Here is a 56,033-nt window from a genome sequence, read left to right as displayed (position 1 = left end):
ATCGCGGGCGAGACCCGCGGCCCCGGCAGCATCACGCCCGAGCTGCTGATGCACCGCGCGCGCCTCGCCGTGCACGACATCGGCTACGAGCAGGACGGCTTCCATTGGGCCAATGCCCATGTGGAGTGCCACCTGCACGCCCAGTCCGCGCATATCGCGCAGGGCGTGGACGCGGCCGGCAACAAGGACGAGGGCGCCGGCGACCAGGGCATCATGTTCGGCTATGCCTGCACCGAGACGCCCGATCTCATGCCGGCGCCGCTCTACTACGCGCACCTGATCCTGCGCCGCATCAGCGAGATGCGCCGCAACGGCGACGTGGCCGTGCGGGGCCTGCTGCCCGACGCGAAGAGCCAGGTCACGCTGAAATACGTCGACGGCAAGCCGGTCGGCGCCACCTCGATCGTGCTCAGCACGCAGCACGTCGAAGGGCTCGACTCCGCCCAGATCAAGGCGATGGTGAAGCCCATCATCGAGACGAGCCTGCCGTCGGGCTGGATGTGCCCGGACGCCGAGCTCTACGTGAACCCGACCGGCACCTTCGTGATCGGCGGCCCTGACGGCGATTGCGGCCTCACCGGCCGCAAGATCATCGTCGACACCTATGGCGGCGCGGCCCCGCATGGCGGCGGCGCCTTCTCCGGCAAGGACCCGACGAAGGTCGACCGCTCGGCGGCCTATGCGGCGCGCTACGTGGCGAAGAACGTCGTGGCGGCCGGCCTCGCCGACAAGTGCACCATCCAGGTCAGCTACGCGATCGGCGTGGCCAAGCCGCTCTCGGTCTATTTCGACCTGGCCGGCACCGGCAAGGACGTGGACGAGGAGAAGCTGGCCAAGGTCGTGCAGGAGATGGTGAACCTCTCCCCGCGCGGCATTCGCGAGCACCTGCACCTCAACCGGGCCATTTACGTCCCGACCTCCAGCTACGGCCATTTCGGCCGCACGCCGGACGAGGAGAAGGGCACCTTCACCTGGGAGAAGACCGACCTGGTCCCCGAGCTGAAGCGCGCCTTCGGCCGGTAACGCCTCTTTGTAGGTTCGAAGGGGCGGCGCCGGTCTCGGCGCCGCCCTTTTTCGTTTATGGGTGCCGCATGAGTGAAGATTCCCCCAGCGACTGGCCGGACGGCGTCCCGCATCGCCTCTATGGCCGGCGACGCGGCCACAAGCTGCGCCCCCGCCAGGAGCGGCTGCTGGCCGAGGCCGTGCCGCGCATCCGCTTTACCGATCTGGGCTTCGCGCTGGGGGCCTCGGCGCTCTGGCTCGAAGTGGGCTTTGGCGGCGGGGAGCACACGCTCGCCCTGCTGCGCGAGCATCCGGCGGTCGCGCTCATCGCCAGCGAGGTCTACGAGCACGGCCTCTGCTCGCTGCTGACCGAGATCGTGCCCGACGGCGCGGAGGCCACCTTCCCGATCCCCGGGCGCCTGCGCCTCTGGCCCTCGGATGCGCGCGAGCTGCTGCTGGCGCTGCCGGAGGCGAGCCTCGACCGGCTCTACCTCATGTTCCCCGATCCCTGGCCGAAGTCGCGCCACGCCAAGCGGCGCTTCGTGCATCCGGAGATGCTCCCCATCGTCGCCCGCGCCCTGAAGCCGGGCGCGCAGTGGCGCATCGCCTCGGACGACCCGACCTACCAGGCCTGGGTGGAGGAGGTGCTGCGGCCCAGCGCGCTGTTCAGAGCGGATGCTCCGGCCGAGGAGCGGCCGGAGGGCTGGCCGCCGACGCGCTACGAGGCGAAGGCGATCGCGGCGGGGCGGAAGCCGATGTACTGGGTCTGGACGCGCAATGGGGCGCCGCCCCCTTGACCCCCGCCAGGGCTTTTGGCCCTGGACCCCTTCACTCGCAGTCGATCAAAGGGCGACCCACCGCCGACACGGGCGGCGGGTCGCGGTAGCACCCGGCATCCGTCCGGAGGAAGCGCCCGGCCGGGTTCAGTGCGCCTTGGCCGGTTCTTCCTTGCCGCCGAAGCCGAACTTGCCCTTGATCCATTCGCGCGTGCCCTGGAAGACCACGTAGAGCATCGGGATCATGAAGATGCCGAAGATGGAGGCCGCCAGCATGCCCCCGAAGACCGGCAGGCCCACCGCCTGACGCGACAGGGCAGCCGCGCCCTGGGCGATCACCAGCGGTACGAGGCCGAGGATGAAGGCGAAGCTCGTCATCATCACCGCGCGGAACCGCATGCGGCTGCCGAGGATGGCGGCCTCGCGGACCGAATGCCCGGCCTCGCGCTGCTCCTTGGCGAACTCGATGATCAGGATGCCGTTCTTCGCCGCCAAGGCGATGAGCACGACGAGCCCGATCTGCGCATAGACGTCGAGCGGCTTGCTGGCGACGAACAGCGCCGCGAAGGAGCCGAGCACGCCCACCGCGACCGACATCAGCACCGGAACCGGGATGGTCCAGCTCTCGTAGAGCGCCACCAGGAAGAGATAGGCGAAGAGCAGCGCCAGCGCGATCAGCAGGCCGGTCTGCCCGGAGGCCTGCTTCTCCTGATAGGCCGTGCCCGTCCAGTCGAAGCTGTAGCCCGAGGGCAGCACGCGGGCCGAGATCTCCTCCATCGCGGCCAGCGCCGCGCCCGAGGAGATGCCGGGCCGCCCCTGGCCGTTCAGCGTGACGCTGCGCGTGTTGTTGTAGCGCTGGATGGTCTGCGGCCCGAGCACGACGCGGACGTCGGCGAAGGCGCGCAGCGGCACCATCTGCCCGCGCGAGTTGCGGACCTGCAGGCGCCAGATGTCAGGGATGTCGTCGCGGTCGGTGGCGACGGCCTGGATGTTGACCTGCCAGGTGCGGCCGAAGAGGTTGAAGTCGTTCACGTAGAAGCCGCCGAGCGACGCCTGCAGCGTGGTGAAGATGTCGCTGATCCGCACGCCGAGCGACTGGGCCTTGTCGCGATCCACGTCGAGGTAGAGCGAGGGCGTGGTGGGCGAGAAGGTGGAGAAGACGCCGACGAGGCGCGGATCGGCATTGGCCGCGCCCATCATGGCGAGCATCACGCCGCCGAGCTCCACCGGGTCGCGTCCCTCGAAGTCCTGCAGCTGGTACTCGAAGCCGCCGCCCGTGCCGAGGCCGATGATCGGCGGGATGTTGAAGGCGAAGACATTGGCCGTGCGGATGCCCTGCGCCCCGCCGAAGACCCGGCCGATGCCGGCGAAGACGCTGTCGCCGACGGCCGTGCGGTCCTCGAAGGGCTTCATCCGGGCCACGATGAAGGCCGAGTTCGACTGCGCGCCGCCGTCGATCAGCGAGAAGCCGACGATGGCGAGGATGTTCTCGATCGCCGTGTTCTCGCGCAGCATATTCTCGACCAGGACGGTCGCCTCGCGCGTGCGGGCGACGGAGGAGCCCTGCGGCAGCTGGAGCTGCACGAAGAAGGCGCCCTGGTCCTCGGAAGGCAGGAAGCCCTGCGGGGTGCGGCCGCCGATCCAGCCGATGGCGACCGCGATGACGCCGGTCAGCACCAGGGAGAGCACGGCGACGCGCACCAGCCGGGTCACGATCCAGGCATAGCCGTCGCGCACCTTGTCGATGGCGCGCAGCACATACTTGATCGGGCCGCGCTTCGGGCCCTCGTGCTTCAGGAACAGGGCGCAGAGCGCGGGCGAGAGCGTCAGCGCGTTGATCGCCGAGATCAGCATGGCCACGCTGATCGTGACCGCGAACTGCTTGAAGAGCTGGCCCGACACGCCCGAGATGAGGCCGATCGGCACGAAGACCGAGAGCAGAACCAGGGTGATGGCGATGATCGGGCCGGTGATCTCGCCCATGGCCTTGATGGTGGCCTCGGACGGGGTGAGCTCGGGATGCTCCTCCAGCACGCGCTCGACGTTCTCGACGACCACGATGGCGTCGTCCACGACGATGCCGATGGCCAGCACCAGCGCCAGCAGCGAGATGGTATTGGCCGTGTAGCCGATGGCGAAGAGCACGGCGAAGGTGCCGATCAGGCTGACCGGCACGGCGACCACGGGGATGATCGTGGCGCGGAACGACCCCAGGAAGAGGTAGACGACGATCACGACGAGGATGAAGGCCTCGACCAGCGTCTTGATGACCTCGTTCATCGTGTCGATCACGAAGGTCGAGGTGTCGTACACCACGGTGGTGCCCATGCCCGCGGGGAAGCGGGTCTGCAGGCGAGCCAGCGTCTTGCGCACCTCCTCGGCCACCTGCACCGCATTGGCGCCGGGCGAGAGATAGATGCCCATGGTCACGGTGGGCTTGGTGTTCAGGCGCGCCTCGACGTCCATGCTCGCGGCGCCGAGCTCCACCGTGGCCACGTCGCGCACGCGCAGCACCGATCCGTCCGGATTGGCGCGGATGACGATGTTGCCGAACTCCTCGGGCGTGATCAGGCGGCCCTGGGTCTGGATGTTGAACTGGAACTGCTGGTCGTCGCCGATGGGCCGGGCGCCGATGCGGCCGGCCGCCGCCTGGATGTTCTGGCTCTGGATCGCCGCGATGATCTCGGTGGTCGAGATGTTCAGGTTGTTCAGCCGGTCCACCTGGAACCAGACCCGCATGGAGTAGTCCAGCGCGCCGAACATCTGCACGTCGCCGACGCCCGGCTGCCGGCGCAGCGTGTCGAGCATGTTGATGGTGACGTAGTTGGAGAGGAAGAGCGGGTCCTGCTCGCCCGATTCCGAGGTGACGGCGACGAATTGCAGCACGGCGGAGGACTGCTTGCGCACGGTCACGCCGCTGCGCTGCACCTCCTGCGGCAATCGCGCCAGGATGCCCTGCACGCGGTTGTTCACGTTCACCGTGTTGATGTCGGGATTGGTGCCGAGCGCGAAGGTGACCGCGAGCGAGTAGGTGCCGTCATTGGCGCTGTTCGAGCGCATGTAGAGCATGCGGTCGGCGCCGTTCACCGCGCCCTCGATGAGCTGGCCGACGGTGGATTCGACCACCGCGGCCGAGGCGCCGGGATAGCGCGCCGTCACTTGGACGACGGGCGGCACGATGTCGGGGAACTGGGCGACGGGGATGACGGTGAGCGACAGCAGGCCCGCCAGCGTCATCACGATCGAGATGACGACTGCGAAGCGCGGGCGCCGGACGAAGATCGCGGAGAACATGCCGGGCTCAGCCCGGCCGGCCGGCCGGCGCGCCGGGTCTCGGCGCCGCGGGCGAGGCTCCCGCCGGGGCGGGGTTCACTGCCTGGCCGGGCCGGACGCGCTGGATGCCTTCGGTGATCACCTTGTCGCCGACCTCCAGGCCGCTCTCGATCGTGGCGTTCTCGGCCGTGCTGGTGCCCATGCGGATGTTGCGGCGCTGGGCCTTGTTCTCGCCGTCGACGACGTAGACGAAGAAGCCCTGCTGGTCCTGCGCCACGGCGGAGCGCGGAATGACGATGGCCTGCACCGGCTCGGCGCCTTCCAGCAGGACGGTCACGAACTGCCCGTCGATCAGCCCGCGCGCGCCGGCCTGGTTCTGCTGGGCGCCCTGGCGGATCGGGTTCGGGATGCTGGCGCGCAGCAGCAGCGAGTCGGTGTCGCGGCTGATCGAGGTGTCGATGAAGTCGATCTGGCCGGGATGCTCGTAGAGGCTGCCGTCGACGCGGCGGATGCGCACCACCACGGCGGAGGTGCCGCCGCGGCCCTCGTAGCGGTTCCGCAGCTCGACGGCCGTGCGCTGCGGAATGGTGAAGGCCACGCGCATGGGATCCTGGCTGACGATCGTGGCCAGCGGCTGGCTCGAGGGCGAGACCACGTTGCCCGGCGTATAGGTCGTGGCGCCGATGGCGCCGGCGATGGGCGAGGTGATGTCGGCATAGGCGAGGTTGATCTCGGCGATCCGCACGGCGGCCTGCGCGCCCAGCAGCTGGGCGGCGCTCGTGCGCTCCTGCGCGGTCGCGTTGTCGAGCGCGACCTGTGTGCCGGTGCCGCTGGTGCGGAGCTCGCGCGCGCGGGTCAGCGAGACGCGGGCATTGGCGAGGCTGGCCTCGGCCGAGGCGACGTTGGCGCGTGCCTGGTCCAGCTGGGCCTGGAAGGGCGCGTGCTCGATGGTGAAGAGCCGCGCGCCCTCGGCGACCTCGCTGCCCTCGGTGAAGAGGCGCTCCTCGAGGAAGCCCGTGATGCGGGCGCGGATCTCGACGCGGTTGATGGCCTCGACGCGCCCGATGAACTCGGTGCTCTCGGTCACGGGGCGGCGGGCGGCCTCGACGATGCCGACCGCGGGCGGCGGACCTCCTGGCATCTGGGCCTTGGCGGCGAGGGCAAAGAACGCCATGCCCAGGATGAGGGGAGCAACCGGAAGGCGCATGCGGGTCCTAACCTCGAGCCGGAGTCGGCATCTATGTGCACCGTAAACCTGCCGCAAGGTCAAGCCGCCTCGCTGCGTCGGATGTCAGGCCGAACGGATTGCGGGCCGACCGCTTTCCCGCCCGGCGATCCGCCCCCGGCCGGGGCGACGGCAGGCACCCTCGCATGTCGGCGCCAATATGGTTGACTAGGAAACCGATGATGGCTAGTTTCCTAGTCAATGACCGTCCCTCCCCTCGAGGCACATCTCGGCTATTGGCTGCGCTTCGTCTCCAACCAGGTCTCGCATGCCTTCGGCCTCAAGCTGGCCGACCGCGGGGTGACCGTCGCCGAATGGGTCGTCCTGCGCGAGCTGCACGGGGCGGAGGCCCTGGCGCCCAGCGCCCTGGCCGACCGGCTCGAGCTCACGCGCGGCGCCATCTCCAAGCTGGCGGAGCGGCTGGTGGCCAAGGCGCTCGTCGCCCGCGCGGCCGGGGAAGGGGACGGGCGCTTCCAGTCGCTCGCCCTCACGCCCGCCGGCCGCGCTCTGGTGCCGGAGCTGGCCCTCCTCGCCGACCGCAACGATGCGGAATTCTTCGGCCATCTGAGCCAGGGCGAGCGGGCGCAGGTCGAGGCCGTGATGCGGGAGATCCTGCGCCGGCACGGCCTCAAATCCATCCCGATGAAATGACGAGGAGAGCGAGATGAACCACGAGGCGAGACAGGCCGTGGAGGCCTGCACCCGCCTGTCCGACGCGGAGCGGGTCACCTTCGGCGAGGTGGTCGGCAGGCTCCTTGCGGCGGGGATCGAGCGCTACCACGCCGACCTGCTGCGCGCGGATAAGATCTACTACCTGCCCGGCGGCGAATCCCACCGCACGCCGAATCACGCCTTGGCCGCGCCTCCGGCGATGGCCTTCTCGGCGCCGGGCGTGGATGCGGCGGTGCGCGCCGTCCAGCAGGGGCGGATCAGGTACCGCGAATTCTGCGCCCGCATCGCGGCGGCGGGATGCGTGGGCTACATCGTCTCGCTCGCCGGGCGGCGCGCCATCTATTACGGGCGGAAGGGGGATTTCCATGTCGAGCCCTTCCCCCCGGCGCCCGGGCAGGAGCGGCACGACCCCCCGCGATGACGGAAGAGCTTCCGCCCCCCTTTCCCTTTGGTCCATCATGGTCAGATGATGGAGCTTGAGCGCATCCTCCGGCGGTGATGCGGGCGACAGGGCGAGGGAATTCCCAATGGCGAAATTCGGTTTGAGCCAGTCGGTGCGGCGCATCGAGGATCCGCGGCTGCTGAAGGGCGACGGCCTCTACACCGGCGACATCCAGGTGACCGGCGAGGCCCATGCCTATATCCTGCGAAGCCCGCACGCCCATGCGCGGATCGTCTCGATCGACACCGCCGCCGCGAAGGCGATGCCCGGCGTGGTCGGCGTCTTCACCCATGCCGACATGGCGGCCGACGGCGTGGGCGAGGTGCCCTGCGTGATCCCCATGAAGAACATCGACGGCAGCAGCCGCGCCGACACGCCCCACTTCCCGCTGGCCAGGGACACCGTCCGCCATGTGGGCGACGGCGTGGCGCTGGTGATCGGCGAGACGCCCGAGGCCGCGCGCGACGCGGCCGAGGCCATCCTGGTCGATTTCGATATCCTGCCCTCCACGACCGACCTCGCGACGGCGACGAATCCCGGGCAGCCGCTCGTCTGGCCGGAGGCGCCGAACAACATCTGCTTCGACTGGTCCGTGGGCGACAAGGCCAAGGTGGACGCGCTCTTCGCCCAGGCCGCGCATGTGACGAGCCTCACCGTGGTGAACAACCGCGTGGTGGTGGCGAGCATGGAGGCGCGCGCCGCCCTCGCCGAGTACAAGGCCGAGACGCAAAGCTGGGTGCTGCACACCAACACGCAGGGCGCCTGGCAGGTGAAGGGCATGCTGGCCGGCGTCTTCGGGACGGGCGAGGAGAAATTCCGCGTCGTCACGACGGATGTGGGCGGCGGCTTCGGCATGAAGCTCTTCCTATATGCCGAGCACGTGCTGACCTGCTTCGCCGCGCGCAAGACCGGCCGCCCCGTGAAGTGGGTGTCCGAGCGCACCGAGGCCTTCATGTCCGACAGCCATGGGCGCGACAACGTGACGCTCGGCGAACTCGCGCTGGATGCGGAGGGAAAATTCCTCGCCATGCGCACCCGCAACCTCGCGGGCATGGGCGCCTACCTCTCCAACTACGCGCCCTTCATCCCGACCGGCGCGGGCACCAAGGTGCTGGCGAGCGTCTACGGCTTCCAGGCCATCTACGCGCATGTCATCGGCGTGCTGACCAACACCGTGCCGGTGGACGCCTATCGCGGCGCGGGAAGGCCGGAATCCAACTACCTCGTCGAGCGGCTGATCGACACGGCGGCGCGCGAGATCGGCGTGGACCGCATCGAGCTGCGCCGGCGCAACATGGTTCCCTCCAGCGCCATGCCCTACACCTCAGCGATGGGCCAGCGCTACGACAGCGGCGAGTTCGCCATGCTGATGGAAGAGGCGCTAAAGAAGCTCGACTGGCAGGGCTTCGCGGCCCGCAAGGCCGAGGCGGCGAGGCGGGGCAAGAAGCGCGGCATCGGCATCGCCTATTACCTCGAGGCCACGGGCGGCGCCGCCACCGAGAACGCCTCGGTGAAATTCGCCGAGGACGGCTTCGTGGACGTCTATGTCGGCACGCAGAGCACCGGCCAGGGCCATGAGACGGCCTATGCCATGCTCACCTCCCACGAGCTCGGCGTGCCCATGGAGAAGATCCGCATCAAGCAGGGCGACAGCGACACGCTGCCCTCCGGCGGCGGCACGGGCGGCGCGCGCAGCCTCTATTCCGAGGGCCAGGCGATCCTGGTGACGACCGCCTCGGTGATCGAGAAGGGCCGGCAGGCGGCCTCCGAGATCCTGGAGGCCGCGCTGGTCGACATCGAGTTCGAGAAGGGCGCGGGCTTCCGCGTCGTCGGCACGGACCGCCGGATCGACATTCTGGACCTCGCCTCGAAGCAGCGCGCGCGCATCGCGGCCGGCGAGGACACGATCCTGCTGGACGCGCTGGAGATCGCGAAGATCGACAACCACACCTTCCCGAACGGCTGCCACGGCGCCGAGGTGGAGGTCGATCCCGACACCGGCCTGATCCGCTTCGAGAAGTATGTCGTGGTGGACGATGTGGGCCATGCGCTGAACCCGCTGATCGTGCGCGGCCAGGTGCATGGCGGCGTGGCGCAGGGCATCGGCCAGGCCTTCATGGAGCGCACCTCCTACGATCCGGAGAGCGGCCAGCTCCTCTCGGCCAGCTTCATGGACTACGCCCTGCCGCGCGCCGAGGACCTCCCCGCCATCGAGGTGGAGCTCGTGTCGGTCCCCTGCGAGACCAATCCGCTCGGCGTGAAGGGCGCGGGCGAGGCCGGCGCGGTGGGTTCGCCGCCGGCCGTGGTCAATGCCCTCATCGACGCGCTGGGCGTGAATTCCATCGACATGCCGGCGACGCCGGAGGTCGTCTGGAAGGCCCTGCGGGCGGCGTGAGCCGCGCCCGGTCCGCGCTTCTCATGCCGCGGGGCTGAGCCAGCCGCGCAGCAGGCCGAAGCGGGAGAGCGGGCCGAGGCTCTGCGCCGCCCGCGCTTCCAGCAGCGGGCGGATGGCGGCCGCCATCGCCGCGGCATCCGCGAAGCGGGCTTCGGGCGATTTGGCGAGCGCCCGGGCCAGGATCGGATCCCAGCCCGGATCCAGCCCGGGCGCGATCCGCGAGGGCGGCGGCGGCTCCGCCTCCAGGACGGCATTCAGCAAGGCCGTCGTCCGGCCCTGGAAGGGGCGGCGGCCGGTCAGCGCCTCGTAGAGCACCACGCCCGCCGCCCAGAGATCCGCGCGGTGATCGAGCGGCTCGCCGCGGACCTGCTCCGGCGCCATCCAGGCCGGGGTGCCCTGGAGCCCGCCCGCCTCCTCCGGATCGTCGCCGCCGAGCTGGGCGAGGCCGAAATCGCCCAGCCGCAGCTCGCCGATTCCCTCGCCGCCGTCGAGGGCGAGCAGGATGTTCGCGGGCTTCACGTCGCGATGGACCACGCCGCGGCCATGCGCATGGCCGAGCGCGTCGAGGAGCTGCAGCGCGATCCGCCCGGCATCGGCCTCCGGCAGCCGGCCGTCCCGCGCGAAGACGGCGGAGAGCGGCTCGCCGATCACGAGGTCCATGGCGATCCAGGCGAAGTCCGGCCCGTCCCCGGCGTCGTGGATGGCCACGATGTTCGGATGGGTCAGCCGCGCCGCGGCCCTTGCCTCCGCGGCGATGCGGGCGGCGTCGATGCCGTCGCGCCGGATCAGCTTGAGCGCGACGAGGCGGCGCAGGCGGAGATCCATCGCCTCCAGCACGGTGCCGCAGGCGCCCTGGCCCAGCAGGTCGCGCGGGGCGAAGCGGCCGGCGATGAGAGTCTCTTCCATGCGATGCGTCCCGGAAAATTGATGCGGGGCGCAGGCTATGGGACGAAGGTGAAGAAACCCCTTACGCGGCCTCGAGAGGCACGCCCTCCGGCAGATGGCTGCCGGAGCGGTAGCGGTGCGTCGAGGCTCCGAAGGCCACCAGATTCCCCGCCTCGTCCTTCACCTCACCGCGCGCGAAGAAGATGTTGCGTCCGGCGGTGACGACGCGGCCCTCCGCGATCAGCCGCGTGCCGATCCTCGCCTGGCCGGTGAAGCGCGTGTCGAGGTCGAGCGTCACGGCCAGCCGGGTCCGTCCGGGGAAGGGGCAGTAGAGCCCGGCGAAGGCGTTGCACTGGTCGAGCAGCGCCAGCATCACGCCGCCATGCACGATGCCCGACCGGTTCGCATGCATCGGCCCAGGCGTGCAGACGAGCCGCGCGATCCCGTCCTCCCAGGAGAGCATCGAGACCCCCATGAGCTCATGGAAGGGCGAGGCGCTCTGGGCGTGGATGTGGTCGGGCAGGTCCATGCGCTAGGCGTCGGACAGGACATGGCCGGCGTCAAGCTGGGCAGCCTTCGGACGTATCCGGCCGCACGGCGGCCGGTGCCGCCCACTCCATTGCCGGGTCGGCGCACCAGCCGCGCGGCGAAGCCAAGGCGGCGGAGCCGCCGCCCGGCGTCTGAGGGCATGGATCACACAATCACCAGCTCCTGCAGCGCCGCCTCCATCTCCTCGAAGCTCGGCATCAGCTCCGAGGGCGCGACCTTCCGCCCCGTCTCGACCGAGATCTGCGGCGCATTGCCGTGCAGATGCGCCACGATCACGGCGCGGATGACCTCGTAATAGGGCGCCTCCTGCTCGACGACGCCCTTAAGCCGCGCGGCGAAGGGGCCCATCATCCCATAGGCCAGCAGCACGCCGAGAAAGGTGCCGACCAGCGCGCCGCCGATCATCCCGCCCAGCACCGCGGGCGGCTGGTCGATCGCCGCCATGGTCTTGATGACGCCGAGCACCGCCGCGACGATGCCCAGCGCCGGCAGGGCGTCCGCCATGTTCTGCATGGCGTGCGAGGGATGCATCTCCTCCTCTTTGATCTTCTTGAGCTCCCGCGCCATCGTATCCTCGATCTGGTGCGGGTCGTCGGCGTTCATGCCGACCATGCGCAGGTAGTCGCAGATCAGCACCGTCGCGTGATGGTCCGCCTGGATCTTGGGGAATTTCGCGAAGGCGGCGCTTTCCTCCGGCTTCTCGATATGCGGCTCCAGCGCCATGGCGCCCTTGGTCTGGGCGAGCCGCACGAAATAGTAGAGCAGCGAGAGCAGCGAGGTGTAGTCCTCCTTCCGGAAGCGCGGCCCCTTCACGATCTTCCCGAAGCCCGCGAGCGTGTGCTTCACCTCCTGCATCGAATTGGCCATCAGGAAGGCGCCGATGGCCGCGCCGCCGATCATCATCATCTCATAGGGCAGCGAGTGCAGGATGATGCCGAACTTGCCGCCGGCGATGGTGTAGCCGCCGAAGACCATCACCAGCATGAAGAGGAAGCCCGCGATGGTGATCATCGGGGCGCCTCCTGCCGCAGCAGCGTGATCGCCACGCGGCGGTTCCCCGCGGCCTGCGGCTGATCCGGCAGCAGCGGCTCGCGGTCGGCCATGCCGGTGACGCCGCGGATGCGCGCCTCGGCCACGCCGGCCTCCGTGAGCAGCCGCCGCGTGGCATTGGCGCGCTCGGCGGAGAGATCCCAGTTGCCGCGTGCCCCGCCGCCGCGGAAGGGCGCGCTGTCGGTGTGGCCCGTCACCTGGATCGCGTTCGGCAGCCGCGCGGCGGCCTGCGCGACGGTGCGGATCATCAGGCGCGCGCGCTCCGTCGGCGCGGCGCCGCCGGAGGCGAACATGGGCTGCCCGTCGGCCTCCAGGAGCTGGATTCGCAGCCCCTCCGGCGCGATCTCCACCAGCACCTGCCGCGCCAGATCGGCCAGGGCGGGATCGGCGAGGAAGGTCTCGCGCAGCGCGTCCACCAGGCCTTCGAGCGATTGCTGCTCGCGCTCCGCCGCCGAACGGCGCGCCTCGCGCTCATGTGGCGATTCGGCCGCCAGCTCGGCCTCGCCGCCGCCCGAGCTGCGCTGGCCCGTGGCGGGCCCGGCCTCGCCATCGGCGACGCGGCGGGCCAGCACCTCCGCCTCGCCCGGCGGGCCGTCGAGGCGGGTGACGGGCTCGGCGGGGCGGTCGCTGTCGTCCTCCTCCTCGATCTCGGTGGGGCGCGGCCCGCGCTCGACGCGGATGGCGCCGGTGTCGGCCGCCATCTCTCCCACGCTGTGCGGCGTGCGGCCGCCGAAGGGCAGGCCGGAGCCGGAAGCCGAGGCGGAGAGGGCCAGGGACGGGTTGAAGTAATCGGCCAGGCCGCGGCGCTGCTCCTCCGACGTGGCGTTCAGCAGCCACATCAGCAGGAAGAAGGCCATCATCGCAGTCACGAAATCGGCATAGGCGACCTTCCAGGCGCCGCCATGATGCCCATGGCCGCCTTCCTCTATCCGCTTGATGACGATGGTCCCGCCACCCTTGCCCCGCCTGGCCAATGCCGCATCCCGTCCGTCGCGCGGCGGCAATCTGGCGGCGAAGGGATTGAAGGAGGGTTAACGCAGAAGGGTTAACGCAGAAGAGCCGGGCCCCCCTCGCGGAGAGCCCGGCCCTGGGAGAGGCGGGACGGATCAGGCGGCCTGCGGCGCCGCGCGGCGGCCGAGCAGGCCGCGCGGGTCCAGCGCATGGGCGCCGGCGCCGAGGCCGGCCTGGACCAGCAGCGCCGCCGCCAGGAAGGCCGGGAATTCCCAGCCGCCGCCGGGGGCGCTGAAGACCCAGCCGTTGGCGGCATGCGCCCAGACGGCGCCCAGCGCGATCGGCAGCGTCGCCAGAGAGGCCGTGCGAACCAGCACGCCCGAGATCAGCGCGAGGCCGGCCGCCGTCTCGCCCAGGGCGACCAGCGCGCCCAGGACCGGCGGCAGGCCGATCGAGCCGAAATAGCCCATCGTGCCGGCGAGGCCGAAGGTGCCGAGCTTCATGACGGCGCCATGGGCGAGGAAGATCGCGCCGAGCGAAAGGCGGAGGAGAAGGGCGGAATAGGCGGTGCTGCGGGTCATCGGGGTGGCTCCTTGGAGGCCGGTTTCGATGCGCCAAGCTGATCCGCCGCGCTTCGACCTTCCAATGAGGTCTGGGAACGGGGATCATCACGGCCATGAATGACGGACGCCCCCCATGACCGAGCTCTCCCAGCTCGACCTCAACCTGCTCCGGGTCTTCGACGCCGTCGCGCGGGAGCGGCACGTCACCCGGGCGGCCGAGCGGCTGAACCTGTCCCAGCCGGCGGTCTCCAACGCGCTCGCGCGGCTGCGCGTGGCGCTCGGCGACGAGCTCTTCCTGCGCCGGCCCGGCGGGGTGGAACTGACGGCGCTCGCCACGGCGCTCGCCGGGCCCATCGCCGAGGCGCTGGACCGGCTGGCCGAGACCCTCTCCGTCCGCGCGCCCTTCGAGCCCGCCACGGCGCGGCGCGTCTTCACCGTCGCCATGTCCGAGTATGCCGAAGCCGCGCTGGTGCCGCGCATGCTGGAGCGGCTGCAGGTCGATGCGCCGCACTGCCTGCTCGCCGTCCGCCATGCCGACCGCACCAATGTGGAAGCGCTGCTGGAGCGCGGCGACGCGCAGCTCGCCATCGCCGTGCTGGCCGAGCCGGGCGCGCTCTACACCCGCGTGCGCCTGCTGCCGGAAGCCTTCGTGACCCTGATGCGCGCCGACCACCCGCTGGCCAAGGGCCAGCTGACGCTGGAGCGCTTCACCTCCGTGCCCCATCTGCTGCATTCGCCGAACGGCTCGCGCGACGGCGCGCTGGACCGCGCGCTGGCCGAGGCGGGCACGGCGCGCCGGCTGGGCGCGGTGGTGGCGCATCTCTCCGCCGTGCCCGAGATCCTGATGCGCACGGACATGATCATGACCCTCTCGGCGCGGCTCGCGACGCAGCTGGCGGAGGGCGGCCACCGCCTGGTGACTCGCGAGCCGCCGATCGGCGTGAGGCACACGCGGCTCTCGATGGTCTTCCATCGCCGCTTCGAGGCGGATCCCGGCCATGCCTGGCTGCGGCGCATGCTCATCGCCGAGGCGCGGGAGGCGTGACGCCTACCTGTCCGGCAGCATGGTCCGGAAGAAGATCTCCACGCCCGCGCGCAGCACCTCGCCGGCGCGCCGGCCGCCGAGATAGGGCAGGCTCGACCAGGCGCCGTCGAACATCACGGCCAGCAGCTCGCCGAGCTGCTGCGGATCCGCGGCGCCGGCCTCGCGCGAGAGCTCGACCATGTTGTTGCACACGCGCGCCTTGAAGGCGGCGACGATGCGATGGGTCGGGTGGTCCGGGTCGGGGAACTCGGCCTGGGCCAGGAGCATGGGGCAGCCGCGGTAATCGGGCGATTCGAGCTTCCGGGCGATGGCGTCGAAGAGGGCGCGGAGCTTGGCCTCGGGCGTGGTGGCACCGGCGGTGACCTCCGAGAACCAGGCGTCATACTCCTCGGCGTCCTCCTGGAGGATGGCGGCGATCAGCGCGTCCTTGCTGGGATAGGCGCGATAGAGGCTCATCTTCGTCGCCTCCGCGACGCGGCAGACCTCTTCCACGCCGGTGGCGCGGATGCCCTGGCGGTAGAACAGGTCCTTGGCAGCGCTCTGGATGCGCTGCGCGGCTTTCGGCTTGGGGGCCGTGGCCTCGGACATGATGCCAACACTCCTTCTTTGTCAGGCTGCCCCTTGAACATTCTGCGGTGCAGCAAACTTTCCCTCTTGATGCGACCGACCGGTCACTCTAGATGGGACGAACCGGTCGGTAACATCCGTCCTTGGAGAATGGCTATGTCGGTTCGGCAAATCAAGTGCCCTGAGCTTCAGCGGGCCGGAAATCGCGACCAAAACCCTTGGTTCTCCTGGCTTTCGCGGACTCTGCCAGCCGGCGGACGGGGCGCCATGGGCCTCGCCGCGGTCGCCGTGGCGGCTCATCTGACGGCCGCCGAACCTGCCCTCGCCCAGGGCGCGCCCCCCGCGCCGCCCGTCACGGTGGCCAATCCCGTCTCCCGCTCGGTCCAGCAATGGGACGAGCACACCGCCCGGATCGAGCCGCTGGCGCGCGTCGAGATCCGGCCGCGCGTCTCGGGCCAGGTGACGCAGGTGCATTTCCAGGACGGCGCGACCGTCAGGGCCGGCGACCTGCTCTTCACCCTCGACCAGCGCCCCTTCCAGATCGCCGCCGCCAGCGCCCGGGCCGAGGTGGCCCGCAACGAGGCCCGCGTGACCGTCGCCGAGCAGCAGGTCGCCCGCTACGCGCCCCTGGTCGCCCAGCGCTTCTCCCCCGAGGCGGACATGGACAACCGGCGCAGCGCCTTGCGCGAGGCCCAGGCCGGCGTCGCCGCAGCCCGGGCCGCGCTGGGCCAGGCCGAGCTCGACCTGGAATTCTCGCAGATCCGCGCCCCGCGCGCCGGCCGGGTCAGCGACCGTCGCGTGGATGCCGGCAACCTGGTCCAGCAGGGCACTTCGCTGATGACCACCCTGGTCGCGCTCGACCAGGTCTATGCGGTCTTCGACGCGAGCGAGGCGCAGTACCTGCGCTATGCCCGCGCCGCGCGCGGCGGCATGCGCCCCGATGGCGCGCAGCAGGGCACGCCCGTCCAGCTGCGGCTGCTCGACGAGACGGAGTTCCGCCACGAGGGTCAGCTGGACTTCGTGGACAGCGTCTTCGACGCGCGAAGCGGCACCATCCGCGGCCGCGCCATCGTGGCGAACCGCGACTTCCTGCTGACGCCCGGCAGCTTCGCCCGCCTGCGCCTCTTCGTGGGCGACAGCGACGCCGTGATGATCCCCGACACGGCCATCCTCGCCGACCAGGGCGGCCGCATGGTGCTGACCGTCACGCCGGAGAACACGGTGGCGCCCAAGCCCGTGCAGCTCGGCCAGCTCGTGGACGGGCTGCGGGTGATCCGCTCCGGCCTCACCGCGCAGGACCGCGTGATCATCGGCGGCCTCCACCGCGCCCGTCCCGGCGCGGCGGTGACCGCGCAGCAGGGGCGCATCGGGCCGAGCCCGCTCGCCTCGGCCGACTGAAGCCTGACAGGACCAGACTCTCACTGACCCGGACGAATCCGGCCGCAAGGCGGCCGGCGCGCCCAGACCGACACGCAGAACAGCGCGCCCAACGTGGCGCGAAGCCCAGCGCGCGGAGCGCGCGCCCGGCGTCTGAGGGAAAGAACAATGCGCTTAGCTCGTTTCTTCATCGACAGGCCCGTCTTCGCGGCGGTCCTGTCCATCGCGATCACGCTGATCGGCGCGATCGCGGCCACGCGCCTGCCCATCGGCGAGTTCCCCGAGATCGCGCCGCCGACCGTGCAGGTGACGGCGATCTATCCGGGCGCCTCGGCGGAGACCATCGCCTCCACCGTCGCCGGCCCGATCGAGCAGGAGATCAACGGCGTCGACGGGATGCTCTACGTCACCTCCCAATCCACGGGCGATGGCCGCCTGAACATCAGCGTCGTCTTCCGCCAGGGCGTGAACGCCGACCAGGCGCAGGTGCTGGTGCAGAACCGCGTCGCCATCGCCGAGCCCCGCCTGCCCGAGGACGTGCGGCGCCTGGGCGTGACCGTGAAGAAGGCCTCGCCGGACTTCCTCATGGTCGTGCACATGCTCTCGCCTGACGGCAGCCGTAGCCCGGAATACGTGTCGAACTACGCGACGCTGACCATCAAGGACCGGCTGGCGCGTCTGGAAGGCGTCGGCGACGCGCAGGTCTTCGGCGCGCGCGACTACGCCATGCGCGTCTGGCTCGACCCCGACCGCGTGGCGGCCCGCGGCCTGTCGGCCGGCGATGTCGTCGCCGCCCTGCAGCGCGCGAACGTGCAGGTGGCGGCGGGCGCCATCGGCCAGGCGCCGCGCTCCAATGCCGCCGGCGCCTTCGAGATCGCGCTCCAGGCGCAGGGCCGGCTGTCCTCGCCCGAGCAGTTCGACGAGCAGGTGATCGGCACCGGCGCGGGCGGCGCGCCCATCCGGCTGCGCGACGTGGCGCGGACCGAGATCGGCGCGAACGACTACACCATCAACGCGCTGCTCGATAACCAGGTGGCCGTCGGCATCGGCGTCTTCCAGCGGCCGGGCAGCAACGCGCTCGCCACCGCCGCCGCCATCCGCGCCACCATGGAGGAGGCCGCGCGCTCCTTCCCGAGCGGCATCGCCTACGACATCGTCTACGACCCGACGCGCTTCATCGCGCAGAGCATGGACGCGGTGGTCCACACCTTCATCGAGGCGATCGTGCTGGTCGTGCTGGTGGTGGTGCTGTTCCTGCAGAACTGGCGCGCGGCGGTGATCCCGCTGCTGGCCATCCCGGTCTCCATCATCGGCACCTTCGCCATCCTGCTGGCGCTGGGCTTTACCCTGAACTCGCTCACCATGTTCGGCCTGATCCTGGCCATCGGCATCGTGGTGGACGACGCGATCGTGGTGGTCGAGAATGCCGAGCGCCACATGGCGCTCGGCCTCTCTCCCCTCGACGCCGCGCGCAAGACCATGGACGAGGTGGGCTTCGCGCTCATCGCCATCGCCCTGGTGCTGGTCGCGGTCTTCGTGCCGACGGCCTTTATCAGCGGGATCTCGGGCGCGTTCTACCGGCAGTTCGCGGTGACGATCTCGGTGGCCACGATCATCTCGGCCCTCGTGTCGCTGACGCTCTCGCCGGCCCTGGCCGCGCTGCTGCTGAAGCCGCATGGCCACGGCACGCCGAACAAGCTGTTCCTGCCGGTCACCCTGTTCTTCCGCGGCTTCAACTGGTTCTTCGACAAGCTCTCCTTCGGCTATGGCGGGCTGACGCGGAAGCTGGTGCGCCTGCCGGTGATCCTGCTGATCCTCTATGCCGGCCTGCTGGGCGCGACCGCGCGCCAGGTTCTGGTGACGCCGACCGGCCTGATCCCGCCGCTGGACCGCGGCTATCTCATCGCCGCCTTCCAGCTGCCCCCGGGCTCCAGCCTCAGCCGCACGGACGAGGTGATCCGCCGCGCCTCCGACGCCATCGCGGGCGTGCCGGGCGTTGCCAATTCCATCGCCTTCGTGGGCCTGGACGGCGCGACCTTCACCAATGCGCCGAATACGGGCGTCGTCTTCGCGGGGCTGAAGTCCTTCGAGGAGCGCGCGCAGCTCGGCGTCACCGCCAATTCCATCCTGGCCGAGATCCAGCGGCGCGTGGCGGGCGAGGAGGCGGCGATGGTGCTTGTGATCCCGCCGCCGCCGGTGCCGGGCATCGGCACGGGCGGCGGCTTCAAGCTCATGATCCAGGACCGCGCCGGCCGCGGCCCGCAGGAGCTGGAGCGCGTCACCCAGCAGGTGGTGGGCCGCGCCTTCCAGACGCCGGGCATCGCCTTCGCCTTCAGCCTGTTCAACACCTCCACCCCGCAGATCCGCGCGGAGATCGACCGCCCCCGCGCGGAGATGATCGGCCTGCCCGTCTCGCGCATCCATGAGGCGATGAGCATCTACATGGGCTCGGCCTTCGTGAACGACTTCAACCTGCTGGGCCGCACCTGGCGCGTCACGGCGCAGGCCGACCAGCAGCACCGCATGTCCGTCGAGGACATCGCGGCGCTGCGGGCGCGGACCGATGCGGGCGCGATGGTGCCGCTGGGCAGCGTCGCGACCTTCCACGAGACGGCTGGGCCCTATCGCGTGCCGCGCTACAACCTCTTCCCTGCGGCGGAGGTGCAGGGCGTGGCGCTGCCGGGCACCTCCACGGGCCAGGCCATCGCGGCCATGGAGAAGGTGATGCGCGAGACCCTGCCCGAGGGCTTCGGCTTCGAGTGGACCGAGATCGCGCTGCAGGAGACGACGCAGGGCAACACCGCCCCCATCGCCTTCGGCCTCGCGGTGGTCTTCGTCTTCCTCGTGCTGGCGGCGATGTACGAGAGTTGGCTGCTGCCGCTGGCGGTGGTGCTGATCGCGCCGATGTCGGTGCTGGCGGCGCTGCTGGGCGTGCATCATGCCGGGCTCGACAACAACGTGCTGGTGCAGGTCGGCCTGGTGGTGCTGGTCGGCCTCGCGGCGAAGAACGCGATCCTGATCGTGGAGTTCGCCCGCGCCCGCGACGCCGAGGGCGCGACGCGGTGGGAGGCGGCGGCGGATGCCGCGCGCACCCGTCTGCGGCCGATCCTGATGACCTCGCTGGCCTTCATCCTGGGCGTGCTGCCGCTGACGGTGGCGACGGGCGCGGGCGCGGAGATGCGCCAGAGCCTGGGTGTGGCGGTGTTCTACGGCATGCTGGGCGTGACGATCTTCGGCCTGCTCTTCACGCCGGTCTTCTACGTGGTGGCGCAGAAATTCGCGCGAAGCGGCAAGAAGGCGGCCGTGGCGGGCACGCAGGAGCCGGTGACCTCGCACTGAGGAGATCACGGCTCGCGATGTTGAAGACGGCGTCCGCGAGGGCGCCGTTTTTTTTCGGCTCGTTCGTGGCCACGGGCGTTAGCCTGGGGACGATCGCGCAAGCAGGAGGACGCCATGGCCGAGACCGCCGCCCATTACCTTGTCGCCACCCTGGAGAAGGCGGGCGTGAAGCGCGTCTACGGCGTCGTGGGCGATTCGCTGAACGGCTTCACCGAGGCGCTGCGGGCGAGCGGCGCGATCGGCTGGGTGCATACGCGCAACGAGGAGGCGGCCGCCTTCGCCGCCGGGGCGGAGGCGCAGCTGACCGGCGAGCTCACGGTCTGCGCGGGTAGTTGCGGGCCGGGCAATCTGCACCTGATCAACGGGCTCTTCGACTGTCATCGCAGCGGCGCGCCCGTGCTGGCCATCGCCGCGCATATCCCCAGCGCCGAGATCGGCATCGACTATTTCCAGGCGACCCATCCCGAGATGCTGTTCCGCGAATGCAGCCACTACGTCGAGCTCGTCTCCAATCCGGCGCAGCTGCCGCAGATCCTGGCGCGGGCCATGCGCGTCGCGGTCGCGCGGCGCGGCGTCGCCGTCGTGGTCATTCCGGGCGATGTCGCGCTGAAGCCGCTGGAGGCCGAGCCCCCGGCCTGGATCTTCCCCGCGCCGCCGATCGTGACGCCGGCCGCGGAGGAGGTGGCGAAGCTAGCCCGCATCCTGAATGATCCGGGCAAGGTCACGATGCTCTGCGGCGCGGGCTGCGCCGGCGCGCATGCCGAGATCGTGGCGCTGGCCGAGACGCTGAAGGCGCCGATCGTCCACGCGTTGCGCGGCAAGGAGCATGTGGAATTCGACAACGCCTATGACGTCGGGATGACGGGCCTCATCGGCTTCTCCTCCGGCTATGCGGCGATGATGGCCTGCGACACGCTGGTGCTGCTGGGCACCAACTTCCCCTATCGGCAATTCTACCCCGCCAATGCGCGGGTCGTGCAGGTCGACATCCGGCCGGAAGCGCTCGGCAATCGCTGCCCGATCGAGCTTGGCGTGCTGGGGAGCGTGCGCGAGACCGTCCGTGCGCTGCTGCCGGCCCTGGCGGTGAGGACGGATCGCGCGCATCTCGACAAGGCGCTCACGCATTACGCCAAGGCGCGCAAGGAACTCGATGATCTGGCCGAGACCGATCGCAGCAGCGATGTCATCCATCCGCAGCTCGTCACGCGGCTCGTCGACGAACTGGCGACGGAGGATGCGATCTTCACCTGCGATGTCGGCTCGCCGACCGTCTGGGCCGCGCGCTACCTGAAGATGAACGGCCGCCGCCGGCTGCTCGGCTCCTTCAACCACGGTTCCATGGCCAATGCGATGCTGCAGGCCATCGGCGCGCAATCGGCCTTTCCGTCGCGGCAGGTGGTGTCGCTGTCCGGCGATGGCGGGTTCACCATGATGATGGGCGACTTCATCACGCTCACGCAGATGGGACTGCCCATCAAGGTCGTGGTGCTGAACAACGGCACGCTGGGCTTCGTCGAGATGGAGATGAAGGCGGCCGGATTCCTCGATGTCGGCTGCGAGCTGAAGAACCCCGACTTCGCCGCCATGGCCAATGCGATGGGCATCAAGGGAATCCGCGTCGAGCGGCCGGAGGGGCTGCGCGACGCGCTGGCCGCCGCCTTCGCCCATCCCGGCCCCGCGCTGGTGGATGTGGTGAGCGCGCGGCAGGAGCTCGCCCTGCCGCCGAAGACCACCTTCGCCCAGGCGCGGGATTTCGGCCTCTTCGCGCTGAAGGCCGTGATGGACGGGCGGGCGGCGCAGCTGATCGACCTGGCGAAGGTCAATCTGCGCTGATCCATAGGCAAGCCCCGCCAGCCTGCTAGGCTCCTGACAACCAGGGAGGCCGCCATGAACGTCACGCCGGAGATCGTCGCCCATCTCGCGCCCACGGGCGTGCTGCGCGTGGGCGTCAACATGTCCAACTTCCTGCTGGTGAACGGCCGCAGTCCCGATGGCGGGCCCACTGGCGTCTCGCCCAGCATGGGCAAGGCCATCGCCGACCGGCTCGGCGTGCCGGTGCGCTACGTCACCTTCGCGAATCCCGGCCTCGCCGGCGACGCCGCCGGCACCAATGTCTGGGACATCGTCAATATCGGCGCCGAGCGGCAGCGCGCCGAAAAGATCGCCTTCACCAACGCCTATGCCGAGATCGAATGCACCTACCTGGTGCCCGCCGGCTCGCCCATCACCGCCATCGCCCAGGTGGACCGGCCCGGCAACCGCATCGCCGTCTCGGCGCGGGCCGCCTACGACCTCTGGCTGGAGCGCAACATCAGGCAGGCCACGCTGGTCCGCGGCCAGGGCCTCGACGCCACGGTGCAGATGTTCGGCGAGCAGAAGCTGGAGGTCCTCGCCGGCCTCCGTCCCCGCCTGATCACCGATGCCGAGTTCTTCCCCGGCTCGCGCATCCTGGACGGCAATTTCATGGCGGTGCAGCAGGCCGTCGGCACGCTGCGCGGCAACCCCGCCGCCGAGGCCTTCCTGCGCGATTTCGTAAAGGAGGCGAAGCGCTCCGGCCTCGTCGCCCGCTTCATCCAGGAGCACCAGGTGAGGGGGCTTTCTGTCGCGCCTGTCGCGTGACGGCCGAATCGCCGTAGCGTCCCCTCCCGGAAAATGCTGCACTCGGCATGAATTCGGGAGGGGATATGACGAACTACCTCGCCACGCTGCCGGCCTTCCTGACCTGGTTCCCGGTCTGCGCGATCCTGCTGGCGGCCTTCGCCGCGATCTACATCCGGGTGACGCCCTGGGCCGAGCTGCGGCTGATCCGCGCCGGCAACAATGCCGCCGCGATCAGCTTCTCGGGCGCCATTCTCGGCTATTCGCTCGTCGTGGCCTCGGTGATGCTGCATGCCGTGAGCCGGATCGATCTGCTGGTCTGGGGCATTGTCGGCCTCGTCGTGCAGGTTGCCGCCTTCTATGTCGCGCGGATGCTGCTCGGCGGGGATCTGCCCCGCCGGATGGAGGAGGGCCAGCTCTCCTCCGGCATCATGCTGGCTTCGACATCCCTGGCGGCGGGCGTGCTCAACGCCGCCACCATGGTTTTCTGAGGGAGGTTCGCATGCGCCGTTCGCACACCGTCCGGCTGACGCTCCTCGCCGCTTCCGCCGTCGCGCTCCAGGCCTGCGGTGACGACGTGGACACCACCGATTTCGTCGTCACCGACGTCGCTTCCTGCGTCGCGCGCTATGGCTCCGAGGCGCGGGCCGAATGCGAGCAGACGCTTGGGCAGGCGCAGCAGCAGCACATGGCCTCGGCGCCGCATTACGCGACGGTGGAGGAATGCCGCGAGGCGACCGGAGGCGATTGCGAGACCACGCCCGCCAACCGTCCTTCCGACAAGACCTTGCTGGGTGCCGGCGGTGGGTCGGTGGCGATTCCGCTCCTCGCCGGCGTGATGATCGGGCGGATGATGGACAATGGCGCGGGCCGTGTGACGACGCCGCTCTATGCCGGCCGCCCGCCTGGCGAATGCCCGCCCGGCGCGGCGGCGCAGGCCCCAGGCTGCACGCCGCGCAGTTCGTCGTCGAGCAGCAGCGGCGGACGCTACTACTACAGCGGGACCAGCTATGCCGGGGCCACGACCGGCGCCGTTTCGCGCGGCGGCTCGGCCGCTTTCACCCCTTCTCCCGACATGGCGCGGACCATCTCCACCGGCGCCGGCAGCGCGGCGATCGGGCGGGCGGGCACGGGCTCGGTCGCGCGCGGCGGGTTCGGCGCCTCGGCGCGCGGCTATAGCAGCGGCAGCTGATGGAGCGCTTCGAGACCGCGCCGCGGCCGGGCTGGCAGGCGAAGCTGGAGGAGGTGGGGCTGACCTACCACTCCAACGGCATCGAGCCGCAGTCCGGCACGGATGGCGGGCTGTGGTGGCACGAGGCGTCGCATTGGCGCCTCACCTCCGCCGAGGTGGACCTGCTCGACGACGCGACGGCGGAGCTGCACGCGCGCTGCCTCGACGCGGTGGACTTCCTGGTGAACCGCGAGCCCACGCAGCTGCAGGAGCTCTTCGGCCTGCCGGACTGGATGGCGAACTACCTCCGCCGATCCTGGCTGCGCGGCGACCCCACGCTGATGGGCCGCTTCGACCTCGCCTTCGACGACCGGGCCGGCGTGGTGAAGATGCTGGAGTACAATGCCGACACGCCGACGCTGGCGATCGAGACCGGCGTCGCGCAATGGTTCTGGCTGCAGGACACGCATCCCGAGGCCGACCAGTTCAACTCCCTGCACGAGAAGCTGCTGGCCGCCTTCCGCGAGCTGGCCCCGCGCGTGCAGGGAAATCCCATCCACTTCGCCGCCTTCGAGGACAGCGCGGAGGAATGGGCGCATGCGACCTATTTCCGCGACCTCGCGGAGCAGGCGGGCATCCGCACCGTGCCGATCGACATCCCACGCATCGGCTGGAACGGCGTCCAGTTCATGGACGAGGCCGGCGCGCGCATCCGCTTCCTGCACAAGCTCTACCCCTGGGAATGGGTGGAGCGCGACGCCTTCGGGCCCAACCTCGCCTCGGATTCCTGCGGCGTGCTGGAGCCGCCCTGGAAGGCCGTGCTCTCGGACAAGATGATCATGGCGGTGCTCTGGCGGCTCTTCCCCGGCCATCCGAACCTGCTGGAGACGGTGCCGGGCCGCGTGGAGCTGGGCGGCCCCTACGTCCGGAAGCCATGCCTGGGCCGCGAGGGGTCCAATATCGCGATGGTGCAGGACGGCCTGACCACGGCCTCCACCGACGGGCCCTATGGCGGCGACACCGCGCGTTTCGTGACGCAGGCCATGGCCAGGCTGCCGCAGCGCGACGGGTGGAACGCGGTGATCGGGTCGTGGATCGTGGGGGCGGAATCGGCGGGCATCATCATCCGCGAGGGCCGGCAGGCGATCATGCGCGACACCAGCCGGGTCGTGCCGCACTACTTCTGAGTCCGGTTCTCCAGACCATTCGCCTGCCGCTGGCGGCGGATCTCCTCCGCGCGCCCCGCGATGCTGTCCCGGAAGCCCGCCATGCCCTCGCGCACGCGCCGGCTGGCGTCCGGGAACTCCGGCGGCGGGGTGAAGCGGTCCGGCGCCTGGCGGTCATGGGCCAGCGCCGCCTCGATGGCCTGGATCAGCGCCGGGATGTCGCCGAAGGCGTATTCGTTGACCGGCCGCCCAACGCTCTCCGAGAGCGAGCCGAACAGGGGCGCATCGCCCCCCGGCCCGCGTTGGTTCCGCGCCATGAGATGCGTGCGGAAGCGCAACTGCCCAAGATAGAAGACGAAGACCGCGTCGTCGCGTTCCCCGGCGGAAAGGAGCCGGGCGGCCTCGGCGTAATAGGCCGCGGGGTGCTGGCCGTTCAGCCGCTCCAGCGCCGCATCCGAAGGCCGGGCCCAGGCCAGGCTCGGCGCGAAGGGGAGGCCGGCGAGGAGCGCGCGGCGCTGCATTCAGGCGCCCGCAGGGACGGCATCCATCTCCGCATGGACCTCCGCCAGCATCGTGAAGGACCGCTTCCGTGCCTCCGGATCGTGGATCTGCGCCGTCACCATCAGCTCGTCGGCCCCGGTCCGCGCGATGAACTCCGCCAATTGCCGCCGCACCGTCTCGCGCGAGCCCACGAAGGAGCAGGAGAGGCTGCCGGACAGCACGCGCTGGGCATAGGGGTCGAGCGATTCCTCGTAGCCTTCCACCGGCCGGGGCAGCTTGCCGGGGCGGCCCGTGCGCAGGTTCACGAAGGCCTGCTGCTGCGAGGAGAAGAGCAGCCGCGCCTCCGCATCCGTGTCGGCGGCGAAGACGCCGCAGCCCAGCATCACATGCGGCTTCTGCAGCTCGCCGACCGGCCTGAAGCGCTCCCGGTAGACGGCGATCGCCTCCATCATCTGCTGCGGGGCGAAATGCGAGGCGAAGGCATAGGGCAGCCCCAGCATTGCCGCGAGCTGCGCGCCATAGGTGCTGGAGCCGAGGATCCAGAACTCCATCTCGAGCCCCGCGCCCGGCACCGCCTGGATGGCCTGCCCCGGCGCCGCGGGCTTGAAGTACTCCATCAGCTCCACGACATCGCGCGGGAATTCGTCGGGCCCCGTGCCCAGGTTGCGGCGCAGCGCGCGCATGGTGTTCTGGTCGGTGCCCGGCGCGCGGCCGAGCCCGAGATCGATCCGCCCCGGATGTAGCGCCGCCAGCGTGCCGAACTGCTCGGCGATGATCAGCGGCGCGTGGTTCGGCAGCATGATCCCGCCGGCGCCGAGCCGGATGGAGGAGGTATGGGTCGCCACATGGGCCAGGGCCACCGCGGTGGCGGCGCTGGCGATGCCGGGCATGTTGTGATGCTCGGCCATCCAGAACCGGCGGTAGCCCAGCGCCTCCACGTGACGCGCCAGTCCCGCCGAGTTGCGGAGCGCGTCGCCGGCGCTGCTGCCTTCGGGGACGGGGGAGAGGTCGAGCACGGAAAGGACGGTCATCCCTTGGATATGGGAGCCGATCGCCCGGGTGGAAGGCCGGGCCTTCCGGTCATGGGCATGTCCAGGAAACCGCCCGCCCCTTGCGCCGTTCGCAAGGAGCCTGGATGACCGGAGGAAGCGACCCATTTCCTGGACCGAGGCTTCGCCACACGGATTGCTGATGCCCGAACCGACCCCCGAGGCCCGCGTGGAGGAGGTGGCGCGCACCGCGCCGCCGCCGCCCCAGGGCTCGCATCCCGTCCATGCGGTCAGCCGCGTCACCCTGCTCGCCGACGGCGATGCGGCCTTCGCCGCGCGGGTGGCCTCGGCGCGCGCGGCCGAGCGCACGCTCGACCTGCAATATTATCTCTGGCACGGCGACGTGACGGGCCGGCTCATGGCGCGGGAGGCGCTGATGGCGGCCGACCGCGGCGTGCGGGTCCGCATCCTGATCGACGACCTCTACGGCATCGGGCGCGAGCGGGACATCGCCTCCCTGAGCGGCCATCCGCGGATCTCCCTGCGCTGGTTCAACACCTCGCATTGGGGCCATTGGGGCTGGCTCGGCCTGATGCTGGAACTTGCCTTCGGCAGCTGGCACCTCAACCGGCGCATGCACAACAAGGCCTGGATCGCCGATGGCGAGACGGTGATCTGCGGCGGCCGCAACATCGGCGACCGCTATTTCGACGCGCCGGCGGACTTCAACTTCCGGGACCTGGACGTCTCGGTCCGGGGGCCCGCCGCCCGGGAGGCCACCGCCCTCTTCGAGGAGTATTGGCGCCACCCGCTCGCGCGGCCGCTGCGCCGCCTGCCCCGCATGCGCACCCGGAAATCCGCCCTGAAGAAGCTGCGGCGCAAGCTGGAGGCCGCGGCGGCCTCGCCCGAGGCGCGCGGGATCCTGGAGGGCGTGCGCGATGCCGGCCCTCCCCGGGGGCTCGACATCGCCAACGATGCCATCCGCATCCTGGCCGATCCGCCGGGGAAGGTGCGCGGCGAGGGGGGCAGCGTCATCGCGCCCGTGGTGCGCGACCTGCTGGCCGGGGCGCAGCGCGAGGCGCTGCTGATCTCGCCCTATTTCGTGCCGGGCGAGGCTGGCACGGAGGAGCTGATCGCGCTGCGGCGGCGCGGCGTCCGCGTCTCGGTCGTCACCAATTCGCTGGCGGCGACGGATGTGGTCGCCGTCCACGGCGGCTATGTGCGCTACCGCGACCGTCTGCTGGCCGAGGGCGTCGAGATCCACGAGCTGAAGGCCCTCGGCGAGCCCAAGACGGGCGTCTTCGGGTCGCGCGGGGCGAGCCTGCACACCAAGGCCGTGCTGGTGGATGACGGGCCGGTGCTGGTGGGCTCCTTCAACCTCGACCCGCGCTCGATCGCGCTCAACACGGAGATGGGCGTGCTGGTGCATCACGCCGCGCTGGCGCGGATGGTGCGGCGGCAGCACCGCCGGCTGGCGGCGCCGGCACGGAGCTGGAAGCTCGCGCTGGCGAACGGCCGGCTGACCTGGGAAGGCTGCAAGCGCTCGGAGCCGGACGCCACCTTCCGGCGGCGCTGCCTGGCCTGGCTGGTGCGCTGGCTGCCGGTGGAGTCGCAGCTGTGAGGGGAAGGGCGCTCAGCCCTTCTCGATCTCCCCGCCCGCATCCGCCCAGCCCTTGAAGCCGCCGAGATTGCGGACCTTGTCGTAGCCCATGTCCTTGAGCGTCTTCAGCACGAGCGCGGAGCGCCCGCCCGACGCGCAATAGGCGACGACGGTCTTGGCCGGGTCGAGCTTGGGGTCGCGCGCGGGCGAGGCGGGGTCGGCGCGGAATTCCACCAGGCCGCGGGGGATGGCGAGCGCGCCCGGCACCTTGCCGGACGCCTCGACCTCGGCCGGCTCGCGCACGTCGAGGAAGACGACATCCTGCCGGCCGACCAGGGACTTGGCCTCCTCCGGGCTGATGCGGGGCACGGCGGCCTCGGCTTCGGCAAGCATCTGTTGGACGGTCAAGGCCATGGGGCTTCCTCCTGGTCGGTGACGGAGGCTAGAGGGAATCCGTGCCCGGCGGAAAGACCGGTCCCGCCGGAGGCTCAGTCCACCAGCTCCACCCGCCCCGTGGCGAGGTCGTAGACCCCGCCCACCACGCGCAGCTCGCCACGCTCCACCATGCCGGCCAGGATCGGCTGGGCGGTGCGCAGCATGTCCACGTGGTACTTCACATTGGCGATCATCGCCCGCTGGTTGAGATCCTCGCCCGGCTCGGCCAGGACGGGACGGATGCCCGGGGCCATGGCGTCCACGAGATGGCCGATATGGCCCGGATAGGTCTCGCCGGTCAGCAGGGACCGCACCGTCGCGTCCACCGCGCCGCACTGCGTGTGGCCCAGCACCATGATGAGCTTCACGCCCAGCATGGCCGCGCTGAACTCCAGGCTGCCCAGGCCCTTCTCGGTCACGAAGTTCCCGGCGACGCGCACGATGAAGAGGTCGCCCGGCCCACGGTCGAAGACCATTTCCGCCAGGACGCGCGAATCCGAGCAGCCGATGATGGAGGCGAAGGGCGCCTGGCCCAGCGCCCGGCTCGGCCGCCCGGCCGAGTAGTCGCGCTCCATGGGCTCGTCCGCCACATAGCGGGCATTGCCCTCCATGAGCAGGCGCAGCGCCTCGTCTGGCGTGTCGGCGGCCGAGCGCGGGGGCGCGGCCCCGGCCCGGGAGATGGCCGGCCCGCGGCCCTCGTCATGGGGCGCGGCGGCCGCGCGGCGCCAGCGGCCCGCCTTCGCGCAGATCGCACACATCCTAAGCTCCTCGGAATCGAAAGATCATTCCGAACGCATTCCAACCCCGGATGTGTGACAGCGCGTCGGCGGACCGCCGTCAATCCTCGATCCCGATCGGAAAGGCCGGCGGCCCCGCGCGGGCGTTATTTCCGCGGGGGCACCGGCTGGCCTTCGCAATTGGCCAGGCTCGAATCCACATGGCCCCAGCGCGGGGCCGAGGCGGTCCAGATGAAGCCCTCCGGCCGTCCCAGCTCCGGATCGTCCAGCGCGCCGGCACGGACGACCATCACATCGGTCCGGGCGGAGGATTCGCTGAAGAGGGGCGTGCCGCATTTCGGGCAGAAGCTGCGGCGCATGGCGTTGCCGCTGTCGGCCGTGCTGTCGTAGCCCGCGACCTCGCCCGTGCAGGCGAAGCCCGCCTTGCGGAAGATCACGTTGACCGAGGCATTGCCGGCCGAGAGGTACTGGCAGTCCCGGCACCAGCAGGCGCGGCGGGCGATCGGCTCCTCCGGGAAGCTGAACCGCACGGCGCCGCAGAGGCAGCCGCCGGCCACGGGCGCGGCCACCCCCTCAATCCTCCACGCTGGCGCGGCGCGCCAGGATCTCGCGCTTGCCCACATGGTTGGCGGGGCTGACGATCCCCTCCTTCTCCATCTGCTCGATGAGCTTGGCCGCGCGGTTGTAGCCGATGTTCAGGTGCCGCTGGATGAAGCTGGTGCTGGCCTTGCCCTCCCGAGTCACCACGTCCACCGCCTGGTCGAAGAGCGACTTGTCGGCATCCGAGGCGGCGGCGATGCCCGAAAGGCCCGATTCGCCCTCCTCGTCGACCTCGGTGACCTCCTCGACATAGTCGGGCTCGCCCTGCTCGCGCAGCCAGTTGGTGATGTCCTCGACCTCGCTGTCCTTCACGAAGGGGCCGTGGACGCGGGTCATGCGGCCGCCGCCGGGCAGGAAGAGCATGTCGCCCTGGCCCAGCAGCTGCTCCGCGCCCTGCTCGCCCAGGATGGTGCGGCTGTCGATCTTGGACGTGACCTGGAAGGAGATGCGCGTCGGGAAGTTGGCCTTGATGGTGCCGGTGATGACGTCCACCGAGGGCCGCTGCGTCGCCATGATGACGTGGATGCCGGCGGCGCGCGCCATCTGCGCCAGGCGCTGCACCGCGGCCTCGATCTCCTTGCCGGCGACGATCATGAGGTCCGCCATCTCGTCGATGACGACCACGATCATGGGCAGCTTCTGCAGCGAGAGGGACTGGTCCTCGAAGACCGGCTTGTTCGTCTCCGGGTCGAAGCCGGTCTGCACGCGGCGCGTCAGCATCTCGCCGCGGGCCAGCGCCGCCGAGACCTTCTCGTTGTAGCCGGCGATGTTGCGCACGCCGATCTGGCTCATGGCGCGGTAGCGGCGCTCCATCTCGCGCACGGTCCATTTCAGCGCCCCGATGGCCTTCGGGGGCTCGGTGACCACGGGCGCCAGCAGATGCGGGATGCGGTCGTAGACCGACAGCTCCAGCATCTTCGGGTCGATCATGATGAAGCGGCATTCCGAGGGGCTGTGCTTGTAGAGCAGCGAGAGAATCATGGTGTTGATCCCCACCGACTTGCCCGAGCCCGTGGTGCCCGCGATCAGCAGATGCGGCATGCGCGCGAGGTCGGCGATGATCGGCGCGCCGCCGATGTCCTTGCCGAGGATGAGCGGCAGGGCGCTGGTGTTGCGCTGATATTCGTCCGAGGCCAGCATCTCGCGCAGATAGACCGTCTCGCGCTTCACGTTGGGCATCTCGATGCCCATGACGCTGCGGCCCGGCACGGTGGCGATGCGCACGGCGACGACGCTCATGCTGCGCGCGATGTCGTCGGCCAGGCCGATGACGCGCGAGGACTTGGTGCCCGGCGCCGGCTCCAGCTCGTAGAGCGTCACGACCGGGCCCGGCCGGATCTCGGTGATGGCGCCGTTCACGCCGTAGTCGTTCAGCACCTGCTCCAGCATGCGGGCATTGGCCTGCAGCGCCTCGGCGCTCGGGCCTCCCGCGACGCGGGGCGGGGTGGGCGCCAGCAGGTCGAGCGAGGGCGTGCGCCAGCCCTCCACCGGCAGGTCGAGCGAGGGCTGCTCGGGCACGGGCGGCTTGGCCTTGGCGGGCGTGGCGACGCGGGGCTGGCTGCGCGGCGCCGGGCGCAGCTCCGGTTCGCGCTTCAGCGGCGGGCGCGCCGGCTCGGCCGCGACGCGGTCGGCCTCCTGGAGCACGTCCATGAGGTCGGCGGCGGGCTCGATCCGGCGGCGGGCCATGAGGTTCTTCGTGCCGCGGCCCATCCAGAGGAAGGGGCGCAGCAGGTGGTGCCGCCTGCGCGCGCCGAACTCGGCGGCGCTGCCCACGCCGCGCGAGGCGGCCACGGCCGAGACGCGCGCGGCCCGGCGCCACTCGCCCGGCGAGAAGCCGAAGGCGATATAGACCAGCACGGCCGTCACCCCGCCGGTGATGAGCTGCGTGGACAGCCGGCCGAGCGGCCCGAAGGCGCCTTCCAGCCCGTTGAGCAGGGCCTCGGCGACCAGCGGCCCGGCCGCGCCGCCGTCGGCGCCGGGCACCAGCGCCAGCAGGGCGGCGAGGAGCGGCGTCGCCAGCAGGAGCGCCGCGATGCGCGCCGGCAGCAGGCTCACGCCGCGATGGGTCGCCATGCGCAGGGCCCAGCCGAGCAGCACGATCCCGGGCAGGTAGGCGGCCCAGCCGCAGGCCTGGCACAGGATGTCCGCGACGACGGCGCCGAAGGGCCCGGCCAGGTTGGTGGCGTGGTTGGCTGTCGCGGTGGAGAGCGAGGGGTCGGCCGGGTTGTAGGTGGCAATGGCGACGAGCAGCGCCAGGCCCAGGAAGCCGAGCAGCAGCCCGCCCATCTCGTTCGCGCGCCGCCGGATCGCCGCCTTGACGGCGGGCGAGGCAAGACGCCCCAGCCCGGCGGCGGAGTCGGAAGGCTCGGCTAGTTCACGCGCCATGTCGGCCAGACCTCAGGGGGGAGGGAGAGCAGCCGGGGGGTGCCGCAGGATAGCAGGGCGCGAAGGGCTTCGCCACCTCGCGATCCGGCCGGCTACAGCCCCTCGAAGAGGTCCGTCGAGAGATACCGCTCGGCGAAGGAGGCGGCGATGCCGACGATCAGCCGGCCCTCCATCCCCGGCTGCCGCGCGATCCGCATCATCGCGGCCAGCACCGCCCCGGTGGAGATGCCGACCGGCACCCCGTCGAGCTTCGCCACGGCGCGGGCGGCGGCGAAGGCGTCGCGCTCGGCCACCCGCTCCACGCCGTCGAGGCTCTCGAGCTCCAGCACGCCGGGCCGGAAGCCCGCGCCGATGCCCTGGATGAGGTGCGGCCCCGGCTCGTCGCCATTCAGCACGGCCGATTCAGCCGGCTCCACGCCGATCACCCGCAGCCCCGGCTTGCGCGGCTTCAGCGCGCGGGCCACGCCGGTCAGCGTGCCGCCCGTGCCGATGCCGCCGACCACCACATCGGCCTCGCCGGCGGTGTCGCGCCAGATCTCCTCGGCCGTGGTGCGGGCGTGGATGTCCGGGTTCGCGGGATTGTCGAACTGCCGGGCGATCCAGGCGCCGGGCGTGGCGGCCAGGATCTCCTCGGCGCGGGCGATGGCGGCGGCCATGCCCTTCTTGCCGGGCGTGAGCTCCAGCTCCGCGCCGAGCAGCTTCAGCATCCTGCGGCGCTCGATCGAGGCGGCGTCGGGCATGACGACGATCAGCCGGTAGCCCTTGGCCGCCGCCACCAGCGCCAGCGCGATGCCGGTATTGCCCGAGGTCGGCTCGATGATGGTGGAGCGGCCGGGCGCGATGATGCCGGCGGCCTCCGCGGCCTCGACCATCGAGAGGCCGATGCGGTCCTTCACCGAGCCGCCCGGGTTGAAGAACTCCAGCTTGAGCGCCAGGCGCGCGGGCAGCTTCTCTTCCGCCATGAGGCGGGGCAGCAGCACCACCGGCGTATGGCCGATGGTGGAGAGGATGCTGGCATGCAGGCCCTGGCCCGCCCCAGGAGCATCGGAGGGTGATTCGGCGTCCATCCCTTTCCGGTAGCACGAAAATCGCGATCCGTTGCGAGAGGTGGCTTGGAATTTCACGCCGGACCCGCCAGATTTCACGCGAAACGGCGGGAGATTTTCCATCATGCTGCTCCGGCGGGACCGCGCTTTGCTCGCGCTCGACATCGCGCTCGATATCGCCTTCCACGCGGGGCGCGGCAGCGAGGTGACGGGCGCGGCCGACATCGCCGAGCGGCTGAACGCCGCGCGGCGCGGGATCGAGCCGCTGCTCCAGGCGCTGGTGCGCTCGGGCCTGCTGGACAGCGTGCGCGGGCCGCGCGGCGGCTACCGCATGGCCCGCGCCCCGCGCGAGGTGAGGCTGGCCGAGATCGTCGCGGCCGTGACCGAGGACGAGACGGCGGAGGCCCCGCCCGGCAAGCTCGCCACGCTGGTGACGGCGCCGCTCTGGAACGAGCTGGACGGGGCGGTGGAGAAGAAGCTGCAATCCATCACGCTCGAGGAACTGCTGAAGCGTGCCGCCGCCGCCGGGCTGCGCCGCCCGGTCTCGGAGCCGCTGCACTTCGTGATCTGACGATGTCCTGGGCGCGCAGCATGCGAGGGGCCTGATGCCCAGGATCACCGAATCCTCCCTGCGCAACGCGGCCCTCGCGCATCTCGCGCGCTTCGCCGCGACCGAGGCCGGGCTGCGCCGCGTGCTCGGCAACCGCATCCGCCGCTGGGCGCGCGATGCCGAGGCGGCCGGGCAGGACGCGGAGTCCGTCGCCGCCGAGGTCGCCGCCGCGAATGCCCGCGCCGCCGTCATCGCGGCGCGGCTGGTCCAGGCCGGCGCGGTGGACGATGCCGGCTTTGCCAAGGCCCGGGCGCGGCGGCTGCTGGGCAGCGGTCGCTCGGCGCGGGCCACGCTGGCGCATCTCGCGGCCAAGGGCGTGGCCGGCGAGACGGCCCGCGCCGCCCTCGGCCAGGAGGACGTGCCGGACGAGCTGACCGCCGCCGTGATCCTCTGCCGTAAGCGCCGCATGGGTGCCTTCGCGGCGGGCGAGCCCGATCCGGCGATCCGCCGGAAGTGGCTGGCGAGCCTGGCGCGGGCGGGCTTCGACGGCGAGGTGGCGCGGCGCGCCCTGCGGCTCGCCCGCGCCGAGGCCGAGGACGTGCTGGCGGCGCGGCCATGAGCGGATCTCGGGTCGTCTTCACGCGCAAGGGCGTGATGCGGGGCGTGCGGATCGCCCTGCCCATGATCCCGGCGGTGCTGCCCTTTGGCCTCATCATCGGCGTCATCTCCGACGCGCAGGGCCTCTCGTTCCTGGAAACCGTCCTCATGTCCGCCGCGGTCTTCGCCGGCACGAGCCAGCTGGTGGCGCTGCAGGTCTGGGCCGACCCGGCGCCGGTTTTCGCCGCCACGCTGGCCTGCTTCATCATCAACCTGCGCCTGGCTCCCATGGGCGCGGCGCTGGCGCCCTGGCTCGACAAGCTGCGCGGCTGGAAGCTCTGGGGCACGCTGGCGACGCTGGTGGACAACAGCTTCGCCATTGCCATCGCGGACCAGCGGGCGGGTGGGCGCGACGCGGGGCTGCTGCTCGGCGTCGGGCTGACCTTCTGGGGATTCTGGGTCTTCTTCTGCGCCGCCGGCTATGCCTTCGCGGGCATGATCGCGCTGCCGCCGGGCCATCCGATCTTCTTCGCGAGCCTCGCCACCCTCATCGCGCTGATGGTGCCGCTCTGGCGCGGGCGGCTGGAGATCCTGCCCTGGGGCGTCGCCGCCGTGGCGGCGCTGGCGGTGTCGCAGGGGCTGGGGCTCGGGCAGCCCTGGCCGGTGCTGGCCGGCGCGATCCTGGGCGGCGCGGCCGGCGCCTGGCGGGACATGCGGCGCCCCTCCTGAACGGAAAGGGCCGGGCGGGTTGCCCCGCCGGCCCTTCCGGCCATCCGTGGTGGCCGCAGCCTCAGTTGCTGCTGTCGACCACGATCTGCGCCGGATTCCGCGCGACGGACGGAGCCTGCGTGCGGAAGACCTGCCGCGTCTCGTAGTGCACCGAGTCCGGGCCGCCGCTCACGAAGGCGTCGGCGCTGCCCACGATATTGGGCGTCGGCGCGTCGTAGGCGACATGGGGGTTGTTGCCCTCGCCGACGAAATGCGGGTTCGACTGCGCCAGGGCCAGCGTGGAAAGGCCGGAGAAGGCGGTCGCGAGGAGGAGATTGCGGATCATGACGATTGTTCCCGTTTCAAACGCGGCGGTCGGGTTTGGCCGTCTCGTGTAGATACACATATGGCCGTCAGGGGCATTCCGCCAACGCAGGGAAGGAAACCCCGCCATGCCCTCCGAGGGCGGCTCTCAGCCTTGCGGAACGTCGATCGCGAGCCACCCGCCCGCATCCATCCGCGCAACGTCGCCGGGCAGCAGCAGCACGGTCGTGGTCGCGGATTCGATGATGGCCGGGCCGGCGATCGCCTGTTCCGCCGCGAGCGCGTCGAAGGCGAAGACCGGCAGCTCCGTCCAGCCCGTCTCCAGCAGGGCGCGGCGCGTGCCGAGCGGATCGGCCGGGCCTGGCGCGCCGGCGGGCCTGACCGGCAGCGCCGGCAGCAGGCCGGAGGCGGCCGCGCGCGCGGTGACGAGCACCACCTCCTCCTCGGGCAGGTCGTAGGTGAAGAGGGCGCGGTGGCGGGCGTGGAAGGCCGCGCGCAGGCCCGCGCGGTCGGGTGTCACGCCGTCCAGGTTCACGGTGATCTCGAAGACCTGCTCGCCATAGCGCAGGTCGGCGGCGCGATGGGCTGCGACCTCGCCCTGGAACCATTGCGCGAGCTGGGTGCGGGCCTCGGACTCCAGCCCTTCGAAGAGAGCGGCCAGCGAGGCGTCGCCCGGCATGGCCTCGGCGCTGACGACGCTGCGGGCGATCTCGTGGCGCAGCTCGGTCTGCAGCATGCCCCAGGCGGAAAGCCCGGCGGCGAAGAGCGGAACGGCGATGCGCGCCATGCCGAGATCGCGCGCCACGGCGCTCGCATGCAGGCCCGCCGCGCCGCCGAAGGCGAGCAGCGTGGCGCCGCGCGGATCGACGCCGCGCCGGACGGTGGCCACGCGCACGCCATCGGCCATGCGCGCATTCACCAGGCGATAGATGCCGAGCGCGGTCGCCTCGGGCGTGATGCCCAGCTTTGCTGCCAGCGTCGCCATGGCGCGCTCGGTCGCGGCCACGTCGAGCAGGCGCGTGCCGCCGAGGAAGCGCGTGGCGTCGAGATAGCCGAGCGCGAGATTCGCATCCGTCACGGTCGGCTCGGTGCCGCCGTTTCCGTAGCAGGCCGGGCCCGGCCGCGCGCCGGCGGATTGCGGGCCGACTTCCAGCGTGCCGCCGCTGCCCAGATGCGCGATGGAGCCGCCGCCGGCACCCAGCGTGATGATGTCCAGGCTGTCCAGCGCGATGCGCTCGCCGCCGACCTCGCGTCCACGGCCCAGCGTCGCCGCGCCGTCCTGGATGAGCGCGATGTCGGTGGAGGTGCCGCCCATGTCGAGCGTGACGAGTTGCTCGCCCATTCCCCGCCGCGACAGCGCGAGCGCCGCCGAAACGCCGCCCGCCGGGCCGGACAGCGCGGTGCCGACGGCGAGGCGCGCGGCCTCGTGGATGGGCGCCATGCCGCCATGCGAGAGGATGACGAAGACGGGCTGGGTGTAGCCCGCCTCGCGCAGGCGGGATTCGAGCCGTGTCAGGTAGCGCGAGACGACGGGGCCGACATAGGCGTTCACCGCCGTCGTGGAGAAGCGCTCGAATTCCTTGATCTGCGGCAGCACATCGGCCGAGCAGGTGACGAAGACGCCCGGCAGCGCGGCGCGCACGGCCTCGGCGGCGGCGTGCTCGTGCTTCGGCGCGGCCCAGGAGTGGAGGAAGCAGATCGCGACCGATTCCACCTGCTGCGCGCGCAGCGTCGCGATGGCGGCTTCCAGGCTCGCGGCGTCCAGCGGGATCTCCACGCTGCCATCGGGACGCAGGCGCTCGCGCACCGGCAGGCGAAGCTGGCGCGGCACCAAGGCAGGCGGCTGCGGCAGGCGCAGGTCGTAGCGCGCGGGCTTCAGCCCCTCGCGCATGGCGGTGACGTCGCGATGGCCCTCGGTGGTGAGCATGGCCGTGCGCGCGCCGCGCCGCTCCAGCAGCGCATTGGTGGCGACGGTGGTGCCGTGGACGATGCGGGTCGTCGTCTCCAGCAGCTCGGTCAGGGTGAGGCCGATGGCGGCGGCCAGGTTGGCCAACCCGTCGAGCACGCCCTCGCTCTGGTCGTGGGGGGTGCTGGCGGCCTTGGCCAGATATTCCCGGCCCTCGGCATCCACGCCGACCACGTCGGTGAAGGTGCCGCCGACATCGACGCCGATGGTGTAGCGCATGTCAGGCCTCCCCCCGATCGCTTCGGGCCACTTCGCCCTTAGCGTGAATCGGCGGGTCGGAAAGCCCTTCTTCGGTATCGCGCGCGATGAGGGCGGGATCGCGCTTCGCCGGATCGCCCCAGCCGCCGCCGCCAGCGGAGCGGACGTGGATCACCTCGCCGGATTCGATGCCGATGCCGACCTCCTTGGTGCGCAGCACGCGCTCGCTGCCGTCGGCCTTGCGGAGCGCATAGCGGTGCGGCGCGGAATCCCGTCCGCCTGCGATGCCGGCGCTGCCGTGGAAGGCGCCGTCGCCGGCGGTATTGCCGCGCGAGGGGCCGTCGCTTTCCACGACCAGCTCGAGCTCGGCGCCGTGGCCGCCGCGATACTGGCCGGCGCCCGCCGTGCCGCCCAGGAACTCGTGCTTGCGGAAATGCAGCGGGAAGCGCGCCTCGGCCATCTCGACGCTGCCGAATTTCAGCCCGCCGGCCGAGTGCCACTCGCCCGCCGTGGACCAGCCGTCGCCCTTCGCGTGCCCGCCGCCGCCCGGCCGCGCGTGGAAGAGGTGCCACACGAACTTGCGGTCCGGCCGGCGCGCATCCTTGCCCGTGATGGCGATGCGGAAGCGCCTTCCCCAGCCGCCCACGGCGCGTTCGGGGCAGCAATTCTCCATGGCGCGCATGATGGCTTCCACGATCTCGTTGCTGCAATGGCTGGTGCAGAGCGTGACGGCCGCGCCCTCGCGCGCCCAGACGATGCTGCCTTCGCGCGCGATGACGCGCAGCGCGCGGAAAGCGCCCTCGTTCTTCGCCACCTCGGGGTCGAGCAGATAGGCGAAGGCCATGCAGACGGCTGAGAACATGTTCGGATAGGAGGAGTTCACGATGCCCAGAACCTGGTCGTCGCTCTCCGACAGATCGACCGTCAGCGTGCCGCCCTGCTTGGTGCAGCTGGCGCGGATGGCGATGTTCCTCGCGTCGTGCCCGTCGTCGTCGAGGAAGGCTTCGCCATGCCATTTGCCGTCGGGCCAGGATTCGACGATGCGCTTCGTATGCGCATGGGCGAGATCCAGGATGGCGTCCACGGCGGCCATCAGGCTTCCGCCGCCATGCTGGCCGAGCAGCGCGGAAAGGCGATTCGCGCCGAGCTTGGCGGCGCCCAGCATGGCCGCGAGGTCGCCCCGGAAGTCGCGGTTGATGCGCGTGTTGAGCGCGAGCATCGCGACGAGATCGGGCCGCATGGAAAAATTCTCGCCGAGCCGGATGGGCGGGATGCGCAGCCCTTCCTGCCAGATCTCGGTGGCGCCGGGATTGTAGCCGCCATGGGTATTGCCGCCGATGTCGGATTGGTGCGCGCGCACGACGCTGTAGAAGCGCACCCGCCGCGGATGATCCGGGGGCGCAGCCCGAGGGTCTGAATTCGCCAGCGGCGGAGCGTCGAAGACAGGGAGCACGATCGTCAGATCGGGCAGGTGGCTGCCGCCGTGATAGGGATCGTTCAGGAGAAACACGTCGCCGGGCTTCATGTCCTCGCCGAAGGCGTCCACCACGGCCTTGGCCGCGAAGGGCATGGCGCCGACATGCACGGGGATGTGGTCCGCCTGCGCCACCAGCCGGCAGGCGCCGTCGGTCACGGCGATGGAGAAGTCGCGGCTGGAGTTCAGGATCTGGCTATAGGCCGTCCGGAGCAGCCCCTCGCCCATCTCCTCCACGATGGCGGTGAAGCGCGCGGAAAGCACGGCAAGCGTCACGGGATCCATCAGACCGGCATCTCCATCTTGGCGTGATGGGGAGCGTGGCGCATCCTCGCCCGAACAGAAAGGGGAGGGTGCTGCAAGATGAGCCTCAAAGTTCTCGCCGAAGGGCTGCGTTTTCCGGAAGGGCCGGTGGCGCTGCCGGACGGCTCCATCGCGCTGGTGGAGATCGAGAAGCAGGTCATCTCGCGCGTCGCGCCGGATGGGAGCTACAGCATCGTCGCGAAGACGGGCGGCGGGCCGAACGGGCTGGCGGCCGGTCCGGACAACACGCTCATCCTCTGCAACAACGGCGGCTTCGCCTGGCACGAGGAGCCGGAAATCCTGCGGCCGCACGGCGTGGCGGAAGATTATACGAACGGGCGGATCGAGGTGATCGACATCGCCACCGGCACGGTGCGGACGCTCTACGACCGCTGCGGCGAGGTGATGCTGAAGGGGCCGAACGACCTGCAGCTCGACGGCAAGGGCGGCTTCTGGTTCAGCGACCTGGGCAAGGTCCGCGCCCGCGACCGCGACCATGGCGGCGTCTACTGGGCGGCGCTGGACGGCAGCCGGATCGTGGAGGCGGCCTTTCCCGTCTTCGGCGGCGCGAACGGCATCGGCATCAGCCCGGACGGCGAGAAGCTCTACGTGGCCGAGACCGAGACGGGGCGGCTCTGGGCCTTCGACATCCTCGGGCCAGGGCAATTGCGGAAATGCCCCTGGCCGAGCACCAATGGCGGCGTGCTGCTGTGCCAGTTCCCCGAGTTCCGGCGGCTGGACAGCCTGGCGGTCACGGATGCCGGGAACATCGTGGTGGCGACGCTGATCTCGGGCGAGATCACGACGGTGACGCCGGCGGGCAAGATCATCGACGTGGTGAAGATGCCCGAGCGCATGCCGACGAACATCTGCTTCGGCGGGCCGGACCGGCGGACGGCCTATATCACCCTGTCGAACACCGGGAAGCTGGTCAGCATGAAGTGGCGGGAGGCGGGGCTACGCCTCCCGCATTGCTGAGGCTCAGCCCTCCAGCGCGGCCACGCCCGGCAGCGTCTTGCCCTCGAGCCATTCGAGGAAGGCGCCGCCGGCGGAGCTGACATAGCTCATCCGCTCCGAGACGCCCGCATGGCGCAGCGCGGAGACGGTGTCGCCGCCGCCGCCCACCGAGCGCAGCTGCCCGGCCTCGGTGAGGCGCGCGACCTTCTTCGCCACCGCGACGGTCGCCGCATCGAAGGGCGCGATCTCGAAGGCGCCGAAGGGACCGTTCCAGACCAGCGTCTTCGCGGCCGAAAGGCGCTGCAACACGTCCGCGACGGTGGCGGGGCCGACATCGAGCGCCATCATCTCGGCCGGCACGCCGTCGAGGCCCACGACCTTGTTGGGCGAATGCGCGGCAAAGCCCTCGGCGACCACGAGGTCGAGCGGGAGGACGATCTCGCAGCCGTTCTTCCTGGCCGCGGCGAGGATCTCGCGCGCGGTGCCGTGCATCTCGGCCTCCTGCAGCGACTTGCCGACCGCATGGCCCTGCGCGGCGAGGAAGGTGTTGGCCATGGCGCCGCCGATGACCAGCACGTCGACCTTGGAGGAGAGATTGCCCAGCAGGTCCAGCTTGGTGGAGACCTTGGCGCCGCCGACGATGGCGACGACGGGCCGCTGCGGGTTGCCGAGCGCGGCATCCAGCGCCTCCAGCTCCTGCTGCATTAGCCGGCCGGCATAGCTGGGGAGCAGCTTCGCCACGCCCTCGGTGGAGGCATGAGCGCGATGCGCGGCGGAGAAGGCGTCGTTGACGAAGACGTCGGCCAGCTTCGCAAAGCCCTGAGCCAGAGCCGGGTCGTTCTTCTCCTCGCCCGCGTGGTAGCGCGTGTTCTCGAGGAGCAGGACCTCGCCGTCCTTCAGCGCGTTCGCGGCGGCCTCGGCTTCGGCGCCGATGCAGTCGTCCACGAAGCCGACGGGCTTGCCGAGCGTCCTGGCGAGCGCCTCCTGCATGGGCTTGAGCGACATCTCGGGGACGCGCTTGCCCTTGGGGCGGTCGAAATGGGAGCAGACGATGACGCGGGCGCCCTTGGAGGCGAGCTCGGCGATGGTAGGGCAGAGGCGCTCGATGCGCGTCATGTCCGTGATCTTGCCGTCCTTGACGGGCAGGTTCAGGTCGGCGCGCAGCAGGACGCGCTTTCCGCGCGGATCGAGGTCATCGAGGGTGCGGAAAGCGGGCATAGGAGTCTCCAGCAAGGACGACGGATCAGACGCAGGACTCGCCCTCGGAGAATCCGGCCGCAAGGCGGCCGGCGCGCCCAAACCATCAGCGCCGCCGGGCGCGCCTCAAGCGGCGCGAAGCCAAGGCCGCGGATGCGGCCGCCCGGCGTCTGAGGGCATCAAAAAACTAAAGCAATCGCAGTCACAGCTTTCCGTAGTAGGCGGCCGTGTCGCTCATGCGATTGCTGAAGCCCCACTCGTTGTCGTACCAGGACATCACGCGGACCAGCCCGCCATCGACCACCTGCGTCTGCGTCGCGTCGAAGGTCGACGAATGCGGATCGTGGTTGAAGTCGATCGAGACCAGCGGGGCGGTGTTGTAGCCGAGGATGCCCTTGAGCGGGCCGCTCTCGGCCGCCGCCTTCATCACGGCGTTCACGGCTTCCTTGGTCAGGCCCTCGGTCTTCGCGGGCACGAAGTCGAGCGAGACCAGGGAGACGTTCGGCGTCGGGATGCGGATGGCGGTGCCGTCCAGCTTGCCCTTCAGCTCCGGCAGCACGAGGCCGACGGCCTTGGCGGCGCCCGTCGAGGTCGGGATGGCCGAGACGGCCGCCGCGCGGGCGCGGTGCAGGTCCTTGTGCAGCGTGTCGACGGTGTTCTGGTCACCCGTATAGGCGTGGATGGTCACCATGTAGCCGCGCAGGATGCCGAAATTGTCGTGCAGCACCTTGGCGACGGGCGCCAGGCAATTGGTGGTGCAGGAGGCGTTGGAGACGATCTTGTCCTCGGCCGTCAGCGTCTCGTGGTTCACGCCGAAGACGATGGTCTTGTCGGAGTTCTCGCCGGGGGCGGAGATCAGCACCTTGCGGGCGCCGGTGCCGAGCAGGACCTGCGCCTTCTCGCGCGCGGTGAAGATGCCGGTGCACTCGGCGGCCACGTCCACGCCGTCCCACTTCAGCTTGGTCGGGTCGCGCTCGGCCGTCACCTTGATGGGGCCCCAGGTCTTGCCATGGGCCTTGATGGTGATGCTGTCGCCCTCGACGATCACCTCGCCGGGGAAGCGGCCATGCACGCTGTCGTAGCGGAACAGGTGGGCATTGGCCTCGACGGAGCCCAGGTCGTTGATCGCGACGAACTCGACGTCGTCACGGCCGCTCTCGCAGGCGGCACGCAGAACCAGGCGGCCGATGCGCCCGAAGCCGTTGATCGCGACCTTAACCGTCATTTGCTTCCATCCTTGGTGAGAAGTTTGGTGGCCGCCGCGACGATCGCGGCCGGCGTGATGCCGAAATGCTCGAAGAGGTGATCGGCCGGCGCGGAGGCGCCGAAGCCCGTCATGCCGATGAAGGCGGAATTGGTGCCGAGCCAACGCTCCCAGCCGAAGCCGAGCGCGGCCTCGATGCCGATGCGCGGGGCCTCGCCGAGGGTGGCGGCGCGATAGGCCTCGTCCTGCTGGGCGAAGAGCTCCCAGGAGGGGAGCGAGACCACGGCGGCCTGGACGCCCTGGGCGACCAACGTCTGGCGCGCGTTCATCGCCAGATGCACCTCGCTGCCGGTGGCGACGAGGGTGACGTCGCGCGCGCCCTCGGCCTCGGCGAGGACATAGCCGCCGCGGGCGCAGCGGTTCTCGCCGGCGTCGTCGCGCAGGGCGGGCAGCGCCTGGCGCGAGAGGGCGAGCACGCTCGGCCCCTCGGTGCGGCGCAGCGCCAGCTCCCAGCATTCCGCCGTCTCCATCGCGTCGGCGGGGCGGAAGACGGCGAGGTTCGGGATGGCGCGGAGGGACGCGATCGTCTCGACCGGCTGATGGGTCGGGCCGTCCTCGCCGAGGCCGATGCTGTCATGCGTCAGCACGTGGATGACGCGCTGGTGCATCAGCGCGGCGAGGCGGATCGAGGGCCGCATGTAGTCGGCGAAGACGAGGAAGGTGCCGGAATAGGGAATGATGCCGCCATGCAGGGCCATGCCGTTCATGGCCGCGGCCATGCCGTGCTCGCGGATGCCGTAATGCACGTAGCGGCCCGCGTAATTGCCGGGCGTGATGGAGGCGATGCCCTTCACGTCCGTGTTGTTCGAGCCGGTGAGGTCGGCGCTGCCGCCGATCATCTCGGGCACGGCGGGGACCAGGGCGGTCAGCGCGCGCTGGCTGGCGATGCGCGTGCCGAGCTTGGGCTTCTCGGTCGCCAGCGTGGCGCGCAGCGCGTTCAGCGGCTCCACCCAGTTCTCGGGGAGCTTGCCGGCGGTGGCGCGCTCGAAGTCCACGCGCATCGGGTGCTTGGCCAGCCGCTTCAGCCAGGAGCGGCGCGTGCCGGCGGCGCGGCGGCCGGCCTCCTCCCAGCGGGCCTTGATGCCCTCGGGGGTCGTGAAGGGTTCGGCGTTCCAGCCGAGCGCCGACTTGGCAGCCGAGATCTCGTCGGCGCCGAGCGGAGACCCGTGGCTGCCCGCGGTGCCGGCCTTCTTCGGCGCGGAGAAGCCGATGATGGTGCGGCAGGCGATGATGGTGGGCTTCTTGCTGCGCTGCGCGACGGCCATGGCCGCCGCGATCTGCTCGGGGTCGTGCCCGTCGATGCGCTTGGTGGCCCAGCCATAGGCCTGGAAGCGCTTCAGCACGTCCTCGGAGAAGGAGAGGGCGGTGTCGCCGTCGATGGAGATGTGGTTGTCGTCCCACAGCACCGTCAGCTTCTCGAGGCCCAGATGGCCGGCCAGCGAGGCCGCCTCGTGGCTGACGCCCTCCTGCAGGTCGCCATCCGAGCAGATGACCCAGGTCCGGTGGTCCACCAGCGACTTGCCGAAGCGCGCGGCCAGGTGCCGCTCGGCCAGCGCCATGCCGACGGCGGTGGAGATGCCCTGGCCCAGCGGCCCGGTCGTGGTCTCGATGGCCGGGTGGTAGCCGTATTCGGGATGGCCGGCGGCGGGGGAATGCAGCTGGCGGAAGTTCTTCAGCTCGTCGATGCCCATGCCGGCATGGCCGGTCAGGTGCAGCAGCGCATAGAGCAGCATCGAGCCGTGGCCGGCCGAGAGCACGAAGCGGTCGCGGTCGGGCCAGCGCGGGTCGGCCGCGTCGTATTTGAGGAATCGGGTGAAGAGGGCGGTGGCGACATCGGCCATGCCCATGGGCATGCCGGGATGGCCGGACTTGGCCTTCTCCACGGCGTCCATGGCGAGGGCGCGAATCGCGTCGGCCATGCGCCGCTCTTCCGAGGCCGGGCGCTCGAGGATGGCGGCCTGGGCGAGGAGGGCAGGGTTGGGGGCGTTGGGGTCGACGATGCTGGCCAAGATGGAGGGCTCTCAACTTTGGCGTCCGGCTATAAAGCGACGCCTTAGGCGCGGCAAGTTTGGCTGGGGCGGTTGGAAGCGGGCATGCGCGGCGGGCATGCCCGGCCGCTACCGGCCCGCCGGCCCGGCCAGGCAGGCCCGGACGAGCGGGGCGCAGGCGGCGTCCGGCTGGTCCGTGCTTCCGCTCGACAGGTACCGGACCGCCGTCACGCGCCCTTCGCGAAAGGTGAGGTTGGCGCGGCAGCTTCCGGGCGCCGCGCTGTAGGACCAGACGACGAGGCCGTCATTCTCCGCCTCCGATCCCGGCCGGCCCATGCATTCCAGGATCTGGGCGCGCGTGGTGCCCACCAGCTGTGTTCGCGCGTGATCCGCCTCGCGCTGGGCGCAGCTGGACAGGACGGTCAGGGCGAGGAAGAGCAGGGTGGCATGACGAGTGCGCATGGCGGGCACAACGATCCGGAAGGCCCGGCGTTGCCGCGCATCATTGGGCTTGCGGGGAGCTTTCGGGTTCCTCTAGCGTCACGGCCTCGCAACATCGGGCCGCACGGAGGGCTGGGATGCACGCCTACGACCAGCACCACCCCAGGGGCCCTGTTTCCGCCCTGCGATAGGTCTTTCGCAGGGCAGGGCCGCCTGAAGCCAGACCGCTTCCGTTCCGGACTGCCCTTGTCGCATCCGCCGGCCCTCGGCCTGCGCCCGAACGGATTTCCTCCGCCATGGCTCTCATCGCCCTGCGCGACCTCGGCATGGTCACGCCCCGCCCGCTGTTCCAGAACCTCACCCTCAACATCGGCCCCGGCGATCGCATCGGCCTCGTCGCGGCCAATGGCGCGGGCAAGTCCACCCTGCTGCGCTGCATTGCCGGCCAGGCCGAGCCGGATGCGGGGCACCTCACGCTGTCCCGCGGCGCCCGACTCGGCTTCGTCGAGCAGGGCGTGCCGCCGGGATGGCTCGGCCTGACATTGACGGAAGCCCTGCGCCGCGCCTTGCCGCCCGCCGAGCGCGAGCATGAGTCCTGGCGCGTCGGCGCCGTGCTGGACGAGTTCGCCACGCCCGACGAGTTGCGCGACCGCCCCCTCGCGGCGCTCAGCGGCGGCTGGCAGCGTCTCGCGCTCCTGGCGCGCACCTGGATCACCCGGCCGGACATCCTGCTGCTGGACGAGCCGACCAACCATCTCGACCTCGAGAAGATCGCGCTGCTGGAAAGCTGGATCGCCGGCCCCGCGGCCCGGACGCCGATGCTGATCGCCAGCCACGACCGCAGCTTCCTCGACGCCTGCAGCACCCGCACGCTGTTCCTGCGCCCCGGCCTGAGCCGCCTCTACGCGCACCCCTACAGCACCGCCCGCGCTTTGCTCGCGGAGGACGACGCGGCCCAGGAGCGCAAGCTGGCCAGGGACGCCAGGGAGGTCACCCGCCTGCGCCGCAACGCCGGCGAACTGCGCAACATCGGCGTCAACAGCGGCAGCGACCTGCTGCAGAAGAAGTCCATGCAGCTGCGCGACCGCGCCGACCGGATCGAGGCCAGGCTGTGCCCCGTCCATGCGGAACGGCTGGGCGAGATCCGCCTCGCCAGCCGCGACACCCATGCGAAGGTGCTGGCCGCGATCCGCGACCTGACGGTCGCCACGCCCGAGGGGCAGAAGCTGTTCCGGATCGCGAAGCTCGATCTCCGCCAGGGCGACCGCCTCGTGCTGCTGGGCCGCAACGGCGCGGGCAAGTCGCAGCTCATTCGCCTCCTGCGCCGGGCGACGGCCGAGGCGGTTCCCGGCGCGCAGGTCAGCCCCAGCCTGGTCCTCGGCCACACGGACCAGGGCATGGCGCATCTGCCGGAGGGGCGGACGCCGCATGGCTTCATCGCGGCGCTGCCCGGCATCAGCGACGGCCGGGCCACCGGCCTGCTCGCCGGCGCGGGGCTGGGCACCGAGGCGCAGGCGCGCCCGATCGGCCGGCTCTCGCCCGGCCAGAAGGCGCGGCTCGGCCTGCTGGCGCTGCGCCTGGCGGAACCGAATTTCTACCTGCTGGACGAGCCGACCAACCACATCGACATCCCCGGCCAGGAGCAGCTTGAGGCGGAGCTGCTGGCCCAGGGCGCCACCTGCGTCCTGGTCTCGCACGACCGCCGGTTCGTGGAGGCCGTCGGCACGCGCTTCCTGCGGATCGAGGGGGATCAGGCGCGGGAGGTCGATTCCGCCTAGAGAAAACCCACCGGATCGACATCCACCTGCACCCGCACGTCGCGCGGGATCTGCGCGCGAGCCAGCCAGTCCTCCAGGATCGGCTGCACCCGGAGGCCGCGCTCGGCCTTGAGCAGCAGCCGGTGGCGGTGCCGGCCGCGCAGCAGGGCTAGCGGCGCCGGTGCCGGGCCGAGCACCTGGATTCCCGAGCCCGCCGGCGCCGCCAGCCCCAGGTCGCGCGCGGCCCGCTCCGCCGAGCGGGGATCCTCGCTGCTGACGATCAGCGCGGCGAGGCGGCCGAAGGGTGGCCAGTGGCCCGGTGCCCGCTGGGCGGCCTCGGCCCTGAGAAAGCCTGCCATGTCGTCGGCGACCAGGGCCAGCATCACGGGATGCTCGGGCGAGAAGGTCTGCAGCAGGACCGTGCCCGGCGTGCCGCCCTCGCGCCCCGCCCGCCCGGCGACCTGGTGCAGCAGCTGCATGGTGCGCTCGCCCGCGCGCAGGTCGCCGCCGGCGAGGCCGAGATCGGCGTCCACCACCCCCACCAGCGTCAGATGCGGGAAATGCCAGCCCTTGGCCACGATCTGCGTGCCGATGACGAGGTCCACCTCCCGCTCCTCGATCCGGCGCGCGGCCTCGGCGGCGGCGGCGGGGCCGGGGATGGTGTCGCTGGCCATGACGAGGCGGCGCGCCTCTGGGAACAGCTCCGAGACCTCCTCCTGGATGCGTTCCACGCCGGGGCCGATGGGCACTAGCGAATGCTCCGTCCCGCATTCCACGCAGGCGAGCGGCGTGGGCTCGGTGTGGCCGCAATGGTGGCATTGCAGCCGCCGCTGCGCCCGGTGCTCGACCAGCCAGGCGGTGCAGTTGGGGCATTGCATGCGATGCCCGCAGGTGCGGCAGAGCGTCAGCGGCGCATAGCCGCGGCGGTTGAGGAAGAGCATGGCCTGCTCGCCCCGCGCCAGTGTCTCCGTCACCGCCTCGATCAGCGGCGGCGCGAGGAAGCGCCCCCGCTCCGGCGGGTGCTGGCGCAGGTCGAGCGCCGCGATCCGCGGCAGGGCGGCGCCGTGGTGCCGGTTCGGCAGCGTCACATGCGCGTAGCGGCCCTCCTGGGCATTGGTGACGGTCTCCAGGCTCGGCGTGGCGCTGACCAGGACGCAGGCCGCGGCTTCCAGCCGGGCGCGGACCACCGCCATGTCGCGCGCGTGGTAGATGACGCCGTCCTCCTGCTTGAAGGCCGTCTCGTGCTCCTCGTCCACGATGATGAGGCCGAGGTCGGGGAAGGGCAGGAACAGGGCCGAGCGCGCGCCGACCAGCACCGGCGCGTCGCCCTCGGCAACGGCGCGCCAGGTGACGCGGCGGGTGCGCGAGGAGAGCTCGGAATGCCACAGCGCCGGCGGCGCGCCGAAACGCCGCTCGAAGCGGGACAGCCATTGGGTGGAGAGCGCGATCTCCGGCAGCAGGACCAGCGCCTGCCGTCCCTCTCGCAGGCACTGGGCGACGGCGTCGAGATAGACCTCGGTCTTGCCGGAGCCGGTGACGCCCTCCAGCAGGGTGACGCCGAAGGCGCGGGAGATGACCCCCTCGCGCAGGGCATTGGCGGCGAGCTGCTGCTCGTCCCGCAGGTCCGGCGGCGCGAAATCGGGGATGGGGCGCGGGAAGGCGGCGGCGCGGGCCATCAGGGCTGGCTCGATCAGCCCCACCGAGGCCATGCCGCGCACCACCCCCATCGAGACGCCGGCCGCGCGGGCGATCTCGGTCCCTGGCAGGATATGGCTTCCCAGTGTCTCCAACGCCCTGGCGCGGTCCGGCGTGATCCGGCTCTCCGCCCCCGCCACCCGGCGCCAGCCGGAGACGGCGGTCGGCTCCTCCAGCGCCGAGGGCGAGGACATGGCCATCCGCAGCACCGCCCCCGGCGGCGAGAGCGTATAGGCCGCGACCCAGTCCACCAGTTTCCGCAGGTTCGCGTGCATGGCCGGGGCCGGCTTCACCGCGATCACCTCGCGCAGCCGCGATTCGGCGATGGGGCCAGAGGGGTCGCCGGGGTTCTCCGGCGCGTCCCAGACCACGCCCAGGCTGACCCGGCCGCCGAGCGGCACCTCCACGAAGCTGCCCGGCCCGGCCGCCAGCTCGGGCGGCAGGCGGTAGTCGTAGGCGCTTTCGAGCGGCAGTGGCAGCAGGACACGGATGCGCCGGCCGGCCTTTCGGGAGGAGGTCGCCATGGGCTATCCACTTCGCGACGCAGCAGGCGCGGGTCAATCCCGCCCCCCGAATCGCCCTGTTTTGAAGGATGATGCCCCCATGAAGTTCTTCGTGGACACCGCCGATGTCGCCGAGCTCCGTTCCCTCGCGGGCACGGGGCTGATGGACGGCGTGACGACCAATCCCAGCCTCATCGCCAAGTCCGGCCGCAAGATGAGCGAGGTGATCGCCGAGATCTGCTCCATCACCGACGGCCCCGTCTCCGCCGAGGTCACCGCGACCGACCACGAGACCATGCTGAAGGAAGGCCGCTACCTGCGCGGCATCGCGAAGAACGTCTGCGTGAAGGTGCCGCTGACCGAGGCCGGGCTGCGCACCTGCAAGGTGCTGAGCGACGAGGGCACGCCGGTCAACGTCACGCTGTGCTTCTCGGCCAACCAGGCGCTGCTGGCCGCCAAGGCGGGCGCGGCCTTCATCTCGCCCTTCGTCGGCCGGCTCGACGACATCGGCCAGGACGGCATGGAGCTGATCGCCGACGTCGTGCAGATCTACGAGAACTACAAGTTCCCCACCGAGGTGCTGGTCGCCTCCATCCGCCATCCCGTGCACGTGCTGCAGGCCGCCAAGCTCGGCGCCCATGTCGGTACCATGCCGCCGGGCGTGATCAAGGCGCTCATCAGGCACCCGCTGACGGACAAGGGCCTGGAGGCCTTCCTGGCCGACTGGGCGAAGACCGGGCAGAGCATTCTATGACGCCCTCAGGCGCCGGGCGCCGGGGGATTTCGTGATGCCCTCGGACGCCGGACGCCGGCCGGATTTTGTGATGTCCTCGGACGCCGGGCGCCGGCCGCAGTCGCGGCCGGATTCCCTTGCGAGGGCGCGATGACCCGCCCCCGGCCCGACACGCAGCCCGAGAAGGACGAGGCCGCCGCCGTGGAGGCCTTCCTCCACGCCAATCCCGGCTTCCTGGCCGCGCGGCCGCAGCTCTATGCCGTGCTCGCGCCGCCGCGCCGCGTGCATGGCGAGCCGCTGGCCGACCACATGACCGCGATGGTCGAGGCCGGGCGCGAGACCTGGCGCAACCTGCTCGAGGCCGGCCGCACCCGGCGCAACTTCGGCGGCAAGGTCGCCGAGGCGGTGCTGGCGCTGATCGCCGCGGCCGATCCCTTCGACTGCGTGCGCGACGAATGGCCCGCGCGGCTCGGCGTGGAATCCTGCCGGCTCATCGCCGCCGTGCCCGGCACCGCGCCCATGGCGCGCGACGTGACGCGCGCGAGCCCGGCCCTGCATGGCGAGGCCGCGCCGCTGGTCACGCGCGAGGCGCTGCTGCGCGTGGGCGACCACACGCTGGTGCTGGGCGCGCGCGAGGCGGCGGACCTGCCGAACGAGCCGGAAGTCCTGGCCTTCCTCGCCAAGGCCCTGGCCGCCGTATTGGCGCGATGACCGGGATCGAAGCCCGGGAGAGATTCCTCGCCTGGCTCGCGGCCGAGCGGCGCGCCAGCCCGCACACCATCGAGGCCTATGGGCGCGACGTGGCCGACCTGCTGGGCTTCCTCACCATCCACCGGGGCGCCGAGCCGGACCTGGAGGCGATCGCCGCGCTGCGTCCGGCCGACCTGCGCGGCTTCCTCGCCAAGCGGGCCAAGGAGGGCGCGCAGAACGCCACGCGCGCGCGCCAGCTCGCCGCCATCCGCAGCTTCCTGCGCTTCCTCGCCCGGCGGCACGGCATCGCGCCGCTGGCCATTGCCGGCATGCGCGGACCCAAGCGCGTGCCGCCCGTCCCACGCGCGCTGAACAAGGCGGATGCCCGCGCGGTCGGCGTGGAGATCGGCATGGCGCACCAGTCCGGCCGCGCCGAGCGGCCCGCATACCAGTCCGCCCGCGACACGGCGCTCTTCACCCTGCTCTATGGCTGCGGGCTGCGCATCAGCGAGGCGTTGGGCCTTTCCGTCGGCGAGGCGCCGCTGCCCGGGAGCGACGCCGCGCTGCGCATCACCGGCAAGGGCGGCAAGCAGCGGGTGGTGCCCGTGCTGCCCGTGGTGCGGCAGGCCGTCGCGGATTGGCTGCGGCATCGCGGCGCGGCGGAGCCGGACGAGCCGCTCTTCCTCGGCGCCCGCGGCAAGCGGCTCGACGCGGCGGTGGCCCAGAAGGTGCTGCGCGACTATCGCCGCCTGGCCGGCCTGCCCGAGCATGCGACGCCGCATGCGCTGCGCCACTCCTTCGCGACGCATCTGCTGGCCGGCGGCGCCGACCTCCGCGCGATCCAGGAGCTGCTGGGCCATGCCAGCCTCTCGACCACCCAGCGCTACACCTCGGTCGATGCCGAGGGGCTGCTCGCCACCTGGCGGCTGGCGCATCCCAGGGCGGATTAGGGGCGCGGCCTTCGCGACGCGGGCCGCGCACCAAAGCTTCCCGCAGCAGGAATCTTTAGTCTTTTCCTATGGATAGGATCGTCAGGATCCTCTTATCGGCGCCGCGCCCGCTTGTTACGTCATTCGCTGACAGGCAAAGGGAGGGCGTTCCTTGAGTGGTTTGATGGACTTGCTTCGGCGGCGCCTCGCCCCGAAGCCGCGCCCCTCTTCGGGCGGATCGGCCTTCCCATACCGCACGACCGAGCAATTGGACGCGGCCTTGTCGCAGGTCATGACCACTGCGGACCTGCAGCGCCTTTACGGGGGCATCCTGCAGATCAACACAGGGGCGATCACCGAGCATAAGAAGTTCGAGGACATTGTGTCCTGCAGCGGGACGAGCAACTTCATCCTGCAATACCTGTCCTTCGGACGGATCGCGAACGGCATGCTCGATGGGAAGGAGCTCTACTTCAACCTCGATGGCGGCGTGGTCGGCTCCGACCTCCACGTCCGCTACAACGTCGCGCTGAACCGGCTGCTCAGCAAGCCGCTGCCCTGTGTGGTCACGCTGGAATGCACCCATATCAGCCACGTCACGACGCTGGCGAACACCGGGAGCGGCTGGTGCTACTACCAGTCGAATGTCGGCAATCGCGACTGGCTGCGGGATCCCAGCTGCTATGTCATCTCGGATCGGTTGAACGAGGGGCGTGGCCGCGGGCGCAAGCAGCTGCACAACCTGGATCCCACCGGTCTTGCCATGCTGTTCGGCGAGCTGGTGAACCGCCGCAACCACCAGACCCTGTTCTTCGGCACGACGGCGTTGACCCGCTGGCTGATGCGGGCCTTCTCGCTGGACGGAAAGTCGCTGGACCTGTCGAAGTGACGCGCCCGGCGCCGGAGGACCGGCGCCGGGCCAGCCAGGTCACACGCCGGACAGCTCGCCGATCATCCGGCCCAGCGCCACCAGGTCGTCCTTGCCGGCGCCCTGGTTGCAGACCAGCTCCAGCAGCGGCGCCGCCATCGCCGTCGCCGGGCCGAAGACGCCGTGGTCGCGGATCGCCTGGGCCGCCAGGCGGATGTCCTTGCGCATCAGCTCGGCGCGGAAGCCGGGCGTGAACTTGCCGTCCAGCAGGCGCTTGGCGTGGTTGCGCAGCACGAAGCTGTCGGCCGAGCCGCCGCTGAGCGCGCCGCGCATCGCCTCCGGATCCAGCCCGGCCTTCTTGCCGAGCGCGATCGCCTCGCTCACGGCGGTCAGCGTCGCGCAGATGATGAGCTGATTGGCCGATTTGCAGACCTGCCCCGAGCCCGCCGGGCCGAGATGCGTGACCGTCCGCCCCACCGCGCCGAAGAAGGCGGAAGCCGCCTCGAAGGCCGCGCGGTCGCCGCCGACCATGCAGGTCAGGACGCCGTCGATCGCGCCCTGCGGCCCGCCGGAGACGGGGCTGTCCAGCAGATGGGCACCGCGCTCGGCCAGCAGGCGCGCGGCGAAACCGGCCGTCGCCTTGGCCGAGATGGTGGAGAAGTCGATGACCACGGCGCCCTTGCCCACGCCCTCGGCGATGCCGCCGAGGCCGAAGATCGCCGCCTCCACGTCGGGCGTGTCGGGGACGCAGAGGCCTATGATGGCGCTGCCCTTCGCGGCCTCGGCGCCGGTGCCGCACCAGGCGGTGCCGGCCGCCTCCAGCGCCTCGGCCTTGCCGCGGCTGCGCGAATGAATCGCCAGCTCGAAGCCGGCGCGGCGGAGATTGGCGGCCATTGCCGCCCCCATGACGCCGAGGCCGACGAAGGCGACGCGCGCGGGCGGGGCGACGGGCGGGGTGATCTCGGTCATGGCGGGCTCCCAGGGGTTCGGCGCGAGCATAGCGGCGGGAATCTCCTCCGCCAGGCCAGGGTCGCTCAGGCGGGGACCTCTGCGGCAGGAACAAGGCTTCCTTAATCTTTCCGGCGGAGGATCGGGCCCCGGAAGAGAGTCCCATGCCGCAATATTCGCGCCTGAGCCTGCCGATGATCCTGCTGGGCGCGAGCCTGGTGGCGGCGGCGCTTCTCACGACGGCGTCGCTCGGCCTGCCGCCCTGGCACGGGCTGGCCGCGCTGCCGGCGGCGGGCCTCGCCTGGTGGCTGGCGGGGCTCTGGCAGGAGCTGCGGCTGCGCCGCGCGGCGATGGAGGCGGCTCCGTGGCGGGCCGCGATCTACGGGCGCGACCACGGGCTGGTCTGGCAGAACGGCCGGGGGGCCGGGCAGGCGCTCCTCGAAGCGCGGCCCCGGCTGGAGCAGGTGTTGAAGGCCGCGCTCTGGCACCTCCCGCCGGCCGAGCGGGAGGCGGAAATCTCGCGCCGGCTGATCCTCCATGAATGCGCCGACGGCGAGGCGGCTGAGCTGCGGGACGCGGCCGGGCATTGGATGCGGGAGTGCAAGCGGCGGCTGCCCGGCGGCGCGGTGGCGAGCTTCGCCATCGACATTTCCTATGTGGGGCAAGGTCAGGCGGCGCCGGCGGAATCCGAGGCGCGGCTGCGCGCGCTGCTGGAGGCGGCGCCGGCCGGCATCTGGCAGATCGACGCGCAGGGGCGCACGGTCTACGCCAATACCCATCTGGCGCGCCTCTTCGGGGGAGCGGCGCCGGAATCGCTGTCCGCATCGGGACTGACGCTGACTCCAGCCCTGCCCGATCCGGCCCATGCCGAAGTCCCCTGCGGTCTCTCGCCCGGCGAGCGCGAGGCGCTGCTGGCCCTTCCCGGGCGGCCGGCGCTGCGGCTGCTGGTCGCCGTCTCGCCATGGGTCCGGTCGGAAGGTGGCGCGATGGGCTGCGTGCTCTCGCTGCTCGACATGACGCCGCTCGAGGCCGCGCAGGAGCGGACCGGCCGCCCGGCCGAGCGCGACCCGCTCACCGGCCTCGCCAACCGCGCGACCTTCCAGGCCGGGCTGGATGCGATGGCGCGGGATCCGGCGGGCGGCATCCTGCTCGTGGCCGATCTGGACCATTTCAAATCGGCGAACGACCGCCACGGCCATGGGGTCGGCGACGCGCTGCTGGTCGAGGCGGCGCGGCGCCTGCGCGAGGTGGTGCGCCCCTCGGACATCGTGAGCCGGCTGGGCGGCGACGAATTCGCCATCCTGGCCCCCGGCGCGCTGCCGGACACGGCCGCCGCCCTGGCCGGCCGGGTGCGCGAGGCGCTGGGCCCGCGGCTGGCGATCGGGGGGGGCGAGCTGCCGCTGACCGCCTGCATCGGCATCGCCTGCGCGCCGGCGCATGGCGCCGAAGGCGAGGCGCTGCTGCGGGCCGCGGACCTCGCGCTTCGAGAGGCCAAGGCGCAGGGCCGCAACACCGCGGTCCTCTTCGAGGCGGGCCTGCGCGAGCGGAGCGAGCGGCGCGCCGAGCTCCGCGAGGCCTTCGCCGAGGCCTTCGCCGCCGGCGAGCTGGAGCTGCACCTGCAGCCGCAGCAGGACACCGGGCGGCAGGAGATGGTCGGCGCCGAGGCCCTGATCCGCTGGAACAGCCGCCGCCTGGGCCGCTGGATCAGCCCGGGCGAGCTGATCCCCGCCGCCGGCGAGGCCGGGCTGATGCCCGCCCTGGACCGCTTCGTGCTGCGCGAAGCCGTGCGGATCATCGCCGGCTGGGGCGATCGGCCGGACGCCCCGCGCGTGCTCGGCATCAACATCTCGGTGACCACGCTGCACGATCCGGCCTTCGCGGAAGAGGTGGCGGAGGTGCTGGCCCTGGCCGGCGTGGCGCCGCACCGGCTCGAGATCGAGATCCCCGAGGACCTCGCCATTCGCGACCTGCCGGGCGTCGCGCGCACGCTGGCGGCGCTGCGCGTGGTGGGCGTGCCGCTCGCGCTCGACGACTTCGGCGGCGGGCATTCGGGCCTGCCGCATGTGGTGCGCCTGCCGGTGCAGCGGTTGAAGCTGGATCGCTCCATCGTCGCGGGCTTGCCGGACGATCCGAAATCCTACGCCGTGCTGCGCGCGACGGTCGCGCTGGCGCGGAGCATGGGGATCGAGGTCATCGGCGAGGGGGTGGAGACGCAGGGCCAGGCCTTCGCGCTGCGCCGCGCCGGCTGCAACATCATCCAGGGCTTCCTGGTCGCGCAGCCCATGCCCGTGGAGGAGCTGGTGCCGCCACTGCCGGAGCATGGCGCCGGCTACGGCGGGCAGCGGCTGCGCGCGAGCGCCTGACGCCCGGATCCATCCGGGAATGCGGGTGACCGCTCAGGCGGGCTCCGGGCCCTCCGGCTTCGGCGCGAGCCTCGCCGCGTCGAGCAGGGTCCGGCGCTGCGCCTCCCCGGCCTCGTCCCGCTGCTTCTGCGCGCGGGTGCGGCCGAAGGCGGCGCGATTGGCGGCCGCCTGGGCGCCCTCGTCCTCCTTCGCCTTCGCACGGCGCCACTTCCGCAGGTTCACGACATCGCCCATCCTCCCA

At 71.2% G+C, this 56,033-nt stretch carries 49 protein-coding genes (1 of these 49 cut by a window edge); 24 read left to right on the top strand and 25 right to left on the bottom strand.

Going from position 1 to position 56,033, the window contains the following annotated elements; translation table 11 throughout:
* Both metK and EJV46_RS19085 read left to right on the top strand, forming a co-directional pair.
* A protein-coding gene (metK, locus tag EJV46_RS19090; protein WP_131550306.1) for a methionine adenosyltransferase crosses the window boundary here: on the top strand, positions 1-1,023 show its 3' portion. The gene continues 165 nt to the left of window position 1, outside the view; only the last 1,023 of its 1,188 coding nucleotides appear in the window; its start codon lies beyond the left edge, outside the window; the stop codon is at positions 1,021-1,023.
* 68 nt (positions 1,024-1,091) lie between these two features.
* On the top strand, positions 1,092-1,799 hold the full coding sequence (locus tag EJV46_RS19085; protein WP_131550305.1) for a tRNA (guanosine(46)-N(7))-methyltransferase TrmB: 708 nt from the start codon (positions 1,092-1,094) through the stop codon (positions 1,797-1,799).
* Positions 1,800-1,925: 126 nt separating this feature from the next.
* On the opposite strand, the gene EJV46_RS19080 is transcribed toward EJV46_RS19085, so the two are convergent.
* Together EJV46_RS19080 and EJV46_RS19075 are read right to left on the bottom strand one after the other, a co-directional pair.
* A complete protein-coding gene (locus tag EJV46_RS19080) occupies positions 1,926-5,072 on the bottom strand; it encodes an efflux RND transporter permease subunit (RefSeq protein ID WP_131550304.1) in 3,147 nt (1,048 codons plus the stop codon).
* Positions 5,073-5,079: 7 nt separating this feature from the next.
* On the bottom strand, positions 5,080-6,258 hold the full coding sequence (locus tag EJV46_RS19075; protein ID WP_131550303.1) for an efflux RND transporter periplasmic adaptor subunit: 1,179 nt from the start codon (positions 6,256-6,258) through the stop codon (positions 5,080-5,082).
* Positions 6,259-6,477: 219 nt separating this feature from the next.
* On the opposite strand from EJV46_RS19075, the gene EJV46_RS19070 reads away from it, so the two are divergent.
* From EJV46_RS19070 to EJV46_RS19060, 3 genes are all read left to right on the top strand, one after another.
* On the top strand, positions 6,478-6,927 hold the full coding sequence (locus EJV46_RS19070) for a MarR family winged helix-turn-helix transcriptional regulator (protein ID WP_131550302.1): 450 nt from the start codon (positions 6,478-6,480) through the stop codon (positions 6,925-6,927).
* 13 nt (positions 6,928-6,940) lie between these two features.
* Positions 6,941-7,369: a DUF1398 family protein gene (locus EJV46_RS19065; RefSeq protein ID WP_131550301.1), complete on the top strand. Its 429-nt coding sequence runs from the start codon at positions 6,941-6,943 to the stop codon at positions 7,367-7,369.
* A 106-nt stretch (positions 7,370-7,475) separates the two neighbouring features.
* Complete coding sequence (locus EJV46_RS19060; protein ID WP_131550300.1) at positions 7,476-9,785, top strand: xanthine dehydrogenase family protein molybdopterin-binding subunit; 2,310 nt, start codon at positions 7,476-7,478, stop codon at positions 9,783-9,785.
* Between the two features lie 21 nt (positions 9,786-9,806).
* Here EJV46_RS19060 and EJV46_RS19055 read toward each other — a convergent pair whose 3' ends face one another.
* The 5 genes from EJV46_RS19055 to EJV46_RS19035 form a co-directional block, all read right to left on the bottom strand.
* Positions 9,807-10,691: a serine/threonine-protein kinase gene (locus EJV46_RS19055; RefSeq protein WP_131550299.1), complete on the bottom strand. Its 885-nt coding sequence runs from the start codon at positions 10,689-10,691 to the stop codon at positions 9,807-9,809.
* Between the two features lie 61 nt (positions 10,692-10,752).
* Positions 10,753-11,199, bottom strand: a complete 447-nt coding sequence (locus EJV46_RS19050) for a PaaI family thioesterase (RefSeq protein ID WP_131550297.1) — start codon at positions 11,197-11,199, stop codon at positions 10,753-10,755.
* A 164-nt stretch (positions 11,200-11,363) separates the two neighbouring features.
* The gene (gene motA, locus EJV46_RS19045) at positions 11,364-12,230 is read right to left on the bottom strand and encodes a flagellar motor stator protein MotA (RefSeq protein WP_131550296.1); all 867 of its coding nucleotides are present in this window, start codon (positions 12,228-12,230) and stop codon (positions 11,364-11,366) included.
* Entirely contained in the window at positions 12,227-13,243 is a 1,017-nt protein-coding gene (locus tag EJV46_RS19040; RefSeq protein WP_165585616.1) for a flagellar motor protein MotB, read from the bottom strand. The genes motA and EJV46_RS19040 overlap by 4 nt, the downstream gene beginning before the upstream one ends.
* A gap of 132 nt (positions 13,244-13,375) precedes the next feature.
* Complete coding sequence (locus EJV46_RS19035) at positions 13,376-13,801, bottom strand: DoxX family protein (protein ID WP_131550294.1); 426 nt, start codon at positions 13,799-13,801, stop codon at positions 13,376-13,378.
* Positions 13,802-13,916: 115 nt separating this feature from the next.
* Between EJV46_RS19035 and EJV46_RS19030 the strand changes: the two genes are divergently transcribed.
* On the top strand, positions 13,917-14,828 hold the full coding sequence (locus EJV46_RS19030) for a LysR family transcriptional regulator (RefSeq protein WP_131550293.1): 912 nt from the start codon (positions 13,917-13,919) through the stop codon (positions 14,826-14,828).
* 3 nt (positions 14,829-14,831) lie between these two features.
* On the opposite strand, the gene EJV46_RS19025 is transcribed toward EJV46_RS19030, so the two are convergent.
* Entirely contained in the window at positions 14,832-15,416 is a 585-nt protein-coding gene (locus EJV46_RS19025; RefSeq protein WP_131550292.1) for a TetR/AcrR family transcriptional regulator, read from the bottom strand.
* A gap of 246 nt (positions 15,417-15,662) precedes the next feature.
* On the opposite strand from EJV46_RS19025, the gene EJV46_RS19020 reads away from it, so the two are divergent.
* From EJV46_RS19020 to EJV46_RS18990, 7 genes are all read left to right on the top strand, one after another.
* Positions 15,663-16,793 (top strand): efflux RND transporter periplasmic adaptor subunit, encoded by a 1,131-nt coding sequence (locus tag EJV46_RS19020; protein WP_131550291.1) that lies wholly within the window; start codon positions 15,663-15,665, stop codon positions 16,791-16,793.
* A 147-nt stretch (positions 16,794-16,940) separates the two neighbouring features.
* The gene (locus EJV46_RS19015; RefSeq protein WP_131550290.1) at positions 16,941-20,111 is read left to right on the top strand and encodes an efflux RND transporter permease subunit; all 3,171 of its coding nucleotides are present in this window, start codon (positions 16,941-16,943) and stop codon (positions 20,109-20,111) included.
* Between the two features lie 114 nt (positions 20,112-20,225).
* Positions 20,226-21,944, top strand: a complete 1,719-nt coding sequence (poxB, locus tag EJV46_RS19010; protein ID WP_131550289.1) for a ubiquinone-dependent pyruvate dehydrogenase — start codon at positions 20,226-20,228, stop codon at positions 21,942-21,944.
* A gap of 54 nt (positions 21,945-21,998) precedes the next feature.
* On the top strand, positions 21,999-22,730 hold the full coding sequence (locus tag EJV46_RS19005) for a transporter substrate-binding domain-containing protein (RefSeq protein WP_131550288.1): 732 nt from the start codon (positions 21,999-22,001) through the stop codon (positions 22,728-22,730).
* 65 nt (positions 22,731-22,795) lie between these two features.
* Positions 22,796-23,200 (top strand): DUF350 domain-containing protein, encoded by a 405-nt coding sequence (locus EJV46_RS19000; protein WP_165585615.1) that lies wholly within the window; start codon positions 22,796-22,798, stop codon positions 23,198-23,200.
* An 11-nt stretch (positions 23,201-23,211) separates the two neighbouring features.
* The gene (locus EJV46_RS18995; protein ID WP_131550285.1) at positions 23,212-23,901 is read left to right on the top strand and encodes a DUF1190 domain-containing protein; all 690 of its coding nucleotides are present in this window, start codon (positions 23,212-23,214) and stop codon (positions 23,899-23,901) included.
* Positions 23,901-25,067 carry a glutathionylspermidine synthase family protein gene (locus EJV46_RS18990; protein ID WP_131550284.1) on the top strand — a complete coding sequence of 389 codons (1,167 nt, stop codon included), beginning with the start codon at positions 23,901-23,903 and terminating at the stop codon, positions 25,065-25,067. Before EJV46_RS18995 ends, EJV46_RS18990 begins: the two co-directional genes overlap by 1 nt.
* On the opposite strand, the gene EJV46_RS18985 is transcribed toward EJV46_RS18990, so the two are convergent.
* On the bottom strand, positions 25,058-25,567 hold the full coding sequence (locus EJV46_RS18985) for a hypothetical protein (protein WP_131550283.1): 510 nt from the start codon (positions 25,565-25,567) through the stop codon (positions 25,058-25,060). The genes EJV46_RS18990 and EJV46_RS18985 overlap by 10 nt on opposite strands.
* Positions 25,568-26,578, bottom strand: a complete 1,011-nt coding sequence (locus EJV46_RS18980; protein WP_131550281.1) for an LLM class flavin-dependent oxidoreductase — start codon at positions 26,576-26,578, stop codon at positions 25,568-25,570.
* A 160-nt stretch (positions 26,579-26,738) separates the two neighbouring features.
* Here EJV46_RS18980 and EJV46_RS18975 point away from each other — a divergent pair, with 160 nt between their 5' ends.
* Positions 26,739-28,157, top strand: a complete 1,419-nt coding sequence (locus EJV46_RS18975) for a phospholipase D family protein (RefSeq protein WP_131550280.1) — start codon at positions 26,739-26,741, stop codon at positions 28,155-28,157.
* A gap of 12 nt (positions 28,158-28,169) precedes the next feature.
* Here the strand turns inward: EJV46_RS18975 and EJV46_RS18970 are convergent, their stop codons facing one another.
* The 5 genes from EJV46_RS18970 to cysK all read right to left on the bottom strand — a co-directional run bounded on the left by EJV46_RS18970 (position 28,170) and on the right by cysK (position 33,360).
* Complete coding sequence (locus EJV46_RS18970) at positions 28,170-28,550, bottom strand: rhodanese-like domain-containing protein (RefSeq protein ID WP_131550279.1); 381 nt, start codon at positions 28,548-28,550, stop codon at positions 28,170-28,172.
* Positions 28,551-28,624: 74 nt separating this feature from the next.
* Entirely contained in the window at positions 28,625-29,329 is a 705-nt protein-coding gene (locus EJV46_RS18965; RefSeq protein ID WP_131550278.1) for a carbonic anhydrase, read from the bottom strand.
* A 125-nt stretch (positions 29,330-29,454) separates the two neighbouring features.
* Positions 29,455-29,877: a GFA family protein gene (locus EJV46_RS18960; RefSeq protein WP_206020877.1), complete on the bottom strand. Its 423-nt coding sequence runs from the start codon at positions 29,875-29,877 to the stop codon at positions 29,455-29,457.
* Between the two features lie 4 nt (positions 29,878-29,881).
* Positions 29,882-32,293: a DNA translocase FtsK 4TM domain-containing protein gene (locus EJV46_RS18955; protein WP_206020876.1), complete on the bottom strand. Its 2,412-nt coding sequence runs from the start codon at positions 32,291-32,293 to the stop codon at positions 29,882-29,884.
* Between the two features lie 92 nt (positions 32,294-32,385).
* Complete coding sequence (gene cysK / locus EJV46_RS18950) at positions 32,386-33,360, bottom strand: cysteine synthase A (protein ID WP_131550276.1); 975 nt, start codon at positions 33,358-33,360, stop codon at positions 32,386-32,388.
* 103 nt (positions 33,361-33,463) lie between these two features.
* Here cysK and EJV46_RS18945 point away from each other — a divergent pair, with 103 nt between their 5' ends.
* From EJV46_RS18945 to EJV46_RS18935, 3 genes are read left to right on the top strand one after another with little or no spacing between them, the layout of a single operon-like run.
* On the top strand, positions 33,464-33,910 hold the full coding sequence (locus tag EJV46_RS18945; RefSeq protein ID WP_131550275.1) for an Rrf2 family transcriptional regulator: 447 nt from the start codon (positions 33,464-33,466) through the stop codon (positions 33,908-33,910).
* A gap of 34 nt (positions 33,911-33,944) precedes the next feature.
* Positions 33,945-34,508: a regulatory protein RecX gene (locus tag EJV46_RS18940; RefSeq protein ID WP_131550274.1), complete on the top strand. Its 564-nt coding sequence runs from the start codon at positions 33,945-33,947 to the stop codon at positions 34,506-34,508.
* Entirely contained in the window at positions 34,505-35,215 is a 711-nt protein-coding gene (locus EJV46_RS18935; RefSeq protein ID WP_131550272.1) for an AzlC family ABC transporter permease, read from the top strand. Before EJV46_RS18940 ends, EJV46_RS18935 begins: the two co-directional genes overlap by 4 nt.
* A gap of 61 nt (positions 35,216-35,276) precedes the next feature.
* Here the strand turns inward: EJV46_RS18935 and EJV46_RS18930 are convergent, their stop codons facing one another.
* From EJV46_RS18930 to EJV46_RS18920, 3 genes are all read right to left on the bottom strand, one after another.
* Positions 35,277-35,540 (bottom strand): hypothetical protein, encoded by a 264-nt coding sequence (locus tag EJV46_RS18930; protein ID WP_131550271.1) that lies wholly within the window; start codon positions 35,538-35,540, stop codon positions 35,277-35,279.
* Positions 35,541-35,666: 126 nt separating this feature from the next.
* Entirely contained in the window at positions 35,667-37,703 is a 2,037-nt protein-coding gene (locus EJV46_RS18925) for a hydantoinase/oxoprolinase family protein (protein WP_131550270.1), read from the bottom strand.
* A gap of 1 nt (position 37,704) precedes the next feature.
* On the bottom strand, positions 37,705-39,441 hold the full coding sequence (locus EJV46_RS18920; protein ID WP_131550269.1) for a hydantoinase B/oxoprolinase family protein: 1,737 nt from the start codon (positions 39,439-39,441) through the stop codon (positions 37,705-37,707).
* 78 nt (positions 39,442-39,519) lie between these two features.
* Here EJV46_RS18920 and EJV46_RS18915 point away from each other — a divergent pair, with 78 nt between their 5' ends.
* A complete protein-coding gene (locus tag EJV46_RS18915; protein ID WP_131550268.1) occupies positions 39,520-40,437 on the top strand; it encodes an SMP-30/gluconolactonase/LRE family protein in 918 nt (305 codons plus the stop codon).
* Between the two features lie 3 nt (positions 40,438-40,440).
* Here the strand turns inward: EJV46_RS18915 and EJV46_RS18910 are convergent, their stop codons facing one another.
* The 4 genes from EJV46_RS18910 to EJV46_RS18895 all read right to left on the bottom strand — a co-directional run bounded on the left by EJV46_RS18910 (position 40,441) and on the right by EJV46_RS18895 (position 45,327).
* Positions 40,441-41,634, bottom strand: a complete 1,194-nt coding sequence (locus EJV46_RS18910; RefSeq protein ID WP_131550267.1) for a phosphoglycerate kinase — start codon at positions 41,632-41,634, stop codon at positions 40,441-40,443.
* A gap of 181 nt (positions 41,635-41,815) precedes the next feature.
* Positions 41,816-42,838 carry a type I glyceraldehyde-3-phosphate dehydrogenase gene (gap, locus tag EJV46_RS18905; protein ID WP_131550266.1) on the bottom strand — a complete coding sequence of 341 codons (1,023 nt, stop codon included), beginning with the start codon at positions 42,836-42,838 and terminating at the stop codon, positions 41,816-41,818.
* Positions 42,835-44,886: a transketolase gene (tkt, locus tag EJV46_RS18900; RefSeq protein WP_131550265.1), complete on the bottom strand. Its 2,052-nt coding sequence runs from the start codon at positions 44,884-44,886 to the stop codon at positions 42,835-42,837. Before tkt ends, gap begins: the two co-directional genes overlap by 4 nt.
* Positions 44,887-44,994: 108 nt before the next feature.
* Positions 44,995-45,327 carry a hypothetical protein gene (locus EJV46_RS18895; protein ID WP_131550264.1) on the bottom strand — a complete coding sequence of 111 codons (333 nt, stop codon included), beginning with the start codon at positions 45,325-45,327 and terminating at the stop codon, positions 44,995-44,997.
* Positions 45,328-45,602: 275 nt separating this feature from the next.
* Between EJV46_RS18895 and EJV46_RS18890 the strand changes: the two genes are divergently transcribed.
* Positions 45,603-47,084: an ATP-binding cassette domain-containing protein gene (locus EJV46_RS18890; protein ID WP_131550263.1), complete on the top strand. Its 1,482-nt coding sequence runs from the start codon at positions 45,603-45,605 to the stop codon at positions 47,082-47,084.
* Here the strand turns inward: EJV46_RS18890 and EJV46_RS18885 are convergent.
* A complete protein-coding gene (locus EJV46_RS18885; protein WP_131550262.1) occupies positions 47,081-49,282 on the bottom strand; it encodes a primosomal protein N' in 2,202 nt (733 codons plus the stop codon). The two genes, EJV46_RS18890 and EJV46_RS18885, sit on opposite strands and share 4 nt — an antisense overlap.
* A 79-nt stretch (positions 49,283-49,361) precedes the next feature.
* Between EJV46_RS18885 and fsa the strand changes: the two genes are divergently transcribed.
* The 4 genes from fsa to EJV46_RS18865 all read left to right on the top strand — a co-directional run bounded on the left by fsa (position 49,362) and on the right by EJV46_RS18865 (position 52,502).
* Complete coding sequence (gene fsa, locus EJV46_RS18880; RefSeq protein ID WP_131550261.1) at positions 49,362-50,015, top strand: fructose-6-phosphate aldolase; 654 nt, start codon at positions 49,362-49,364, stop codon at positions 50,013-50,015.
* Positions 50,016-50,144: 129 nt separating this feature from the next.
* The gene (locus EJV46_RS18875; protein WP_131550260.1) at positions 50,145-50,705 is read left to right on the top strand and encodes a hypothetical protein; all 561 of its coding nucleotides are present in this window, start codon (positions 50,145-50,147) and stop codon (positions 50,703-50,705) included.
* Positions 50,702-51,634: a tyrosine recombinase XerC gene (locus EJV46_RS18870; RefSeq protein ID WP_131550259.1), complete on the top strand. Its 933-nt coding sequence runs from the start codon at positions 50,702-50,704 to the stop codon at positions 51,632-51,634. The genes EJV46_RS18875 and EJV46_RS18870 overlap by 4 nt, the downstream gene beginning before the upstream one ends.
* Before the next feature lie 271 nt (positions 51,635-51,905).
* The gene (locus tag EJV46_RS18865) at positions 51,906-52,502 is read left to right on the top strand and encodes a hypothetical protein (protein WP_131550258.1); all 597 of its coding nucleotides are present in this window, start codon (positions 51,906-51,908) and stop codon (positions 52,500-52,502) included.
* A gap of 39 nt (positions 52,503-52,541) precedes the next feature.
* Here the strand turns inward: EJV46_RS18865 and EJV46_RS18860 are convergent, their stop codons facing one another.
* Entirely contained in the window at positions 52,542-53,450 is a 909-nt protein-coding gene (locus tag EJV46_RS18860; protein WP_165585614.1) for an NAD(P)-dependent oxidoreductase, read from the bottom strand.
* A gap of 143 nt (positions 53,451-53,593) precedes the next feature.
* Here EJV46_RS18860 and EJV46_RS18855 point away from each other — a divergent pair, with 143 nt between their 5' ends.
* Positions 53,594-55,792, top strand: coding sequence for a bifunctional diguanylate cyclase/phosphodiesterase (locus EJV46_RS18855; RefSeq protein WP_131550256.1), 2,199 nt, complete (start codon positions 53,594-53,596; stop codon positions 55,790-55,792).
* A 33-nt stretch (positions 55,793-55,825) separates the two neighbouring features.
* Here the strand turns inward: EJV46_RS18855 and EJV46_RS18850 are convergent, their stop codons facing one another.
* Positions 55,826-56,014, bottom strand: a complete 189-nt coding sequence (locus tag EJV46_RS18850) for a DUF4169 family protein (RefSeq protein WP_240782652.1) — start codon at positions 56,012-56,014, stop codon at positions 55,826-55,828.
* Positions 56,015-56,033 lie beyond the last annotated feature (19 nt).

The sequence above is a fragment of the Roseococcus sp. SYP-B2431 genome (assembly GCF_004336745.1).
Taxonomy (GTDB): Bacteria; Pseudomonadota; Alphaproteobacteria; order Acetobacterales; family Acetobacteraceae; genus Roseococcus.
The sequence above is the reverse complement of the archived record's forward strand: the minus strand, read 5'-3'. Positions and strand labels throughout refer to the sequence as shown.

Bases quoted from the DNA above. Each gene is read 5' to 3' on its own strand.
- EJV46_RS19035 (WP_131550294.1), bottom strand. From the start codon at position 13,801: ATGACCCGCAGCACCGCCTATTCCGCCCTTCTCCTCCGCCTTTCGCTC.
- EJV46_RS19030 (WP_131550293.1), top strand. From the start codon at position 13,917: ATGACCGAGCTCTCCCAGCTCGACCTCAACCTGCTCCGGGTCTTCGAC.
- EJV46_RS18940 (WP_131550274.1), top strand. From the start codon at position 33,945: ATGCCCAGGATCACCGAATCCTCCCTGCGCAACGCGGCCCTCGCGCAT.
- EJV46_RS19070 (WP_131550302.1), top strand. From the start codon at position 6,478: ATGACCGTCCCTCCCCTCGAGGCACATCTCGGCTATTGGCTGCGCTTC.
- EJV46_RS19025 (WP_131550292.1), bottom strand. From the start codon at position 15,416: ATGTCCGAGGCCACGGCCCCCAAGCCGAAAGCCGCGCAGCGCATCCAG.
- EJV46_RS19050 (WP_131550297.1), bottom strand. From the start codon at position 11,199: ATGGACCTGCCCGACCACATCCACGCCCAGAGCGCCTCGCCCTTCCAT.
- EJV46_RS18910 (WP_131550267.1), bottom strand. From the start codon at position 41,634: ATGCCCGCTTTCCGCACCCTCGATGACCTCGATCCGCGCGGAAAGCGC.
- EJV46_RS19065 (WP_131550301.1), top strand. From the start codon at position 6,941: ATGAACCACGAGGCGAGACAGGCCGTGGAGGCCTGCACCCGCCTGTCC.
- EJV46_RS18890 (WP_131550263.1), top strand. From the start codon at position 45,603: ATGGCTCTCATCGCCCTGCGCGACCTCGGCATGGTCACGCCCCGCCCG.
- EJV46_RS18855 (WP_131550256.1), top strand. From the start codon at position 53,594: ATGCCGCAATATTCGCGCCTGAGCCTGCCGATGATCCTGCTGGGCGCG.
- EJV46_RS18995 (WP_131550285.1), top strand. From the start codon at position 23,212: ATGCGCCGTTCGCACACCGTCCGGCTGACGCTCCTCGCCGCTTCCGCC.
- EJV46_RS18985 (WP_131550283.1), bottom strand. From the start codon at position 25,567: ATGCAGCGCCGCGCGCTCCTCGCCGGCCTCCCCTTCGCGCCGAGCCTG.
- EJV46_RS18885 (WP_131550262.1), bottom strand. From the start codon at position 49,282: ATGGCGACCTCCTCCCGAAAGGCCGGCCGGCGCATCCGTGTCCTGCTG.
- EJV46_RS19005 (WP_131550288.1), top strand. From the start codon at position 21,999: ATGAACGTCACGCCGGAGATCGTCGCCCATCTCGCGCCCACGGGCGTG.
- EJV46_RS18875 (WP_131550260.1), top strand. From the start codon at position 50,145: ATGACCCGCCCCCGGCCCGACACGCAGCCCGAGAAGGACGAGGCCGCC.
- EJV46_RS19085 (WP_131550305.1), top strand. From the start codon at position 1,092: ATGAGTGAAGATTCCCCCAGCGACTGGCCGGACGGCGTCCCGCATCGC.
- EJV46_RS18945 (WP_131550275.1), top strand. From the start codon at position 33,464: ATGCTGCTCCGGCGGGACCGCGCTTTGCTCGCGCTCGACATCGCGCTC.
- EJV46_RS19020 (WP_131550291.1), top strand. From the start codon at position 15,663: ATGGGCCTCGCCGCGGTCGCCGTGGCGGCTCATCTGACGGCCGCCGAA.
- gap (WP_131550266.1), bottom strand. From the start codon at position 42,838: ATGACGGTTAAGGTCGCGATCAACGGCTTCGGGCGCATCGGCCGCCTG.
- EJV46_RS19080 (WP_131550304.1), bottom strand. From the start codon at position 5,072: ATGTTCTCCGCGATCTTCGTCCGGCGCCCGCGCTTCGCAGTCGTCATC.
- EJV46_RS18925 (WP_131550270.1), bottom strand. From the start codon at position 37,703: ATGCGCTACACCATCGGCGTCGATGTCGGCGGCACCTTCACCGACGTG.
- EJV46_RS18870 (WP_131550259.1), top strand. From the start codon at position 50,702: ATGACCGGGATCGAAGCCCGGGAGAGATTCCTCGCCTGGCTCGCGGCC.
- EJV46_RS18980 (WP_131550281.1), bottom strand. From the start codon at position 26,578: ATGACCGTCCTTTCCGTGCTCGACCTCTCCCCCGTCCCCGAAGGCAGC.
- EJV46_RS18955 (WP_206020876.1), bottom strand. From the start codon at position 32,293: ATGGCGCGTGAACTAGCCGAGCCTTCCGACTCCGCCGCCGGGCTGGGG.
- EJV46_RS18865 (WP_131550258.1), top strand. From the start codon at position 51,906: ATGACCACTGCGGACCTGCAGCGCCTTTACGGGGGCATCCTGCAGATC.
- EJV46_RS18970 (WP_131550279.1), bottom strand. From the start codon at position 28,550: ATGGCCTTGACCGTCCAACAGATGCTTGCCGAAGCCGAGGCCGCCGTG.
- EJV46_RS18930 (WP_131550271.1), bottom strand. From the start codon at position 35,540: ATGATCCGCAATCTCCTCCTCGCGACCGCCTTCTCCGGCCTTTCCACG.
- motA (WP_131550296.1), bottom strand. From the start codon at position 12,230: ATGATCACCATCGCGGGCTTCCTCTTCATGCTGGTGATGGTCTTCGGC.
- poxB (WP_131550289.1), top strand. From the start codon at position 20,226: ATGGCCGAGACCGCCGCCCATTACCTTGTCGCCACCCTGGAGAAGGCG.
- EJV46_RS18975 (WP_131550280.1), top strand. From the start codon at position 26,739: ATGCCCGAACCGACCCCCGAGGCCCGCGTGGAGGAGGTGGCGCGCACC.
- EJV46_RS18860 (WP_165585614.1), bottom strand. From the start codon at position 53,450: ATGACCGAGATCACCCCGCCCGTCGCCCCGCCCGCGCGCGTCGCCTTC.
- EJV46_RS18935 (WP_131550272.1), top strand. From the start codon at position 34,505: ATGAGCGGATCTCGGGTCGTCTTCACGCGCAAGGGCGTGATGCGGGGC.
- EJV46_RS19060 (WP_131550300.1), top strand. From the start codon at position 7,476: ATGGCGAAATTCGGTTTGAGCCAGTCGGTGCGGCGCATCGAGGATCCG.
- EJV46_RS18990 (WP_131550284.1), top strand. From the start codon at position 23,901: ATGGAGCGCTTCGAGACCGCGCCGCGGCCGGGCTGGCAGGCGAAGCTG.
- fsa (WP_131550261.1), top strand. From the start codon at position 49,362: ATGAAGTTCTTCGTGGACACCGCCGATGTCGCCGAGCTCCGTTCCCTC.
- EJV46_RS19000 (WP_165585615.1), top strand. From the start codon at position 22,796: ATGACGAACTACCTCGCCACGCTGCCGGCCTTCCTGACCTGGTTCCCG.
- EJV46_RS18965 (WP_131550278.1), bottom strand. From the start codon at position 29,329: ATGTGTGCGATCTGCGCGAAGGCGGGCCGCTGGCGCCGCGCGGCCGCC.
- EJV46_RS19015 (WP_131550290.1), top strand. From the start codon at position 16,941: ATGCGCTTAGCTCGTTTCTTCATCGACAGGCCCGTCTTCGCGGCGGTC.
- cysK (WP_131550276.1), bottom strand. From the start codon at position 33,360: ATGGACGCCGAATCACCCTCCGATGCTCCTGGGGCGGGCCAGGGCCTG.
- EJV46_RS19075 (WP_131550303.1), bottom strand. From the start codon at position 6,258: ATGCGCCTTCCGGTTGCTCCCCTCATCCTGGGCATGGCGTTCTTTGCC.
- EJV46_RS19055 (WP_131550299.1), bottom strand. From the start codon at position 10,691: ATGGAAGAGACTCTCATCGCCGGCCGCTTCGCCCCGCGCGACCTGCTG.
- EJV46_RS18920 (WP_131550269.1), bottom strand. From the start codon at position 39,441: ATGGATCCCGTGACGCTTGCCGTGCTTTCCGCGCGCTTCACCGCCATC.
- EJV46_RS18915 (WP_131550268.1), top strand. From the start codon at position 39,520: ATGAGCCTCAAAGTTCTCGCCGAAGGGCTGCGTTTTCCGGAAGGGCCG.
- EJV46_RS18895 (WP_131550264.1), bottom strand. From the start codon at position 45,327: ATGCGCACTCGTCATGCCACCCTGCTCTTCCTCGCCCTGACCGTCCTG.